At 69.8% G+C, this 44,187-nt stretch carries 46 protein-coding genes; 34 read left to right on the top strand and 12 right to left on the bottom strand.

Features of this window, described 5'->3' with window-relative positions; genetic code table 11:
- Positions 1-22 precede the first annotated feature (22 nt).
- Together AAHM41_RS14590 and AAHM41_RS14585 are read left to right on the top strand one after the other, a co-directional pair.
- Complete coding sequence (locus tag AAHM41_RS14590) at positions 23-781, top strand: SDR family NAD(P)-dependent oxidoreductase (RefSeq protein WP_342237276.1); 759 nt, start codon at positions 23-25, stop codon at positions 779-781.
- A gap of 65 nt (positions 782-846) precedes the next feature.
- On the top strand, positions 847-975 hold the full coding sequence (locus AAHM41_RS14585; protein WP_275542378.1) for a hypothetical protein: 129 nt from the start codon (positions 847-849) through the stop codon (positions 973-975).
- On the opposite strand, the gene pssA is transcribed toward AAHM41_RS14585, so the two are convergent.
- From pssA to fabD, 7 genes are all read right to left on the bottom strand, one after another.
- Positions 957-1,850 carry a CDP-diacylglycerol--serine O-phosphatidyltransferase gene (gene pssA / locus AAHM41_RS14580; protein ID WP_342237275.1) on the bottom strand — a complete coding sequence of 298 codons (894 nt, stop codon included), beginning with the start codon at positions 1,848-1,850 and terminating at the stop codon, positions 957-959. The two genes, AAHM41_RS14585 and pssA, sit on opposite strands and share 19 nt — an antisense overlap.
- Positions 1,847-2,569, bottom strand: a complete 723-nt coding sequence (locus AAHM41_RS14575) for a phosphatidylserine decarboxylase (RefSeq protein WP_342237274.1) — start codon at positions 2,567-2,569, stop codon at positions 1,847-1,849. Before AAHM41_RS14575 ends, pssA begins: the two co-directional genes overlap by 4 nt.
- Positions 2,559-3,587, bottom strand: coding sequence for an endolytic transglycosylase MltG (mltG, locus tag AAHM41_RS14570; RefSeq protein ID WP_342237273.1), 1,029 nt, complete (start codon positions 3,585-3,587; stop codon positions 2,559-2,561). The genes AAHM41_RS14575 and mltG overlap by 11 nt, the downstream gene beginning before the upstream one ends.
- Positions 3,588-3,591: 4 nt before the next feature.
- Positions 3,592-4,854: a beta-ketoacyl-ACP synthase II gene (gene fabF / locus AAHM41_RS14565; protein WP_342237272.1), complete on the bottom strand. Its 1,263-nt coding sequence runs from the start codon at positions 4,852-4,854 to the stop codon at positions 3,592-3,594.
- Positions 4,855-4,899: 45 nt separating this feature from the next.
- On the bottom strand, positions 4,900-5,139 hold the full coding sequence (locus tag AAHM41_RS14560; protein WP_034844540.1) for an acyl carrier protein: 240 nt from the start codon (positions 5,137-5,139) through the stop codon (positions 4,900-4,902).
- Between the two features lie 143 nt (positions 5,140-5,282).
- Complete coding sequence (gene fabG / locus AAHM41_RS14555; protein WP_342237271.1) at positions 5,283-6,020, bottom strand: 3-oxoacyl-[acyl-carrier-protein] reductase; 738 nt, start codon at positions 6,018-6,020, stop codon at positions 5,283-5,285.
- A gap of 32 nt (positions 6,021-6,052) precedes the next feature.
- The gene (gene fabD, locus AAHM41_RS14550) at positions 6,053-7,003 is read right to left on the bottom strand and encodes an ACP S-malonyltransferase (RefSeq protein ID WP_342237270.1); all 951 of its coding nucleotides are present in this window, start codon (positions 7,001-7,003) and stop codon (positions 6,053-6,055) included.
- 235 nt (positions 7,004-7,238) lie between these two features.
- Here fabD and rpsF point away from each other — a divergent pair, with 235 nt between their 5' ends.
- The 15 genes from rpsF (at position 7,239) to AAHM41_RS14475 (ending at position 22,524) form a co-directional block, all read left to right on the top strand.
- Positions 7,239-7,703, top strand: a complete 465-nt coding sequence (gene rpsF, locus AAHM41_RS14545; protein WP_342237269.1) for a 30S ribosomal protein S6 — start codon at positions 7,239-7,241, stop codon at positions 7,701-7,703.
- Between the two features lie 5 nt (positions 7,704-7,708).
- Positions 7,709-7,939 carry a 30S ribosomal protein S18 gene (rpsR, locus tag AAHM41_RS14540; RefSeq protein ID WP_306770208.1) on the top strand — a complete coding sequence of 77 codons (231 nt, stop codon included), beginning with the start codon at positions 7,709-7,711 and terminating at the stop codon, positions 7,937-7,939.
- A 12-nt stretch (positions 7,940-7,951) separates the two neighbouring features.
- On the top strand, positions 7,952-8,536 hold the full coding sequence (gene rplI, locus AAHM41_RS14535; protein ID WP_342237268.1) for a 50S ribosomal protein L9: 585 nt from the start codon (positions 7,952-7,954) through the stop codon (positions 8,534-8,536).
- A gap of 179 nt (positions 8,537-8,715) precedes the next feature.
- Positions 8,716-11,349: a bifunctional lysylphosphatidylglycerol flippase/synthetase MprF gene (mprF, locus tag AAHM41_RS14530; protein ID WP_342237267.1), complete on the top strand. Its 2,634-nt coding sequence runs from the start codon at positions 8,716-8,718 to the stop codon at positions 11,347-11,349.
- Positions 11,346-12,785, top strand: a complete 1,440-nt coding sequence (locus AAHM41_RS14525; RefSeq protein ID WP_342237266.1) for a virulence factor family protein — start codon at positions 11,346-11,348, stop codon at positions 12,783-12,785. The genes mprF and AAHM41_RS14525 overlap by 4 nt, the downstream gene beginning before the upstream one ends.
- A gap of 108 nt (positions 12,786-12,893) precedes the next feature.
- A complete protein-coding gene (locus AAHM41_RS14520; RefSeq protein WP_342237265.1) occupies positions 12,894-14,381 on the top strand; it encodes a replicative DNA helicase in 1,488 nt (495 codons plus the stop codon).
- Positions 14,371-15,486, top strand: a complete 1,116-nt coding sequence (gene alr / locus AAHM41_RS14515; protein WP_342237264.1) for an alanine racemase — start codon at positions 14,371-14,373, stop codon at positions 15,484-15,486. The genes AAHM41_RS14520 and alr overlap by 11 nt, the downstream gene beginning before the upstream one ends.
- Complete coding sequence (locus AAHM41_RS14510) at positions 15,483-16,253, top strand: MlaE family ABC transporter permease (protein ID WP_342237263.1); 771 nt, start codon at positions 15,483-15,485, stop codon at positions 16,251-16,253. The genes alr and AAHM41_RS14510 overlap by 4 nt, the downstream gene beginning before the upstream one ends.
- 5 nt (positions 16,254-16,258) lie before the next feature.
- A complete protein-coding gene (locus AAHM41_RS14505) occupies positions 16,259-17,035 on the top strand; it encodes an ABC transporter ATP-binding protein (protein ID WP_342237262.1) in 777 nt (258 codons plus the stop codon).
- Positions 17,036-17,049: 14 nt separating this feature from the next.
- On the top strand, positions 17,050-18,486 hold the full coding sequence (radA, locus tag AAHM41_RS14500; protein ID WP_342237261.1) for a DNA repair protein RadA: 1,437 nt from the start codon (positions 17,050-17,052) through the stop codon (positions 18,484-18,486).
- Positions 18,422-19,222, top strand: a complete 801-nt coding sequence (locus AAHM41_RS14495) for a CvpA family protein (RefSeq protein WP_342237278.1) — start codon at positions 18,422-18,424, stop codon at positions 19,220-19,222. Before radA ends, AAHM41_RS14495 begins: the two co-directional genes overlap by 65 nt.
- An 83-nt stretch (positions 19,223-19,305) precedes the next feature.
- Positions 19,306-20,772 carry an amidophosphoribosyltransferase gene (gene purF, locus AAHM41_RS14490; RefSeq protein ID WP_342237260.1) on the top strand — a complete coding sequence of 489 codons (1,467 nt, stop codon included), beginning with the start codon at positions 19,306-19,308 and terminating at the stop codon, positions 20,770-20,772.
- A gap of 4 nt (positions 20,773-20,776) precedes the next feature.
- Complete coding sequence (locus AAHM41_RS14485; RefSeq protein WP_342237259.1) at positions 20,777-21,496, top strand: SDR family NAD(P)-dependent oxidoreductase; 720 nt, start codon at positions 20,777-20,779, stop codon at positions 21,494-21,496.
- Positions 21,497-21,571: 75 nt separating this feature from the next.
- Positions 21,572-22,102, top strand: a complete 531-nt coding sequence (locus AAHM41_RS14480) for a hypothetical protein (RefSeq protein ID WP_342237258.1) — start codon at positions 21,572-21,574, stop codon at positions 22,100-22,102.
- Positions 22,102-22,524, top strand: a complete 423-nt coding sequence (locus AAHM41_RS14475; protein ID WP_342237257.1) for a hypothetical protein — start codon at positions 22,102-22,104, stop codon at positions 22,522-22,524. Before AAHM41_RS14480 ends, AAHM41_RS14475 begins: the two co-directional genes overlap by 1 nt.
- Before the next feature lie 9 nt (positions 22,525-22,533).
- Here AAHM41_RS14475 and AAHM41_RS14470 read toward each other — a convergent pair whose 3' ends face one another.
- Genes AAHM41_RS14470 through AAHM41_RS14455 form a run of 4 tightly spaced genes read right to left on the bottom strand, consistent with a single transcriptional unit; the run spans position 22,534 to position 26,937 of the window.
- Positions 22,534-23,715 carry an alpha/beta hydrolase-fold protein gene (locus AAHM41_RS14470; protein ID WP_342237256.1) on the bottom strand — a complete coding sequence of 394 codons (1,182 nt, stop codon included), beginning with the start codon at positions 23,713-23,715 and terminating at the stop codon, positions 22,534-22,536.
- Positions 23,716-23,773: 58 nt separating this feature from the next.
- Complete coding sequence (gene mmsB, locus AAHM41_RS14465; protein WP_342237255.1) at positions 23,774-24,667, bottom strand: 3-hydroxyisobutyrate dehydrogenase; 894 nt, start codon at positions 24,665-24,667, stop codon at positions 23,774-23,776.
- 44 nt (positions 24,668-24,711) lie between these two features.
- On the bottom strand, positions 24,712-25,779 hold the full coding sequence (locus AAHM41_RS14460; RefSeq protein ID WP_342237254.1) for an enoyl-CoA hydratase/isomerase family protein: 1,068 nt from the start codon (positions 25,777-25,779) through the stop codon (positions 24,712-24,714).
- 18 nt (positions 25,780-25,797) lie between these two features.
- Positions 25,798-26,937: an acyl-CoA dehydrogenase family protein gene (locus AAHM41_RS14455; RefSeq protein ID WP_342237253.1), complete on the bottom strand. Its 1,140-nt coding sequence runs from the start codon at positions 26,935-26,937 to the stop codon at positions 25,798-25,800.
- A 121-nt stretch (positions 26,938-27,058) separates the two neighbouring features.
- Here AAHM41_RS14455 and AAHM41_RS14450 point away from each other — a divergent pair, with 121 nt between their 5' ends.
- The 8 genes from AAHM41_RS14450 to AAHM41_RS14415 all read left to right on the top strand — a co-directional run bounded on the left by AAHM41_RS14450 (position 27,059) and on the right by AAHM41_RS14415 (position 35,880).
- Positions 27,059-27,463, top strand: a complete 405-nt coding sequence (locus tag AAHM41_RS14450) for a heme-binding protein (RefSeq protein ID WP_342237252.1) — start codon at positions 27,059-27,061, stop codon at positions 27,461-27,463.
- Between the two features lie 91 nt (positions 27,464-27,554).
- On the top strand, positions 27,555-28,376 hold the full coding sequence (locus AAHM41_RS14445) for an ABC transporter ATP-binding protein (RefSeq protein WP_342237251.1): 822 nt from the start codon (positions 27,555-27,557) through the stop codon (positions 28,374-28,376).
- A 160-nt stretch (positions 28,377-28,536) separates the two neighbouring features.
- Positions 28,537-30,453 (top strand): long-chain fatty acid--CoA ligase, encoded by a 1,917-nt coding sequence (locus AAHM41_RS14440; protein WP_342237250.1) that lies wholly within the window; start codon positions 28,537-28,539, stop codon positions 30,451-30,453.
- Positions 30,454-30,457: 4 nt separating this feature from the next.
- Positions 30,458-31,351, top strand: a complete 894-nt coding sequence (locus tag AAHM41_RS14435; protein ID WP_342237249.1) for a branched-chain amino acid ABC transporter permease — start codon at positions 30,458-30,460, stop codon at positions 31,349-31,351.
- The gene (locus tag AAHM41_RS14430; RefSeq protein ID WP_342237248.1) at positions 31,351-32,436 is read left to right on the top strand and encodes a branched-chain amino acid ABC transporter permease; all 1,086 of its coding nucleotides are present in this window, start codon (positions 31,351-31,353) and stop codon (positions 32,434-32,436) included. Before AAHM41_RS14435 ends, AAHM41_RS14430 begins: the two co-directional genes overlap by 1 nt.
- A 40-nt stretch (positions 32,437-32,476) precedes the next feature.
- Positions 32,477-33,760: an ABC transporter substrate-binding protein gene (locus AAHM41_RS14425; protein WP_342237247.1), complete on the top strand. Its 1,284-nt coding sequence runs from the start codon at positions 32,477-32,479 to the stop codon at positions 33,758-33,760.
- 7 nt (positions 33,761-33,767) lie between these two features.
- Entirely contained in the window at positions 33,768-34,565 is a 798-nt protein-coding gene (locus AAHM41_RS14420) for an ABC transporter ATP-binding protein (protein ID WP_342237246.1), read from the top strand.
- A gap of 88 nt (positions 34,566-34,653) precedes the next feature.
- Entirely contained in the window at positions 34,654-35,880 is a 1,227-nt protein-coding gene (locus AAHM41_RS14415) for a phenylacetate--CoA ligase family protein (protein WP_342237245.1), read from the top strand.
- 12 nt (positions 35,881-35,892) lie between these two features.
- Here the strand turns inward: AAHM41_RS14415 and AAHM41_RS14410 are convergent, their stop codons facing one another.
- On the bottom strand, positions 35,893-36,834 hold the full coding sequence (locus AAHM41_RS14410) for a helix-turn-helix domain-containing protein (protein WP_342237244.1): 942 nt from the start codon (positions 36,832-36,834) through the stop codon (positions 35,893-35,895).
- 165 nt (positions 36,835-36,999) lie between these two features.
- On the opposite strand from AAHM41_RS14410, the gene AAHM41_RS14405 reads away from it, so the two are divergent.
- The 9 genes from AAHM41_RS14405 to AAHM41_RS14365 are packed head-to-tail and all read left to right on the top strand — an operon-like array spanning position 37,000 to position 44,081.
- Positions 37,000-38,139 carry an amine dehydrogenase large subunit gene (locus AAHM41_RS14405; protein WP_342237243.1) on the top strand — a complete coding sequence of 380 codons (1,140 nt, stop codon included), beginning with the start codon at positions 37,000-37,002 and terminating at the stop codon, positions 38,137-38,139.
- Positions 38,139-38,663 (top strand): MauE/DoxX family redox-associated membrane protein, encoded by a 525-nt coding sequence (locus AAHM41_RS14400; protein ID WP_342237242.1) that lies wholly within the window; start codon positions 38,139-38,141, stop codon positions 38,661-38,663. The genes AAHM41_RS14405 and AAHM41_RS14400 overlap by 1 nt, the downstream gene beginning before the upstream one ends.
- A 21-nt stretch (positions 38,664-38,684) precedes the next feature.
- Positions 38,685-39,284: a methylamine dehydrogenase accessory protein MauD gene (gene mauD / locus AAHM41_RS14395; protein ID WP_342237241.1), complete on the top strand. Its 600-nt coding sequence runs from the start codon at positions 38,685-38,687 to the stop codon at positions 39,282-39,284.
- Positions 39,285-39,303: 19 nt separating this feature from the next.
- Complete coding sequence (locus AAHM41_RS14390; RefSeq protein ID WP_342237240.1) at positions 39,304-39,840, top strand: methylamine dehydrogenase light chain; 537 nt, start codon at positions 39,304-39,306, stop codon at positions 39,838-39,840.
- Complete coding sequence (locus AAHM41_RS14385; protein WP_342237239.1) at positions 39,837-40,271, top strand: c-type cytochrome; 435 nt, start codon at positions 39,837-39,839, stop codon at positions 40,269-40,271. The genes AAHM41_RS14390 and AAHM41_RS14385 overlap by 4 nt, the downstream gene beginning before the upstream one ends.
- Positions 40,268-40,720, top strand: coding sequence for a hypothetical protein (locus AAHM41_RS14380; RefSeq protein WP_342237238.1), 453 nt, complete (start codon positions 40,268-40,270; stop codon positions 40,718-40,720). The genes AAHM41_RS14385 and AAHM41_RS14380 overlap by 4 nt, the downstream gene beginning before the upstream one ends.
- Positions 40,721-40,729: 9 nt before the next feature.
- Positions 40,730-41,926 (top strand): tryptophan 2,3-dioxygenase family protein, encoded by a 1,197-nt coding sequence (locus AAHM41_RS14375; RefSeq protein WP_342237277.1) that lies wholly within the window; start codon positions 40,730-40,732, stop codon positions 41,924-41,926.
- A complete protein-coding gene (locus AAHM41_RS14370; protein ID WP_342237237.1) occupies positions 41,923-43,095 on the top strand; it encodes a hypothetical protein in 1,173 nt (390 codons plus the stop codon). The genes AAHM41_RS14375 and AAHM41_RS14370 overlap by 4 nt, the downstream gene beginning before the upstream one ends.
- 8 nt (positions 43,096-43,103) lie before the next feature.
- Positions 43,104-44,081: a phosphotransferase family protein gene (locus AAHM41_RS14365; RefSeq protein WP_342237236.1), complete on the top strand. Its 978-nt coding sequence runs from the start codon at positions 43,104-43,106 to the stop codon at positions 44,079-44,081.
- Positions 44,082-44,187 lie beyond the last annotated feature (106 nt).

Genomic DNA, 44,187 nt, shown 5'->3' with positions numbered 1-44,187 from the left:
CCACTTTGCGTAGCAAATCGCCGTGACGAAGCCGACCGCGATTCTGATCACCGGCGCCTCGAGCGGTCTCGGCGCCGCGCTGGCGAGGGGCTATGCCGCGCCCGGCGTGCGGCTGGTGCTGTTCGGGCGCGACGCGGCCCGGCTGGAGGCGGTGGCCGGGGCGGTCCGCGCCCTTGGCGCGACGGTGGAAACAACGATAGTCGATGTCACCGACCGGGCGGCGATGGCGGCGGCGGTGGCCGCGGCCGACGAAGCCCGGCCGCTCGACCTGGTCATCGCCAATGCCGGCGTGGCCCCGGGCGGGGCCGAGGGCGCCGACGCGGCGGCGAAGGGCCGCCGGATCCTGGCGGTCAATCTCGACGGGGTGCTCAACACCGTCGACCCGATCCGGCCGCGGATGACGGCGCGCGGCGCCGGGCAGATCGCGCTGATGAGCTCGCTGGCCGGCTTCCGCGGCTTTCCCGGCATGGGGCCTTATGCCGCCTCGAAGGCCGCGGTGCGGATCTATGGCGAGGCGCTGCGGGTCGAGTTGAGGCCGCGTGGCGTGCGGGTCTCGGTGATCTGCCCCGGCTTCGTGCGCACACCGATGACCGACGGGGCCGATTTCCCGATGCCGATGCTGATGGAGGTCGAGGACGCCGCGGCGGCAATCCGGCGCGGGCTGCAGCGCGACCGGCCGCTGATCGCCTTTCCCTGGCCGATCCATGCCGGCACGAGGTTGCTCGCCGCCCTGCCGACCGGCTGGGCCGACGCCCTGATCCGCCGCGTCATGCGGGTGTGACTGCCGTCACGGTGCGCTCACGAAAGACCGTGCATGGTCCTGTCACGCACAGTGAGAGCACGACCATGCATCTGATCCATGACGACGAAGACACCGACAGCCCGTTCGACCTGATCCGCGAGATCGTGACCATCGTCGGCTGGGTGGCGACGACCTTCGCCCTGCTGCTGGTCGCCTACGCCGCGTTCGGCTGATCCGGCCGATCCGGAGGCTGCTGAGCCGGGGAGTCGGCCGCGGCAGCCGGCACCGCCTCCTCCTCGTCCAGCTCTCCCATCATCAACGCGGCCTGGCGCTTGAGATGGGCGTAGCGGCGGATGCTGAAGGGGATGCTGCCGACATAGATCAGGCCGAGCGCGACCAGCGTCGGCCAGGTGGCGGTGACCAGCAGCGTGGCCACCAGCCCGATCCCGACCAGCACCGGCACGATATATTCCTGCGGGATCCGCACCACCTTCATCGAGAAGGTCGGGATCCGGCTGACCAGCAGCAGCGCTACGAAGACGGTCCACAGCCCGACCAGCAGCGGCGCCACCCAGAAGCCGGAGGAGAATTCGAAGCTGATCATCACCGGCATCAGGATCAGGATGGCGCCCGCGGGCACCGGCACGCCGGTGAAGTAGTTGTAGGCGAAGGGCGGCAGGGTGGTGTCGTCCAGCGCGGTGTTGAACCGCGCCAGGCGCAGCGCGGCGCAGACCGCATAGGCCATTACCGCCAGCCAGCCCAGACTACCGGCATACTGCATCATCCAGAGATAGAGGATGATCGCCGGGCTGACGCCGAAGCTGACGATGTCGGCCAGGCTGTCCAGCTCGGCCCCGAACTTGCTCGACCCGCGCAGCAGCCGGGCGACGCGGCCGTCGAGACCGTCCAGCACCGCGGCCACCAGGATCGCCGTCACCGCCTGCTCCCAGCGCTCGTGCACGGCGTAGCGGATCGCGGTCAGCCCGGCGCACAGCGCCAGCGTGGTCAGGATGTTCGGCAGCAGCCGGTTGATCGTCAGGCCGCGGATGCGGACGACCGGACGGCGGCGGAAGGGCCGCCGGTGCCGGCGATGCTCCGGCCTCATCATCGGGCGATCGCGACCGGGTTGGCGACGGCGGCGGCCGCCAGATCGGCCAGCACGGTCTCGCCGCCGATCATGGTCTGGCCGACCGAGACCAGCGGCTCCACCCCGTCCGGCAGGTAGATGTCGGTCCGGCTGCCGAAGCGGATCAGCCCGTAGGTCTCGCCCGCCACCACCGGTTGCCCCGGCGACAGGTCGCAGATGATGCGCCGGGCCACCAGCCCCGCGATCTGGACGAAGACCAGGATCCGCCCGTCCGGCAGGCGCAGCGAGACGGCGCTGCGCTCATTCTCCTCGCTGGCCTTCTCCAGATTGGCGTTCAGGAACTTGCCCGGCCGGTACTTCACGTCGATCACCGCGCCGTCGGCCGGAACCCGGTTCACATGTACGTTGAACACGTTGAGGAAGATGCTGATCCGGGTCAGCGGCCGGTTGCCGAGGCCGAGCTCCGCCGGCGGCGTCGCCTGCACGAGCATCTGGACCAAGCCGTCGGCCGGCGCCACCACCAGGTCGGGCCGGTTCGGCGTCACCCGCGGCGGGTGGCGGAAGAAGTAGATGCACCAGGCGGTCGCCAGCACGCCGAGCCAGCCCAGCGGCTCCCACAGCATGAACAGTATCACGGTGGCGACGGCGAAGACGCCAATGAACGGGTAGCCGGCCGGGTGAATCGGCACCAGGACCCCGCGGATCGTGTGCAGAAGATGGGGGTCGTCTCTACCGCTCAATGGTGTCTCCGGTGTCCGGGGCCGCGTCGCCGGGATTGGGCGGGGCGGCCTGTCGTCGCTTCTGCCATTCGGCGACGTTGCGATTGTGCTCCTCGAGCGTCCGGGCGAAGACGTGCCCGCCGGAGCCGTCGGCTACGAAGTAATAATAGTCCGTAACCGCCGGCTTGAGCACTGCGGCAAGTGCGTCGCGGCCAGGATTGGCGATCGGCCCCGGCGGCAGCCCTGCCACGACATAGGTGTTGTACGGCGAATCGAGCTTCCAATCGGCCCGGGTCAGCGGGCGGCCGAGCGGCTTCTTCCCTTCGGTCAGGGCGTAGATCACGGTCGGGTCCGACTGCAGCGGCATGCCGGCCTGCAGCCGGTTCAGGAACACGCTGGCGACCACCGGCCGCTCCGCCGGCACGCCGGTCTCCTTCTCGACGATCGAGGCCAGGGTGACGGCATCCTGCGGCGACTTGACGGGCAGGCCGTTGCCCCGCCTGGCCCACAGCGCGTCGACCTCCTGCCGCATCGCCTTGCGCATCCGGTCGATCACCGCCGCGCGGGTGTCGCCGCGGATGAACTGGTAGGTCTCCGGCAGCAGCGAACCCTCGGCCGGGATGTCCCCGGCCCCGCCGGTCAAGAGCGGCTCGGCCTGCACCAGGGCGACGATCTCGGCCGAGGTCAGGCCCTCCGGAACGGTGATCTTGTGCGAGACGTTGCTGCCGCGGGCCAGCAGATCGGCCGCTTCGGCCGGCGAGGTCCCGGGCGCGAAGGCGTATTCCCCGGCCTTCAAGGCGCGGTCGCCGCCGTCCAACGCGGTTCCGGCCAGGAACACCCAGCGGTTCTCGACCACGCCCGCCGCCTCGAGCTGCGCCGCGATCGCAGTCAGGCCGCTGCCGCGCTCGATGACCAGCGTCGCCGGCGCCGTCAGCGGTCCCGGCGCGCGGTAGGCATGCAGGAACCAGGCGACGCCGCCACCGATGACGGCCGCCAGGACCACCAGGAAGGCGAGCGCGCGGGCAAGGGCCCGAAGCATGCCCTCAGAGATACTCGCGGAAGACCAGCGACGCGTTGGTCCCGCCGAAGCCGAAGCTGTTCGACAGCGCGGCGCGCACCGGCCGCTCCTTGGCCTGCTTCGGCACCAGGTCGACGCCGAGGCAGCTGTCGGACGGGTCCTCGAGGTTCAGCGTCGGCGGCACAACGTCGTGGTTGATCGCCAGCACCGAATAGATCGCCTCGACCGCACCGGCCGCGCCGAGCAGATGGCCGATCGCGGATTTGGTCGAGGACATTGATACGGTCTCGATGGCGTTGCCGAACAGGCGCTTGACCGCACCGAGCTCGATCTCGTCGCCGAGCGGCGTCGAGGTGCCGTGGGCGTTGACGTAGTCGATGTCCGACGGGGTCAGGCCGGCGCGCTTCAGCGCCGCCGACATCGCCCGGAAGCCGCCATTGCCGTCTTCCGGCGGGGCGGTGATGTGATGGGCGTCGCCCGACAGGCCGTAGCCCACGACCTCGGCATAGATCGTGGCGCCGCGGGCCTTGGCGTGCTCCAGCTCCTCGAGCACGACCACGCCGGCGCCCTCGCCCATGACGAAACCGTCACGGCCCTTGTCATAGGGGCGGGAGGCCCGGCCGGGGGTCTCGTTGTAGCCGGTGGACAGCGCCCGGGCCGCGGCGAAGCCGGCGAGCCCGAGCCGGCAGACCGCCGCCTCCGCCCCGCCCGCCACCATGACGTCGGCATCGTCCCACATGATCAGCCGCGTCGCGTCGCCGATCGCGTGCGCGCCGGTCGAGCAGGCCGTGACCACGGCATGGTTCGGACCGCGGAAGCCGTGCTGGATCGAGACCTGGCCGGAGGCCAGGTTGATCAGCGCCGCCGGGATGAAGAAGGGGGAGATCCGGCGGGGTCCCTTCTCCTCCAGGGTCAGGGAGCCCTCGGCAATCCATTGCAGGCCGCCGATGCCCGAGCCGATCATGACGCCGGTGCGATCACGCGCCTCGTCGGTCGGCGGCACCCATCCCGAATTCGCGATCGCCTCATTGGCCGCGGCGATCGCGTAATGGATGAAGACGTCGTTCTTGCGCTGGTCCTTGGGCGGGACCGCGCTGTCGACGTCGAAATCACCCGGGCCGGTGCCGCGCGGCACCATGCCCGCGATCCGCGCCGGCAGATCCGAGACGTTGAAGGTCGAGATCGCCCCGATGCCGGACTGGCCGGCGGTCAGTCGATCCCAATTGGTCTTCACACCGGCACCGAGAGGCGTGACCATCCCCATGCCGGTGATTACGACACGTCGCATCATTTCATCCGGTTCTGCGGCGGAACGTGTGGCACGGGCCAGCGATCAACCGGCCGAATGCGCTTCGATGAACTGGATCGCGTCCTTCACCGTCAGGATCTTCTCGGCCGCGTCGTCCGGAATCTCGCAGCCGAACTCCTCCTCGAACGCCATGACCAGCTCGACGGTGTCGAGGCTGTCGGCGCCCAGATCGTCGATGAAGCTGGCCGACTCGGTGACCTTGCCTTCTTCGACGCCGAGATGCTCGACGACAATCTTCTTAACGCGCTCGGCGATGTCGCTCATTCGTTCTACCTTTCAAGAGAGCGGAACGGGGCTGAATTCCGCAGTGCTGAACCCCCGCACGAGTGACCGCCCCGTAACCCGCGGTCACATAACACACCTGATCGAACATGGCCAAGCATCTGGCCATGTCCAGCCCAGCGACGTCAAACCATCGCCATTCCGCCATTCACATGAATGGTCTGGCCGGTGACATAGGCCGCCTCGCTGCTGGCGAGATAGAGGACCGCGGCGGCGATCTCGGCCGGGTCGCCCATCCGCGCCATCGGGATGGTGGCCGAGATCCGCGCCTTCTGCTCGTCGTTCAGCGCCTCGGTCATGGCGCTGGTGACGAAGCCCGGGGCGACGCAGTTGACGGTGATGCCACGGCTCGCGACTTCCTGCGCCAGCGCCTTGGTCATGCCGGTCAGGCCGGCCTTGGACGCCGCATAGTTCACCTGGCCGGGATTGCCGGTGTGGCCGACGATCGAGGTGATCGACACGATCCGGCCCCAGCGCTTCTTCATCATGCCGCGCAGGGCGGCGCGCGCGAGGCGGAAGCCGGACACCAGGTTGACGTCCAGGACGGTCTCGAAATCCTCGTCCTTCATCCGCATCGCCAGGCCGTCGCGGGTCAGGCCGGCATTGTTGACCAGGATGTCGATGCCGCCGGTCGCGGCCTCGGCCGCCTTGGCCACCGATTCGGCGCCCTCGGCGCTCGCCAGGTCGCCCGGCGTCACATGGGCTCGCTCGCCCAACTCACGGGCCAGCGCCTCCAGTTTCTCGACCTTGGTGCCGGACAGCGCCACGGTGGCGCCCTGGGCGTGCAGCAGGGTCGCGATGGCGCGGCCGATGTCGCCCGAGGCGCCGGTGACGAGCGCCGACTTGCCGTTCAGATCGAACATGCTCTCTATCCCCTGTGCTGCGGCCCTGTGCTTCAGGCGCCGGCCGATGCGATCCAGGCGTCGATCTCCTCGGGCGTCTGCAGCGACACCGCGGCGAGGTCGCGATCGATGCGCTTGGCGAGGCCGGCCAGCACCTTGCCGGCCCCGAGCTCGACCAGTTCCTGCACGCCCGCGGATTTCATGTAAAGCACGCTCTCGCGCCAGCGCACGGTGCCGGTCACCTGCTCGACCAGCAGGCGGCGGATCTCGTCCGGCGCGGTGACCGGGCCCGCGGTGACATTGGCCACCACCGGCACGGCCGGCGCCTTGATCTCGACCGCGGCCAGCGCCGCGAGCATCGCCTCGGCGGCCGGCGCCATCAGCGGGCAATGGAAGGGCGCGCTGACCGGCAGCAGGATGCTGCGCTTGGCGCCGAGCTCGGCCGCCAGCGCCATCGCCCGCTCCACCGCTTCCTTGTGGCCGCTGACCACGACCTGGCCGGGCGCGTTGTCGTTGGCCGCGCTGCAGATCGAGTCCGCGGTCGAGGCACGGGCGGCGACATCGCGCGCCTGGTCGAGGTCGAGGCCCAGCAGCGCCGCCATGGCGCCGATTCCGACCGGCACCGCCTTCTGCATCGACCGGCCGCGCAGGCGCAGCAGCCGGGCCGCGTCGGCGACGCTGACCGCCCCGGCCGCGGCCAGGGCCGAGTATTCACCCAGGCTGTGGCCGGCGACGAAACCGGCGAGATCGGCCAGCGGCTTGCCGGACCGCTCCGCCATCGTCCGCGCCGCGGCGACCGAGGCCGCCATCAGCGCCGGCTGGGCGTTCTCGGTCAGCGTCAGCGTCTCGATGTCGCCGCCGAACATCAGCTCGGACAGCTTCTGGCCCAGCGCCGCGTCGACCTCGGCGAAGACCTCGCGGGCGGCAGCCGAACCGTCGGCCAGCGCCTTGCCCATGCCGACAGCCTGGCTGCCCTGTCCCGGAAACACGAAAGCGCGCGCCATGGCGGCGATCCCCGCATCACAATGAGGGCGCTGGTCTTAGAGCCTCGCCATAGCAAGTCAAGCCTGATCGACGATATCGGGTTCCGATCGCGCTTGATCTCCAAGCGTTCCCGAGTATAGTGCGCGGCTTCGTCGATGCTCCTTGCCGGTCGCTTGGCATAGCGGCCGGCTGTGACATGGGCGGCTGGCGGGTCCCCGCGCAGCGCCATGTCGGGAACAGCCATAAGGAGTCACAATGCCACTTTACGAATGCGTGTACATCGCGCGGCAGGACGTGTCCGCCGCGCAGGTGGAGGCCCTGACCGAGGGCTTCTCCGCCATCCTCACCGAGAATGGCGGCAAGGTCACCAAGACCGAGTATTGGGGCCTGAAGAGCTTCGCCTACCGGATCAAGAAGAACCGCAAGGGCCACTACGTCCTGCTGAACATCGACGCCCCCGCGGCCGCCGTGGCCGAGATGGAGCGCCTGATGGGCATCAACGAGGACGTGCTGCGCACCCTGACCCTGCGCATGGACGTCCTCGAGGAAGGCCCCTCGGCGATGATGCAGAGCCGGGCCGGCCGGGACCGTGACGGTCGCGACCGCGATGGCCGGGGCGACCGTGACGGTCCCCGCGGCGATCGTGATCGTGGCGAGCGCCGGGATCGCGGCTTCGGCGCCCCGCGTGAACAGGCCGAAGGTGAAGGAGCCCAGGCATGAGCGCGATGGGTGCACGCCGTCCGTTCTTCCGCCGCCGGAAGACCTGCCCGTTCTCCGGCGCCAACGCGCCGAAGATCGACTACAAGGACACCAAGCTGCTGGGCCGGTTCATCTCCGAGCGCGGCAAGATCGTCCCGAGCCGCATCACCGCGGTCTCGGCCAAGAAGCAGCGTGAGCTGGCCCGCGCCATCAAGCGCGCGCGCTTCCTCGGCCTCCTGCCCTACATCGTGAAGTAAGGGGAGGATCCGATGGAAATCATCCTGCTGGAGCGGGTCGAGAAGCTCGGCCAGATCGGCGACGTGGTGAAGGTGAAGCCCGGCTTCGCCCGCAACTACCTCCTGCCGCAGAAGAAGGCGCTGCGCGCGACCAAGGCCAACCTGGCCGTGTTCGAGAAGCAGCGCGCCCAGATCGAGGCCAACAACCTCGAGGCCAAGGGCGAAGCCGAGACCGTCGCGAGCCGGATGGACGATGTGCAAATCGTCGTCATCCGCCAGGCCGGCGATACCGGCCAGCTCTACGGCTCGGTGTCGGCGCGCGACATCGCCGACGCCCTGACCGAGAACGGCTACACCGTCTCGCGTGGCCAGGTCGCGATCGAGCATCCGATCAAGACCCTGGGCCTGGAGAAGGTCCGGATCCGGCTGCACCCCGAGGTCAGCGTCATCGTCACCGTGAACGTCGCCCGCTCGGCCGAAGAGGCCGAGATGCAGCGTCAGCGCGGTGGCATGGTCGTCGCCTCGGTCCTCGAAGAGGAAGAAGCGGCGGCTGAAGCCGCTGCCGAGGCCGCGATCGCCGAGGCCGAAGCCGAGACCACCGAGGGCGAGCCGGCCTAACCAGCCCGGTTCGGTTCTGTATCGAAAAGGCGCGGACCTTCGGGTCTGCGCTTTTTTGTTGGGGAGCGGCCCGCCCCGGAAGCGGCGCAACCTGAACAACAGGTTGCAAACTCTTAACGTGATCCGGGGCCCGGGCGGGATTAGCGTCCGGCCCATCCGGTCCAATCGAGTTCCCGTCCATGTCCACGGCACAGCCGCAGGCGGTTTCCGTTCCGACTGCCGATGCGGCCGCCGTCACCGGCGGCCTGACCCTTCGACCCATGCACCAGCGCCTGAAGCCGGCCCTGCTGACCATCGTCACCCTGCTGCTGTTCGCCGGCGCCGCCTATGCGATCCGGCAGGAGCTGGCGGCGATGAGCTGGCACGACCTGATCGCCCGGATCCGCGCCCTGCCCTGGACCTCGGTCGGCTTGGCGCTCATGGGCACGATCGGCAGCTTCATCGCGCTGATGGGCTATGACTGGTCGGCGCTGCGCTATGTCGGCTCCCGCGTGCCGCTGCGGACCATGGCCCTGGCCAGCTTCTGCGGCTATGCCGTCGGCAACACCATCGGCGGCCTGGTCACCGCCAGCTCCGTGCGCTACCGCGTCTACACCGCGACCGGGCTGGAGTTCGGCGACATCGCCAAGATCGCCGGCTTCTGCGCCCTCGCCTTCGGCTTCGGCATCGTCACGGTCGGCGCCGCCGGGGTGCTGCTGCAGCCGCATCTGCTGACCCGCGCCCTCGGCATCCACGGCCTCTGGACCACCGCCGGCGCCGCCGTGATCCTGGGCGGCGCTGCGCTGTTCCTGCTGCTCTGCGCCCTGCGCCGGCCCGGCGAGCCGTTCCTGGGCCGGATCCCGCTGCCCAGCTTCGGCATCGCCGCCGGCCAGCTGGTGATCTCGACCGTCGAGCTGCTGTTCGCCGGCTTTGCCTTCTGGGTCCTGCTGCCACATGGCAGCGTGCCGTTCGGCGCCTTCTTCGTCGTCTTCGTCGTCGCCACCGTGGCCGGCATCCTCAGCCATGTGCCGGGCGGCGTCGGCGTGTTCGAATCGGTGATGCTGCTCGGCCTCGGCACGGTGCTGCCGCCGCAGGCCATCGCCGCGGCGCTGGTCGTCTACCGCGCGGTCTACTTCCTGATACCGGTGATCCTCGCCGTCGGCATCCTGGCCAGCGCCGAGACCTCGCGGGCCTTGAGCCGTCTGCAGAGCCACGCCCCGACCCGGCTGACGCTCGACGTCGCCGGCCGGCTGATGCCGTCGGTGATGGCGGCGCTGATCTTCGTCGTCGGCACGCTGCTGCTGATCTCGGCCGCCACGCCGACGCTGAAGAGCCGCTTCGAGATCCTGGAAGACCTGCCGATCGCGGTGGTCGAGCTGTCGCACATCCTGGCCGCCATGACCGGGCTGGCGCTGCTGGTCGTCGCCTGGGGCCTGTTCCGGCGGCTGATCGCGGCCTATTGGCTGACCCTGCTGCTGCTCGCCGTCAGCGCTGTGCTGGCCCTGGGCAAGGGCTTCGCCTGGCGCGAGGCGCTGCTGCTGCTGCTCTGCCTCGTCATCATGCTGCCCTGCCGGGAGGAGTTCTGGCGCCGCTCCGCCCTGTTCGACCAGCCGATGACACCGGGCTGGCTGGTCGCGCTCGGCAGCGTGGTCGGCGGCATGGCCTGGCTGACCTTCTTCTCCTTCCGCCACGTCGCCTATGCCAACGACCTGTGGTGGACCTTCGAGGTCCATGACGAGGCCTCGCGCGCCCTGCGGGCCATGGTCGCGGTCAGCCTGCTGGCCACGCTGTACGGCCTGTGGCACCTGGTGCGGGCCCATCACGGCCGGATGACGGCGCCGACCGCGGCCGAGCTCCACCAGGCCGAGCAGATCCTGCGGCAGCAGCCTCGCGCCGAGGCCAATCTGGTGCGCATGGGCGACAAGGCGCTGCTGTTCTCGGACAGCGGCCGCGCCTTCCTGATGTATGCCATCCAGGGCCGGACCTGGGCCGCGCTGGGCGACCCGGTCGGGGCGCGCGAGGACTGGCCGGAGCTGATCTGGCGGTTCCGCGAGATGACCGAGGCCACCAGCGGCCGCCCGGCCTATTACGGCGTTCGGGCCGAGACCCTGCCGCTCTATCTCGACACCGGCATGACCCTGTCGAAGCTGGGCGAGGAGGCACGGGTGCCGCTGCGGACCTTCACGCTCGAGGGCGGCAGCCGCAAAAAGGCACTGCGCTACGCCCTGTCCCGCGGCGAGAAGGACGGGCTGAGCTTCGAGATGGTGCCGGCGGGCGCCGGCATGGGCCTGATCAGCGAGCTCGCCGCCGTCTCCGACGACTGGCTGCACAAGCAGGCGGCCAAGGAGAAGCGGTTCTCGCTCGGCGCCTTCATCCCCGATTACATCCACGGCTCGCCCATGGCCCTGGTGCGTGAGAACGGCCGGCTGGTGGCCTTCGCCACGCTGATGGTGACCGACGAGAAGAGCGAGGTCGCCATCGACCTGATGCGCCACACCGAGGCGAATTCCAAGCTGGTGATGGAGTTCCTGATCACGAAGCTGATCGTGCACTTCAAGGACCAGGGCTACGAGACGCTCAGCCTCGGCATGGCACCGCTGTCGGGCTTGGAGAGCCATCCGCTGGCGCCGCTGTGGCACCGCATCGGCCGCTTCGTCTACCGCAGCGGTGCGCGCTTCTACAATTTCGAAGGGCTGCGCACCTTCAAGCAGAAATACGACCCGGTATGGGAGCCGCGCTACCTGGCGACGCCGAGCGGCCTGGCCCCGGCCCTGGCCATCTCGGACATCGCGGCGCTGATCGGCGGCGGGATCAAGGGGCTGGTGGCGCGATGAGACGCACCTCGTGGCTGGCCGCCGCCGGACTGGTGGTGACGGCCGGGGTCGCCCTGGCCGCCGCGGCCTGGCTGATCCCCGACCAGCGCGCCTCGGCCGCGCCGCCGCGCAGCTATGACGGCGGCACCCTCGGCTCGGTCCGGCTGTGGCAGCCGGAGGGGCAGCCGGGCTCCATGGTGTTCCTGCTGTCGGACGACACTGGCTGGACGTCCGAGTTCGATACGGCGGCGCAGCGGCTGCAGGGCAGCGGCGCCTTCGTCGTCGGCGTCGACCTGAAGCGCTATCTCGACGGGCTGGAGCACAGCGACGACGAGGACTGCCACTCCCCGGCCGGCGATTTCGAGGATCTGAGCCAGCGGCTGGAGCGCGAGTACAATTTCGCCGCCTACCACGCCCCGATCGTGGTCGGCCGGGGCCAGGGCGCGACCGTGGCCTATGGCGCGGTGGCCCAGGCGGCGGCCAAGACCACGATAGCAGGCGGCGCCAGTATCGGCCCGCTGCCGCCGTTGAAGACGAAGCTGCCGCTGTGCTCCGGCCCGGCCGACACGCCGGCGGCGACTCCGGCCCCGGGCGGCGGCTTCACCTACGGGCCGCAGCCACATATCCCCGGCCGGTGGCGCGTCGGCCTGCAGCAGCCCGACCCGGCCGTGAGCGACCTCGCCACGGCTTCGGGCGGCGAGGTGGTGACGCTGCCGCAGGAGGCGCCGCTGGCCGACCAGGTCGTGGCGATGCTGCACCAGGACGCGCCGGCGGATGCCGACGCTTCCGCCGTCAGCAGCCTGCCGCTGGAGGAACTGCCGGCGGCCGGCCCCTCGCCCACCCTGGCGATCATCTATTCCGGCGACGGCGGCTGGCAGGATCTCGACAAGACCATCGGCGAAGCCCTTCAACAGAAAGGCGTTTCCGTCGTTGGCGTCGACAGCCTGCGCTATTTCTGGAGCCAGCAGACGCCGGAGCAGACGGCCAAGGACTTGGCCCATATCATCGACCATTACGGCAAGGCCTGGGGCGCCCAGCGCGTCATCCTGATCGGCTATTCCTTCGGCGCCAATATCCTGCCCTTCGCCTACAACCGGCTGCCGGCGGCGGAAAAGGCGAAGGTCGACCAGATCAGCCTGCTGGGCCTGGCCGAGCGGACCGACTTCGAGATCCGGGTCACCGGCTGGCTCGGCGTCAGCGCCGACGATGATGCGCCACCGGTGGCGCCGGAGCTGAAGTCGATCGACCCGGCCCGGATCCAGTGCTTCTACGGCGAGGAGGAGGACGACACCGTCTGCCCGACCCCTGCCATGGCCGGCGCCGAGGTGATCAAGACCACCGGCGGCCACCATTTCGACGGCGATTACGACAGCCTCGCCCGCACCATCATGGACGGCGCCGCGAAGCGGCTGCAGGCGAACCTTTCGCAATCGACGACCAAAACGACAACCCCCTGATCCAGCGACCGAATTCCGGTTGTCCACAGATCCACTCACAATCCGGTCCCGATATCCACAGCGGGGCATGGCTGGCGATGCACCAACCGGCTGCGGTAGGGTGGGCCGATGGAGAAGTTCCGGCCCGAATCCCCCCTCACCCTCGTTCACAGCGCCGACCAGATGGCGAGTCCGACCTACCGGCGGATGCCGGCGAACGAGGAGGCCGAGCAGGCGCTGCTCGGCGCCATTTTGGCCAACAACGCTGCGCTGGAGAAGGCATCGGACTTCCTGCGGCCGGAGCATTTCCACGTGCCGGCCCATGGCCGGATCTACGGCGCGGCGCTGCGACTCGCGGAGCAGAACCGGATCGCCGACCCGATCAGCCTGAAGCAGTATTTCGAGACCGACAATGAGCTGGAGGGCGTCGGCGGCGCCCAGTACCTGACCGACCTGGCGGCCAGCGTGGTCTCGGTGATGAACGCCGAGGACTACGCCCAGACCATCTACGACCTGTCGCTGCGGCGCCAGCTGATCCTGGCCGGCGAGGAGATCGTCAACGACGCCTACCGCCTCGACAACGAGATGGACGGCCCGGCCCAGATCCAGGAGGGCGAGGAGAAGCTGTACCGGCTGTCCAGCTCCGGCGTGTTGCGCAAGGATTTCGAGCCGTTCGGCGACGTCCTGGCGCGCGCGGTCGACGCCGCCGGCAAGGCGCTGGAGCGCGACACGCCACTGACCGGCGTGACCACCGGCCTGGCCGAGATCGACAAGATGATGGGCGGCCTGCAGCCCTCGGACCTGATCGTCCTTGCCGGCCGGCCCGGCATGGGCAAGACCGCACTGGCCACCAACATGGCCTTCAACGCGGCCACCGCCTATCTGCGCAAGCACGGCAAGGAAGGCGCCGTGGTCGGCTTCTTCTCGATGGAAATGTCGGCCGATCAGCTCGCCGTCCGTATCCTGTCCGAGGTCGCCGAGATCGCGTCGGAACGGATCCGCAAGGGCGACATGAAGCGGTCCGATTTCCCGCGCGTGGTCGAGGCGGCGAATCTGATCCGGCAGACACCGTTCTTCATCGACGATACCGCCGGCGTTTCGATCAGTACCTTAAGAACGCGTGCCATGCGCCTGAAGCGGCAGCATAATCTCGGCATGCTGGTGGTCGACTATATCCAGCTGATGAGCGCCGGCGGATCGAAGAAGACCGACAACCGGGTGCAGGAAATCTCCGAAATCACCCGTGGCCTGAAGATCCTGGCCAAGGACCTCAGCATCCCGGTCATCGCCCTGTCCCAGCTGTCGCGCCAGGTCGAGAACCGCGAGGACAAACGGCCGCAGCTGTCGGACCTGCGCGAATCCGGCTCGATCGAGCAGGACGCCGACGTGGTCATGTTCGTCTATCGCGAAGCCTACTACCTGTCGAAGGGCGAGCCGCCCGAGGGCACGCCGGAGCACCAGGACTGGATGGCGGCGATGGACCGGGTGCACAATGTGGCCGAAGTCATCGTCGCCAAGCAGCGCCACGGCCCGACCGGCACGCGCAGGCTGCATTTCGAGGGCCAGTACACCAAGTTCTCCAACCTGCAGTCCGATCCCAGCTTCGATGACCAGTGAGGCGGCGCTCGGCCGGGCCGGCGCCCTGCTGACCATCGACCTCGACGCCGTCGCCGGGAACTGGCGCCGGCTCCAGGCCCTGGGCGCGCCGGCCGAATGCGGGGCGGTGCTCAAGGCCGACGCCTACGGCCTGGGCGCCGTGCCGGTCGGTTGCGCCCTGCTCGCCGCCGGCGCCCGCAGCTTCTTCGTCGCGCATCTGGACGAAGGCATCGCGCTGCGGGCCGCGCTCGACGGACCCCGCATCATCGTCCTGAACGGCCTGCTGCCGGGCCTGGCGGCGGACTACACCGCCCACGATCTGATCCCGGCGCTGAATGATCCGGGAGAGATCGCCGCCTGGGCCAACCATGCCAAGGCGCTCGGCACCGCCCTGCCCGGCTTCGTCCATCTCGACAGCGGCATGAACCGGCTCGGCCTCTCACCCGAGGATCAGAACAGGCTGGCGGCCGATCCCGGCCTGCTCGACGGCATCGGGCCGATCACCTGGATGACCCACCTCGCCTGCGCCGAGGAGGCCGGGAACCCGATGAACCGGACCCAGCTCGACCGGTTCCGCCGGTCCGTGGCGACGCTGCCGCAGGCGCCGGTCAGCATCGCCAATTCCTCCGGCATCTTCCTCGGGCCGGACTTCCATGGCGACCTGACCCGCCCCGGCGCCGCGCTCTACGGCATCAACCCGATTCCGGGCCGGCCGAATCCGATGGCGGATGTGGTCCGGCTCGAGGCCCGAATCCTGCAGATCCGCCGCGTTGACACCCCCATGACCGTTGGATACGGTGCCGCCCACCGCGTGGAGGGTCCGGCCAGGCTCGCGACGATCGCCGTGGGCTATGCCGACGGGGTACCGCGCGCCGCCAGTGGTCGCGGCGCCGTGCGCATCGCAGGCTTCACCGCGCCGATCACCGGCCGCATCTCGATGGATCTGATCACGGTGGACGTGACCCACATTCCCGAACCGCTGGCCACGCCCGGCGCCCTGGCCGAGATCATCGGCCCGGAGCTGCCGCCCGACCGGCTGGGCGAGAGCGCCGGCACCATCGGCTACGAGATCCTGACCAGCCTCGGCCGGCGCTATGCCCGGCGCTATATCGGCGGGGCCGAATGAACTTTCTCGCCACGATCGGGCGCACCTTCCTGGCCTTCCTCGCCGCGGTCGGCCGCCTCGCTTTGTTCACCCTGACCGCGCTGGCGCAGTGCCTGAAGCCGCCCTTCTACCCGCGGCTGTTCCTGCGCCAGATCATCGACATCGGCTACTACTCGCTGCCGGTGGTCGGGCTGACGGCGCTGTTCACCGGAATGGTGCTCGCGCTGCAGACCCAGGCGGGCTTCGCCCGCTTCGGCGCCGGCGGCTTCGGCGCCAGCGTCGTCCTGCTGTCGGTGGTGCGCGAGCTAGGGCCGGTCCTGGCCGGGCTGATGGTCGCCGGGCGCATCGGCGCCTCGATGGCGGCCGAGATCGGCACCATGCGGGTGACCGAGCAGATCGACGCGCTCAGCACCCTGTCGACCAACCCGTACAAATATCTGGTGGCGCCGCGGCTGGTCGCCGGCCTGCTGATGCTGCCCTGCCTGGTGATCGTGGCCGACATCATCGGCGTGTTCGGCGGTTTCCTGATCAGCGTCTACCGGCTGGGCGACAATCCCTCGGCCTATATGACGGCGACTTGGCAGGCCCTCGAGGTCGAGGACGTCGTGCTCAGCCTGCTCAAGGCCGCGGCCTTCGGCTTCGTCGTCGCACTGATGGGCTGCTACCACGGCTACAATTCGCGCGGCGGGGCCCAGGGCGTCGGCGCGGCCACCACCAATGCGGTGGTCTCCGCCTCGATCCTGATCCTGCTGTTCGACTTCATGATCACCGGCCTGTACGTGGGGTGACGGCGATGGCGACCACCCCCAAGATCAGACTGGAGGGCGTGCACAAGGCCTTCGGCCCGAAGCAGGTGCTGCGCGGCATCGACCTGGAGATCGCGTCCGGCGAATCCCTGGTGGTGATCGGCGGTTCCGGCACCGGCAAATCGGTGCTGCTGAAGTCGATCGTCGGCCTGATCCGCCCGGACCGTGGCCAGATCCTGATCGACGGCACCGAGACCACCCGGCTGTCCGGCAGTGACCGGGTCGACCTGATGAAGCGCTTCGGCATGCTGTTCCAGGGCGCCGCGCTGTTCGATAGCCTGTCGGTCTGGGAGAACGTGGCCTTCGGCCTGATCCAGGGCCGCGGCGAATCCCGCAAGCGGGCGAAGGAGATCGCGGTCGACAAGCTGGCCCAGGTCGGCCTCGGGCCCGACGTCGCCGCCCTCACCCCGGCCGAGCTGTCGGGTGGCATGCAGAAGCGCGTCGGCCTGGCCCGCGCCATCGCCGCCGAGCCGGAGATCATCTTCTTCGACGAGCCGACCACCGGCCTGGACCCGATCATGGCCGACGTGATCAACGACCTGATCGTGAAATGCCGCCGCGACCTGGGTGCCACCACCCTGTCGATCACCCATGACATGGCCAGCGCCCGCAAGATCGCCGACCGCATCGCCATGATCTATGAGGGCCGGATCATCTGGGCCGGGCCGGCGGCGCAGGTGAACGATTCCGGCAACGCCTATGTCGACCAGTTCGTGCACGGCCGCGCGGACGGGCCGATCCAGATGCAGGTCCGGGTTTCCTGACGTAGGGTTCGCCCATGGCGAAGAACGCGACCCGCTACATCTGCCAGAACTGCGGCGCCAGCTTTTCGCGCTGGACCGGGCGCTGCGAGTCCTGCGGCGAGTGGAACACCCTGGTCGAGGAGGTGGTGGAGGCCGCGCCGAAGGCGTTCGGCGGGGCCAAGGCCGGCGGCGGCCGGGCCATCGCCTTCACCGACCTGGCCGCGGCCACGATCGAGGAACCGCGCTGGCGCAGCGGCAGTGACGAGTTCGACCGGGTCTGCGGCGGCGGCATCGTCGCCGGCTCGGCCATCCTGATCGGCGGCGACCCCGGCATCGGCAAGTCGACCCTGCTGCTGCAGGTGCTGTGCCGCCTCGCCGGCACCATCGAATGCGCCTATGTCTCGGGCGAGGAGGCGGTCGACCAGATCCGCATGCGGGCCCGGCGCCTGGGCCTGGCCGACGCGCCGGTCCGCCTCGCCGCCTCGTCCAATGTCCGCGACATCATCGCCGCCATGGACCGGCCGGACGGACCGAAGGTCGTGGTGATCGATTCGATCCAGACCATGTTCCTGGAGGCGCTGGAGAGCGCGCCGGGCACCGTCGCCCAGGTCCGCGCCTCGGCCGCCGAGCTGATCCGCCACGCCAAGCGCCGCGGCACCGCGCTGCTGATCGTCGGCCATGTCACCAAGGACGGCGCCATCGCCGGTCCGCGCGTGCTCGAGCACATGGTCGACACCGTGCTCTATTTCGAGGGCGAGCGCGGCCACCAGTTCCGCATCCTGCGCGCGGTCAAGAACCGCTTCGGCGCCACCGACGAGATCGGCGTTTTCGAGATGACCGATGGCGGCCTGTCCGAGGTGAGCAACCCGTCCGAGCTGTTCCTGGCCGACCGCAGCGGCGACGTCTCCGGCGCCGCGGTCTTCGCCGGGATCGAGGGCACCCGGCCGGTGCTGGTCGAGATCCAGGCCCTGGTCGCGCCCTCGTCGCTCGGCACCCCGCGCCGCGCCGTGGTCGGCTGGGACAGCGCGCGGCTGGCCATGGTGCTGGCGGTGCTGGAGGCGCGCTGCGGCGTCGCCATCGGCATGAACGACGTCTATCTCAACGTCGCCGGCGGCCTGCGCATCGCCGAGCCGGCGGCGGACCTGGCGGTGGCGGCCGCCCTGCTCTCCTCCCTCACCGGCGTGCCGGTGCCGCGCGACACGGTGGTGTTCGGCGAGATCGGCCTGTCCGGCGAGATCCGGGCCGTGGGCCAGGGCGATGCGCGGCTGAAGGAAGCCGCGAAGCTTGGATTCGCCGCCGCGATCGTGCCACAAGGTCACCCGAAGCGGGGCCGCGCGCCCAGCCGCGACGCGCTGCCGATCGAACGGCGCAGCATCGCCCGGCTGGAGGAGCTGGTGGCCCTGTTCAATACCGACGGGCGCGGCGCGTCAGCAGGCCGCCGCAGGAGTTTCGAGGAGACCGATCCTGGATAGCCTTCCCATCGCCGCCGGCGACATCGCGATCCTGATCATCCTCGCCATCTCCGCCTTCCTGGCGCTGGCGCGGGGCTTCGTGGCCGAGGTGCTGTCGATCGCCGGCTGGCTCGGCGCCGCGCTGGTGACGCTGTGGACCTTCAACGACGCCAGGCCCTATCTGCGCCAGTACATCGAGATGCAGCTGCTGGCCGACATCCTGACCGGCGTCGGCATCTTCGTCGTGGCGCTGGTGATCTTCTCCACCATCAGCCATCTGATCGCCCGGGTGGTGAAGGGCTCGGCGCTCAGCGCCGTCGACCGCTCGCTCGGCTTCGTCTTCGGCGTGGTGCGCGGCGCCGTGCTGGTCTGCCTGGCCTATCTGCTGCTGACCTGGGTGTTCCCCGAGACCCGCCGGCCGCCCTGGCTGGAGAATGCACGGATGCTGCCCTGGGTGCAGGCCGGCGCCGAATACCTGAAGAGCCTGGTGCCGCAGGAAGCGCTGGCCGGCGCGATCGACAAGGCCAAGCAGGAGGCTCCGGCCCTGACGCCGCAGATCGCCGACCCGATCGGCAGCCTGCTCAACCAGAACCAGACCCCGCCCCCCGCGGCTGCCCCGGCCCAGCCACAGCCGGCCCAGCCACAGCCGGCCCAGCCGCCGGCCTCGGCTCCGCCTGCGCCGGGCATCACCCCGACACACCCGCCCCAGACGCATCCGGCCCCCCCGTCGAACGCGGGTGCAACCGGTGGCGGTTGACATTATATAGGCCCCAGACGTTGTAAGTGGCGCCGGGCCGATTGGCGCCGATGGCGTCCAGGATCAGGAGCCCTAGCGGCCACATGCTGACGACAGATCCCTTCGACCTCACCGGCGACACGCTCCGTGAGGAGTGCGGCATCTTCGGCATCATGGGGCATCCCGAGGCCGCCGCGATGACCGCGCTGGGGCTGCACGCGCTGCAGCACCGCGGCCAGGAGGCCTGCGGCATCGTCTCGCATGATGGCGAGCAGTTCTACGTCCACCGCGCCAACGGCCTAGTCGGCGACGCCTTCTCGTCGCAAGCGGTCGTCGGCCAGCTCAAGGGCAATGCCGCGATCGGCCATGACCGCTACGCCACCACCGGCGGCGCCGGGCTGCGCAACGTCCAGCCGCTGTTCGCGGATTTCGAGTTCGGCGGCTTCGCCATCTCCCACAACGGCAACCTGACCAATGCCGGGCGCCTGCGGCACCAGCTGGTCAGCCGCGGCTGCCTGTTCCAGTCGACCTCGGACACCGAGGTGTTCCTGCACCTGATGGCGACCGCCCGCGGCGGCAACGTGATCGACCGGCTGGTCGAGGCGATGCGCCAGGTCGAGGGCGCCTATTCCCTGATCGCCCTGTCATCCGAGCACGTCATCGGCATCCGCGACCCGATGGGCTTCCGCCCGATGGTGCTGGGCAAGCTGGAGACGGCGTCGGGCACCAGCCACGTGCTGGCATCGGAGACCTGCGCGCTGGACATCATCGACGCCGAGTTCATCCGCGACGTCGAGCCCGGCGAGATGGTGGTGCTGAGCGCCGACGGCGTCACCAGCATCAAGCCGTTCCAGCCGGCCGAACGCCGCTTCTGCATCTTCGAATACATCTACTTCGCCCGCCCCGACAGCGTGGTGGAAGGCTCCTCGGTCTACGAGGCGCGGCGGCGGATCGGGGCCGAGCTGGCGGTCGAATCCCCGGTCGAGGCCGACGTGATCATCCCGGTGCCGGATTCGGGCGTGCCGTCGGCCATCGGCTTCGCCGCCCAGAGCGGCGTGCCGTTCGAGCTCGGCATCATCCGCAACCACTATGTCGGCCGCACCTTCATCGAGCCGACCGACCAGATCCGCCATCTCGGCGTGCGCCTGAAGCACAACGCCAACCGGGCGATGATCGAGGGCCGGCGAGTGGTGCTGGTCGACGATTCGATCGTGCGCGGCACCACCAGCCAGAAGATCGTGAAGATGGTGCGCGCGGCCGGCGCCAAGGAGGTCCATATGCGGATCTCCAGCCCTCCGACGACCAACCCCTGCTTCTACGGCGTCGACACGCCGGAGAAGTCGAAGCTGCTGGCGCACAACTACTCGGTCGCGCAGATGGCCGAGCTGATCGGCGTCGACAGCCTGGCCTTCATCTCGATCGACGGGCTGTACCGGGCCATGGGCGCGCCGAAGCGGGCCGGCAACGCCCGGCAGTTCTGCGACGCCTGCTTCACCGGCGACTATCCGACGCCGCTGACCGACCATACGGCGGCGCCGCGCCGCAGCTCCGCCCTCTCCGAACGCGTCTGAACCGATGACCGAGACCACGAGGCCCCTGGAGGGCCGGATCGCGCTCGTCACCGGTGCGTCGCGCGGCCTCGGCGCCGCGGTCGCGGTGCGGCTGGCCGCCGCCGGCGCACATGTCGTCTGCGCCGCCCGCACCGTCGGCGGGCTGGAGCAGACCGACGACGCCATCAAGGCCGTGGGCGGCAGCGCCACGCTGGTGCCGATGGACCTGTCGAAGTTCGAGCAGATCGACCTTCTCGGCGGCTCGCTGGCGCAGCGTTTCGGCAAGCTCGACCTGCTGGTCGCCAACGCCGCGATGCTCGGCCATCTCGGCCCGGTCGCCTACAGCGACGAGAAGGTCTGGGCCCGGGTGCTCGACCTCAACCTGAACGCCAATTACCGGCTGATCCGCTCGCTCGACCCGCTGCTGCGCGCCGCCGAGGCGCCGCGCGCGGTCTTCGTCACCGACCGCATCGCCCGCAGCGGTGTCGCCTATTGGAGCGCCTATGCCGTGGCCAAGTCCGGGCTGGACACCCTGGCCGGCCTGTACGCGGCCGAGACGGCGAAGACGGAGCTGCGGGTGGCGCTGTTCCATCCCGGGCCGATGGCCACCCGCTTGCGCGAGCAGGGTTTTCCGGGCGAGGCGCCAGGCGCTCAGCCGGCGCCGGACGCCGCCGCCGACCGGCTGGTCTCCCGGTTGCTGTCGGAGGACGGCCTCGCTGCCGGCGAGGTCGCGGACTGGGATTAGGGTCCGCGAGCCCCATAATCTCTTCACATTTGCGCTGAAGAGTGCCCGCGGTTCCTTGGCGGAGAGAACGGCGAGATGAGACGAACCGCGACGATCGCGCTGGCCTTCGGCTTGGCGCTGGCCGCCGGCCCGGCGGCAGCGCAGGCCCTGTCCCAAGCCGAGATCCTGCAGCTGGCCAGGGACGCCTGCAAGGCGAAGGACTTCTCCCTGATGTTCGGCTATTTCGCCCAGAACGAGGGCGTGCGGACCGCCTTCACCGCGCCCGAGGTGCAGATCCGCAGCCTCGCCCGGCCGGGGCCGGTCCAACGCACGATCAAGGGCGCCGAGTATCGCGACTTCAAGATCGCGATGATCGACTACGGCTTCTTCGATGCCGAATCGGCCGACCGCTTCGACGCCGGCCAGACCGAGGCGCTGGAGCCGCTCAAGCTCGACATCACCGAGGAGCCCGGCGGCGCCTATCGCGTGGCCTATGTGAAGGCCGAGTACGGGCCTCCCGGCGAGGATGAGGAGTATGGCGAGCTGATCCGCACCTACGGCCAGCCCGGCGCCTATCTGTTCGAGCCGCGCGACGGCTGCTGGCGGCTGACCCAGGATTTCCGCTGATGCGCCGCTTGCTCCCCGCCCTGCTGCTTGCGGCCGGCATCGGCGCTGCCGCCCCGGTCGAAGCCGCCGGCCCGGCCTGCCCGTCGGCCGACATCGACGCCTTCCTCAAGGCGTTCATCGACGATGTCGCGGTGCAGCGCGCCTTCACCGCGCAGCCGCTGCGGAACCGGTACGTCAACAGCACGGCGGAGCCCGAGCCGCGCCCTGTGACCGAGATGGTGTCCGAACCCGCGCTGCTCTTCCCGGTGATCCCGAGCCGCGAAGAACAGGTCACCCTCGGCCTCGAAGCACGGTGGCTCGAGCGCGGCGGAACGCGGGCCGTGCTGAGGCTGGCGAAGCCGGACAGCGACCTCCAGCTCACCTATGTCTTCGACAGGCAGGCCTGCTGGCAGCTCGTCGAACGGATGGACGACTCGCTCTGATCCCCGCGATCAGTCCTTGAAGATCTTCTGCAGGAAATCGGCCAGCGAGGGGCGCCACACCGCCATCTCGTGGTAGAGACCGGGATATTCCTTGTAATCGTAGCGGATGCCGGCGGCGTCGAGATCCTTGCGCAGCCCGGCGATGTCCTTGCCGGTGATGGTGTCGTCGCTGCCGACCGTCACGGCGAAACCGCGCAGGCTGGCATTGACCTTGGCCGGGTCGGCGAGCGCCTTGGCGATGCCGGCATCCGGCACCGTGGCCTGCGACACGCCGCTGAAGGTCGCCAGCCAGGCGAAGGTGCCGAGATGGCCGAGGCCGGAGACCAACGCCTGGTAGCCACCCTGGGACAAGCCGGCCAGCGCCCGCCCCGCCGCATCGGTGCGTACCCGGTAATGCGCCTCCATATACGGGATAATGTCGCCGATCAGCTCGCGGTCGGCCGCGACGGCGTTGGCCGGGTAGAAGGTCTGACGTCGGGTCGCGCCCGGGAAGTCCTCCGGCACTGCCGCGGCGATGTCGGTCTCGGTGTCCGGGATCACCACGATCATCGGCAGGATCTTCTTCTCGGCCAGCAGATTGTCGAGGATCTGCGGCGCCCGGCCCTGGATGACCCAGGACCACACCGTGTCGCCGAAGCCGTGATAGAGGTACAGCACCGGCAGCGGTGCCGAGCTGTCGCCATAGCCCGGCGGCGTCCACACCAGCATCTGCCGTTCGGCGCCCAGCGCCTGGCTGGTCAGGGTCACGACCCGCAGGTCGCCATGCGGCACCGGCCTGGTGTCGACGATGCTGCCCGGCACCAGGATCAGGCTGGTGTTGACCTGGCGCTGCGGCTTCGGCGCGTTGGCGCCGGTGTCGGTGGCGCGGAAGCCGTCGACGTTGAAATAATACTCGTGGAGGTCGGGCGCGACCGGGCCGACGATGACGCTCCAGACGCCGCGCCCGCCCTTGGTCATCGGCGTCGCCTTGACCTTGGCCGGGTCCATCGACCCGAACACGACCGAGACGGCCTTCGCCTCGGGCGCGAACAGCCGGAAGGTGATGCGGCGGTCCGCCTCGACCCGGGTGACGAAATCGCGCAGCGGCTGGTCGGTCGGCGGCAGGGCGGGAATGCCGGGATCGGCGGCCATCGACGGCGCTCCACTCAGCGACAGGACAAGTACGGCGATCGACGCGGAAATCTTGCGCATGGGTCCCTCCCGAGTCGTTGGGCTGCGATTATGCCCGACGAAACGAAGGGAACCGGCTCTATTTCTCGCCGGCGATCATCCGGAAGATGCCGGAGAAGTCGGTCTCCGCCGCGCCCTCGTTGACGAACAGGGTGTAGAGCGCGGCCGCCGCGGCGCCGAGCGGGGTGGCCGCGCCGGCCGCCTGGGCCGCGGCCTGCGACAGGCGCAGATCCTTCAGCATCATCGCCGCGGTGAAGCCGGGCTTGTAGTCGCGGTTGGCCGGCGAGGTCGGCACCGGCCCCGGCACCGGGCAATAGGTGGTCAGCGACCAGCACTGGCCGGAGCTCTTCGACGACACGTCGAACAGCTTCTGCCGCTCCAGCCCCAGCTTGTCGGCCAAAGCGAAGGCCTCCGACACCGCGATCATCGAGATGCCGAGCACCATGTTGTTGCAGATCTTTGCCGCCTGGCCGGTGCCCGGGCCACCGGTGTGGATGACGGCCTTGCCCATCGCCTGCAGCACCGGCTCGGCGCGGCCGAAGGCCTCGTCCGGGCCGCCGACCATGAAGGTCAGGGTGCCGGCCGCGGCGCCGCCGGTGCCGCCCGAGACCGGGGCGTCGACCATGCCGAAGCCGCGGGCCGCAGCCTCTTTCGCGATCAGCCGCGCGCTGTCGACATCGATGGTCGAGCAATCGATCAACAGCCCCCCCGCCGGCGTGCTGGCGCAGACCCCGTTCTCGCCGAGATAGGCCTCGCGGGCATGGCCGCCGGTCGGCAGCATGCTGATCACCACCTGGGCGTCGTCGACCGCCGCGGCGATCGACGGCTTCGCGGCGATGCCTTCCTTTGCCACGGCCTCGCGGACCGAGTCCACCGGGTCGAATCCGGATACCCGGTGCCCGGCCTTGACCAGGTTCAGCGCCATCGGCCGGCCCATATGGCCGAGCCCGAGAAAGGCGATTCGCAGCGACATCGGGGTCTCCTCACAACCGGGCGTTCGCCGCCCGTCCTGTTGGTTCAGTCGAAACTCAGCTCATGGCCGGGCAGCGGCTGGAAATAGGCGGCGACCGCGGCGTCGTCCACCTCGGCCAGCGTCGCCGGCCGCCACTTCGGGTCGCGGGTCTTGTCGACCAGCTGCGCCCGCACGCCCTCGAAGACATCCGGCGCCGCCAGGAAACGGTGGACCATGCGGTATTCCATCGCCGCCACCGCGTCGTAGATCATGGTCTTGCCCTGGCGGATCTGGCGCAGCGTCACCTTCAGGCTGGTCGGCGACCCGGCGCGGATCTGCACCGCCGCGGCCTGGGCCCATGCGCCGCCGTCGGCGTCCAGCGCCGCCAGGATCTCCTCCACCGTGTCATGGCCGAGGCAGCGGTCGATCGCCGGGCGCAGCGGCGCCAGGGCCGATGCGCCGGGGTCGGCCGCGAAGAGCTGCAGCACCGATTCCGCCACCAGCCCGCCCTGGCCGATCCATTCGGCATCGGCCAGCGCCGCGACCAGGTCGTCGATCCGGGCGGAGGCGACATGATGCGTCCCCATCCGGGTGAACAGCATGTCGGCGGCGCCGATGCGCGCTCCGGTCAGGGCCAGGTAGGTGCCGATCTCGCCCGGGCAGCGCGACAGGAACCAGCCGCCGCCGATGTCCGGGAACAGGCCGATGCCGCATTCCGGCATGGCGCTGAGCGTCTTCTCCGTCGTCACCCGGTGCGAGCCATGCACCGACAGGCCGAGCCCGCCGCCCATGGTCACGCCGTCGAGCAGCGCGATCCAGGGCTTGGGGAAATGGTGGATGGCGTGGTTCAGCCGGTACTCGACCCAGAAGAAATCCTGCTCCAGGTCGCCGCCCGGCACACCCGGCTGCGGCCCCCGCTCATACACCGCGCGGATGTCGCCGCCGGCGCAGAAGGCGCGGTCGCCGGCGCCGCGCAACACCACGGCATGCAGTTCCGGATCCTCGGCCCACTCCGCGATCTTCGGCAGCAGCGCCCGGCACATCGCCAGCGTCAGCGCGTTCAGCGCCTTCGGCCGGTTCAGCGTCACGATGGCGATCGGCCCCTCGCGGTCGAACAGGATCTCGTCGGTCATGGCAATGTCTTCCGGCCCCTACTCCGCCAGCAGGCGGCGGGCCACGATCAGGCGCATGATCTCGTTGGTGCCTTCCAGGATCTGGTTGACGCGGACGTCGCGCAGGAAGCGCTCCACCGGATAGTCCCTGATGTAGCCGTAGCCGCCATGCAGCTGCAGCGCATCGTTGCAGATCCGGAAGCCGGCGTCGGTGGCGAAGCGCTTGGCCATGGCGCAATGCTGGGTCGCGTCGGGGTCGCGGCGATCGAGCGAATCCGCGGCGCGATGGATCATCAGCCGGGCCGCGTCCAGGTCGATCGCCATGTCGGCCAGCTTGAACTGCAGCGCCTGGAACTCGGCGATCTTCCGGCCGAACTGGCTGCGCTGCAGCATGTGGCCGCGGGCCGCCTCCAGGCAGGCGCGGGCGCCGCCGACCGAGCAGGCGCCGATATTGACCCGGCCGCCGTCCAGCCCCTTCATCGCGAAGGTGAAGCCCTGCCCTTCCTCGCCCAGCCGGTTGGCGACCGGGACGCGGCAATCCTCGAAGATCACCATGGTGGTGACCTGGCTGTTCCAGCCCAGCTTCTTCTCCTTCTTGCCGAAGGACAGGCCGGGCGTGCCGCTCTCGACCAGGATCGCCGAGATGCCCTTCGGTCCCGCATCGCCGGTCCGCGCCATCACGACATAGACGTCGGAGGTGGAGCCGCCGGAGATGAAGGCCTTGGTGCCGTTCAGCACATAGTGGTCGCCGTCGCGCACCGCGCGGGTGCGCAGCGACGCGGCATCGGAGCCGGAGCCGGGCTCGGTCAGGCAGTAGCTGGCGAAGCGCTCCATCGTCATCAGCGACGGCAGGAAGCGCGCCTTCAGCTCGTCCGACCCGAAGCTGTCGATCATCCAGCCGACCATGTTGTGGATCGAGATGTAGGCGGCGGTGGAGACACAGGCGGCCGACAGCTCCTCGAACACGATCGCGGCGTCGCGCCGGGTCAGGCCGCTGCCGCCATGCGTCTCGCCGCAATAGATGCCGGCGAAGCCCAAGGCCGCAGCCTGGCGCAGCGTGTCGACCGGGAAGATCTGCTCCTCGTCCCAGCGGGCGGCGTGGGGTGCCATCTGCTCCGCGGCGAAGGCGCGCGCGGCATCACGGATGGCGTCCTGATCGGCGGTCAGCGTGAAGCTCATGGGAATGAGCGTGGCCGCAACCGGCCGCGGGATCAAGGGGCGTGCGTACGCTTCTTTCGCGCTGCGGCGGGGCGATCCCGACGCTGCTATGCTGGCCGCGCCGACTCCGCCGGAGAGCGTCATGACCGACTTCGCCCCCGCCCTCGCCGAAGCCCAGGCCGTTCTGGCGGCCGCCCTGGCCGAGGCCGGACGCCGCGAACAGCAGATCGCGGCGGTGGTGGTCGACCGCGGCGGCCATGTCGTCGCCGCGGCGCGGATGGACGGCGTCGGCCACCTGACGCTGGAGATCGCCCGGCGCCGGGCGGCCGCGGCGCTGCATCTCGGCGAGCCAACCCGCGACCCTGCCCTGCGCCTCGGCCGCGACCCGGCCGAGGCGGCGCAGCTGGCCGGGCTGGCAGAGATCCTGGTGCAGCCCGGCGGCTTCCCCTGGCGCGACGCCGGCGCCGTGGTCGGCGCCCTCGGCATCGCCGGCGCCGGGGCGGAGGACGACCACGCCATCGGCGATGCTGCGATCGGCATGCTGTAGACGTTTTGCTGATTGCCTTTCCCGGCGCTTCCACGACATTGATAGGGCAAGCACCCGCCAGAGGTGCCCGACGCCAACAGGGGGAGAGAGCATGCAGGCTGCGGCCGCGCCGCCCGCACCGGGAGATGCGCTTCTGACCGCGGACTCGGTCAGCCTCGCCTTCGGCGGGGTCAAGGCCCTGACCGATGTCGGCTTCACCGTCGGCCGCGGCGAGCTGTTCTCGATCATCGGCCCGAACGGCGCCGGCAAGACCTCGATGGTCAACTGCATCTCCGGCCGCTACAGCCCGACCGCCGGCCGCATCCACTACAAGGGCCGCGACATCACCCGGCTGAGGCCCAGCGCCCGGGCCGAGCTCGGCCTCGGCCGCACCTTCCAGAACCTGGCCCTGTTCGCGCATATGTCGGTGCTCGACAACATCATGGTCGGGCGCCACCACCTCTTGAAGAACAACGTGCTGACCGGCGCGCTGTGGTGGCTGGGCGGCGCCCGGCAGGAGGAGTTGCGGCACCGCCGCGCGGTCGAGGAGATCATCGACTTCCTCGAGATCCAGCATGTCCGCCGCGCCCTGGCCGGCACCCTATCATACGGCCTGCGCAAACGGGTGGAGCTGGCCCGCGCCATCGCGCTGAAGCCAGACCTGATCCTGCTGGACGAGCCGATGGCCGGCATGAACCTCGAGGAGAAGGAGGACATGGCCCGCTACATCGTCGACCTCAACGCCGAATGGGGCATGACGGTGATCATGATCGAGCACGACATGGGCGTGGTGATGGACATCTCCCACCGCGTCATGGTGCTGGATTTCGGCCGCAAGATCGCCGAGGGCACGCCCGAGGACGTCCTGGCCGACAGCCATGTCCGTCGTGCCTATCTCGGCGAGGTCGATGAGGATGCGGAGGCGGCGGCTTGAGGCGGCGGGGCCTCCCCCTCACCCTCCCGTCGCTGCGCGCCGGGCCCCTCCCTCTCCCCGAGGAGAGGGAAATGACGCATGGCCCCCTTCACCTCACCTTGGGGAGAGGTCGAAATCGCATCGCGATTTCGGGTGAGGGGGCGGCCGGGAATGGTTCGGCATGACCGACGCCTTCGACACCTTCCCCAAGCTGCTGGCCCGCAATGCCGCGCAATGGCCGAATGAGGTGGCGCTGCGCGAGAAGGATTTCGGCATCTGGCAGGAGATCAGCTGGGCCGGCTTCCACGCCCGGGTGCGCGGCTTCGCCCTGGCCCTGCGGGCGCTGGGCATCGGGCCGGGCGCCGTGGTCGGGCTGATCGGCGACAACCGGCCGGACTGGGTGGCCGGCCAGATCGCCGCCCATGCCGCCGGCGCCATGAGCCTCGGCCTGTACCGCGACGCGCTGGACGAGGAGGTGGCCTATCTGATCGGGCACGCCTCGGTCGCCATCGTGCTGGCCGAGGATGAGGAGCAGGTCGACAAGCTGCTGGGCCTCGGCGACCGCATCCCGAGCGTCCGCCACATCGTCTATTCCGACCCGCGCGGGATGCGGAAATACGAGGATCCGCGGCTGCTGCCGGTCGACGGCTTCATCGCCCTCGGCGCCCCGCTGCTCGCTGCCGATCCGGGCCTCTACGACCGCATGGTGGCGGAGACGCGCGGCGAGGATGTCGCGGTGCTGTGCACCACCTCCGGCACCACGGCGCAGCCGAAGCTGGCCATGCTCTCGGCCGGGTCGGTGATCCGCCACACCGCCAGCTACCTGGCGGTCGACCCGCAGGGGCCGCGGGACGAGTACGTCTCGGTGCTGCCGCTGCCCTGGATCATGGAGCAGGTCTACGTCTTCGGGAAGGCGCTGCAGTGCCGGATGGTGGTGAACTTCGTCGAGGAGCAGAGCACCAGCTGGGCGGATTTCCGCGAGATCGGCCCGACCTTCGTGCTGCTGGCGCCGCGGGTCTGGGAGGGGCTGGCGGCCGATGTCCGCAGCCGGATGATGGACGCCTCCTGGCTCAAGCGACGCCTGTTCGACCTCGGTATGAAATTCGGCCTGAAAGCGCTTGATCATAAAAAGAAATCACCGCTTGCGAAGATCCTGCTCTTCGCCGCGCTGCGCGACCGGCTGGGCTTCTCCCGGCTGCGCTCGGCCGCGACCGGCGGGGCGGCGCTGGGGCCTGAGACCTTCCGCTTCTTCCTCGCCATGGGGGTGCCGCTGCGCCAGCTCTACGGCCAGACCGAGTTGCTGGGCGCCTACACCATCCACCGGGCGGGCGACGTCGATTTCGACACGGTCGGAATCGCCTTCGACGACAGCATCCAGCTGCGGATCGAGGCGCCGGACCAGAACGGCGTCGGCGAGATCGTCACCCGCCACCCCAACATGTTCCTCGGCTACTACCGCAACGAGGAGGCGTCCAAGGCCGATCTGCGCGACGGCTGGCTGGCGACCGGCGACGCCGGCTATGTCGACGGCAAGGGCCACCTGGTCGTGATCGACCGGATGAAGGATCTCGCCACCACCAGCGGCGGCGACAGGTTCAGCCCGCAATACATTGAGAACAAGCTGAAATTCTCGCCCTATGTCGGCGAGGCGGTGATCCTGGGCCATGGCCGGCCGGACCTGGCGGCGATGATCTGCATCCGCTTCCCGATCGTCTCGAAATGGGCGGAGAAGAGCCGCATCGCCTTCACCACCTACACCGACCTGTCGGCGCGGGAGGAGGTTTACGGCCTGATCCGCCGCGAGGTCGAGACGGTCAATGCCGGCCTGCCGGAGGCGCAGCGCATCCGCCGCTTCCTGCTGCTGTACAAGGAGCTGGACGCCGATGACGGCGAGCTGACCCGCACCCGCAAGGTGCGCCGCGGCGTGATCGGCGAGAAATACGGCGACATCATCGACGCGATCTATCGCGGCGACCCGGCGATCCCGGTCGACACCACCATCACCTTCCAGGACGGCACCCGGCAGCGGATCCGCACCACGCTCAAGGTGGTCGACCTCGCCCCCGGCCGCGCCGGGCGGCGCCACGCGGCGGAGTGAGCCCATGAACCTCGCCTTCCTGTTCCAGCTGCTGGTCAACGGCGTGATCGTCGGCACGCTCTATGGCGTCGTCGCCATGTCCTTCGTGCTGATCTACAAGGCCAGCCGGGTGGTGAACTTCGCCCAGGGCGAGTTCCTGCTGATCGGCGCCTGGATCTGCTGGTGGGTGCTGACCAAGTACCAGGTGCCCTTCGTGCTGGGCTTCGCCATCACCCTCGCCTTCATGCTGGTGTTCGGCATCCTGCTGCAGGTGGTGGTGCTGCGGCCCTTGATCGGCGAGCCGGTGATTTCGGTGATCATGGTCACGATCGGGCTGTCGCTGGTGTTCCAGCCGATGATGGCCTGGATCTTCGGCGTCTCGGCCCAGCCCTTCCCGCCGGTGTTCGAGACCCAGTCGGTCGACATCCTCGGGCTGCAGGTGCAGACCGTCTACATCCTGTCGATGGCGATCAGCCTGTTCATCATGGGCGGCTTCGCCTGGTTCTTCAAATTCTCGCGCATGGGCCTGGCGATGCGCGCCACCGCCTTCGACCAGCAGGTCGCGCAGTCGATGGGCATCTCGGTGAAACAGGTCTTCGCCATGGCCTGGGCGATCTCGGCCATGGTCTCGTCGGTCGCCGGCATCGTCGTCGGCGTGGTCAACGGCGTCTCCTCCGCCCTCTCGGTCTTCGGCATCAAGGTGTTCCCGGCGGTGATCCTGGGCGGGCTCGACAGCGTCGTCGGCGCGGTGCTGGGCGGGCTGATCATCGGCGTGCTGGAGCATTTCGCCCATTGGCTGGACGTCACCTTCCTGGGCTGGGGCAACATGCTGAAGATCGCGCCCTTCTACGTCCTGATCGTGATCCTGATGATCAAGCCCTACGGCCTGTTCGGCACCCGCGACATCGAGAGGGTGTGATGGCCAACGCCTATGCCCGCCCCTGCGGTGACTTCCGCACCAGCTACGCCGCCGACACCACCATCTTCGCCGACGCGTTCAGCCGGCGCAGCGTCATCGTCATCCTGCTGCTGCTGGCATTCTCGCCGATCGCGGTGCAACTCGGCTGGCTGTCCAAGGGCTGGATCGACAGCTTCATCGAGATCGGCTACCTCGCCGTCGCCGCGCTGGGCCTCAACATCCTGGTCGGCTTCACCGGCCAGATCTCGATCGGCCACGCCGTGTTCTTCGGCTTCGGCGCCTTCGCCTCGGCCTGGCTGAACCGCACCACCGGCATCCCGGTGTTCTTCTGCATCCCGATCGCCGGGGTGATGACCGCCGCGGTCGGCCTCGTCTTCGGCATCCCGGCGGCGCGGATCAAGGGCCTGTACCTCGCCATCGCCACCCTCGCCGCCCAGGTCATCCTGGAGGATTTCTTCGCCCGCGCCGGCTGGTTCACCGGCGGCGTCGCCGGCGCCCATGCCGCCCCGGTGACCCTGTTCGGCTGGGAGGTCGACCGCATCAACTACTTCTACGTCGTGCTGTTCTGGGGCGTGCTCTTGTACCTGGCCGCGACCAATCTGATGCGCTCGCGCGACGGCCGCGCCTTCGTCGCCGTGCGCGACCATTACCTGGCCGCCGAGATCATGGGCATCAACCTGACCCGCTACCGGGTGCTGTCCTTCGGCATCGCCGCCTTCTACGCCGGGGTCGGCGGCGCACTCTACGCCCATTACCTGCAGGTGGTTTCGGTCGAGGAGTTCACGATCCTGAAGTCGATCGAGTTCCTCGGCATGATCATCATCGGCGGGCTGGGCTCGATCATGGGCACCATCCTCGGCACCGTCTTCATGGTGTCGCTGCCGGACGTGATGGACTGGCTGGTGCGGCTGATCCGCGGCACCTGGCTGTACAAGACGCTCGACCTGCGCGTCGGCATCAACTTCCTGAAGGAGATGGCGGTCGGCATCGCCATCATCCTGTTCCTGATCTTCGAGCCGGACGGCCTGGCCCATCGCTGGCGCCAGATCAAGGCCTGGTGGAAGCTGTATCCCTTCTCGTACTGAACCCGGCCGCGACAGAACGGCCGCCATGGAGGACACCCGGATGTCGAGACGATCCCTGCTCACCGCCACCGCCCTGATCGGCCTCTGTGCCGCCGCGCCAGCATTCGCCGACGACATCCCAGTCGGCCACATCGCCGACCTGACCGGCCCGACCGCCTCGATCGGCGTGCCCTATGCCGACGGCGTCGCCGACACGCTGAACTGGGTGAACGAGAATGGCGGGGTCGACGGCGACGACATCGCCTTCGAGACCTATGACTACGCCTACAAGGCGCCGCAGGCGGTCTCGGAATACCAGCGGCTGGTGGCGAATGAGCATGTCGTCGCCATCACTGGCTGGGGCACCGCCGATACCGAGGCGCTGATCGAATTCGTCGGCAAGGACCAGATCCCCTACTACTCCGCCTCCTATTCCGGGGCGCTGACCGACCCGACCGGCAAGGCACCGAAGGCGACCAAGGCGACTCCCTTCAACTTCTTCTACGGCCCCTCCTATTCCGACGCCTGCAGGGCGCTGGCGCAATGGGCGGCCGAGGACTGGAAGAAGAAGGGCGGCCAGGGCAAGCCGAAATGGGTCCATATGGGCGACAACCACCCCTATCCGAACTCGCCCAAGGCGGCCTGCAACGAATATGCACAGGAGCTCGGGTTCGAGGTGCTGGACCCGATCCAGTACACGATGGCGCCGGGCGACTTCACGCCGCAGTGCCTGACGCTGAAGGAGAAGGGCGCCAACTACGCCTATGTCGCCAACATCGCCGGCTCTACCACTTCGCTCCTGAACGCCTGCGCCACCGCCGGCACCAAGGTGCAGTTCGTCGCCAATGTTTGGGGCTATGACGAGAACGTCATGAAGGCGGCGGGCCAGAACGCCGACGGCGTGGTGGTCGCGGTCCGCACCGGCTCGATCTGGACCGACAAGAACGCCGGCATGGACCGGGTGCGCGAGATCTCCAAGACCAGCGATTCCAGCGGCGAGGCCTATCGGCCGCTGAGCTATATCGCCGGCGTCTGCGCCACCTCCTACATGGTCGAGGCGGTCAAGGCGGCGAAGGCCAAGGGCGCGGTCGCCGGCCTCGCCATCCGTGACGCGATGTACGAGAAGAAGGACTGGGTGCCGGCCGGGCTGGAAGGCGTGTGCCTGCCCTCGACCTGGACCGCGACCGACCATCGCGGGCTGATGACCGTGCCGATCTACCAGGGCCATGTGAAGGGCGCGACCCAGGGCAAGGAGGTCACGGCGCTGATGGCCGACGGCACCATGTCGCTGGAGAAGGTGGCCGAGATCACCCTGCCCCGCCGCCCGGAATGGCTGGGGTACTGAGCCCGGCATGACCGCCCCGCCGCTGCTCTCGGTCGAGAACATCGAGGTCGTCTACAACGACGTCATCCTGGTGCTGCGCGGCCTCAGCCTCGCGGTGCCGCAGGGGGCGATCGTGGCGCTGCTCGGCGCCAACGGGGCCGGCAAGTCGACGACGCTGAAGGCGATCTCCGGCCTCTTGCGCACCGAGGACGGGGCGGTCACCCGCGGTGCGATCCACTATGAGGGCCAGCCGATCCATGACCTCGACCCCGGCGCCGTGGTGCGCCGGGGCATCTTCCAGGTGATGGAGGGGCGCCGCATCGTCGCCGACATGACCTGCGTCGAGAACCTGCGGCTCGGCGCCCACACCCGGCGCGACCGCGGCGTGGCCGACGACATCGACCGGGTCTACGGTTATTTCCCGCGGTTGCGGGAGAGGAACGGCCTGGCCGGCTACCTGTCTGGCGGCGAGCAGCAGATGCTGGCGATCGGCCGGGCGCTGATGGCGCGGCCCAAGCTGATCCTGATGGACGAGCCGTCGATGGGCCTGTCGCCGCTGATGGTGAAGGAGGTGTTCGGCATCATCCGCCGCCTCAACGCCGATCTCGGCATCTCGATCCTGCTGGTCGAGCAGAACGCCCGGATGGCCCTGTCCTGCGCCGACACCGGCTACATCATGGAGAACGGCAAGGTGGTGCTGGACGGCACCGCCGAGGCGCTGGCAGCCAATGAGGACGTCAAGGAATTCTATCTCGGCGGCGGCGGGGAGCAGCGCAAGAGCTTCAAGAACCTGAAGAGCTTCAAGCGCCGCAAGCGCTGGCTATAGCGGTATCCACCTGCCGGCATTGTCTGCCCCGGCGGGCGGCGTCATGTTTGAGGTCGGACCTTCGACACGACACAGGGTGGGGCACCCCATGGCCGAGCATTACGACGATCTCGAGACCCGTCCGTCCGAGGTGCGGGAGGCGGCGCTGCTGGCCGAGCTGCCGGCCCAGATCGCCCATGCCAAGGCAGCCGCCCCCGGCTACGCCAAGCGCCTGGCCGAATTCGACCCGGCGGCGGTGACCAGCCGGGCCGAGCTGGCGGAGCTGCCGCTGACCCGGAAATCCGACCTGCCGACGATCCAGGCGGTCGACCTGCCCTTCGGCGGCCTGACCACGATCCCGCCCGGGCGGTTCCGCCGGATCTTCGCCTCCCCCGGCCCGATCTACGAGGGCGAGGCGCATGGCATCGACAGTTGGCGCTTCGCCCGCGCCCTGTTCGCCAGCGGCTTCCGCGAAGGCGACATCCTGCAGAACTGCTTCTCCTACCACTTCACCCCGGCCGGCGTGATGTTCGAGACGGGCGCCGAGGCGCTGGGCTGCGCCGTGATCCCGGCCGGCACCGGCAACACCGAGCTGCAGGCCCGGGCCATGGCGGATCTGAAGCCGCGCGGCTATGTCGGCACGCCCGACTTCCTGAAGCTGATCCTGGAGAAGGCCGACCAACTCGGCCACGACAGCAGCTCGGTGAAACTGGCCCATGTCTCCGGCGGGCCGCTGCTGCCGCCGCTGCGGGAGTTCTACTCGGCCCGCGCCATCGACCTGTTCCAGAGCTACGGCACCGCCGATCTCGGCCTGATCGCCTATGAGACCGAGGCGCATGAGGGGCTGGTGCTGGCCGAGGGCATCCTGGTCGAGATCGTCCGTCCCGGCACCGGCGACCCGGTGCCCGAGGGCGAGGTCGGCGAGGTGGTGGTCACCAGCTTCGACCGCTGCACGCCCTGGATCCGCTTCGCCACCGGCGACCTGTCCGCCATCCTGCCCGGGCGCAGCCCCTGCGGCCGCACCGCGCCGCGGCTGCGCGGCTGGCTCGGCCGGGCCGACCAGAGCACCAAGGTGCGCGGCCTGTTCGTCCATCCCGGCCAGATCGCCGAGGTGCTGAAGCGCCACGGGCTGGAGCGCGGCCGGCTGCTGGTGTCGAGCCGCCAGGGCATCGATGACGTGGCGCTGCAGGTGGAGAGCGCCGACGCTTCGGTCGCCGAGGCCGTGGCCGAGACGATGCTCGACGTCACCAAGCTGCGTGCCGCGGTGGCGGCGGTGCCGCCGGGCAGCCTGCCGAACGACGGCAAGGTGATCGAGGACACCCGCAAGCTCGTGTGACCGGCAGCGCCGTCAGCCGCGGCTGCGCACCGTCCTGGACGGGGATTCGCCGTAGAGCGCGGCGTAGTAGGCCGAGAACCGGCCGAGGTGCCAGAAGCCCCATTTCATGGCGATGTCCGAGACCGTCCGGTCCGAGCCGTCCGCCGCCAGCAGGTCGCGCCGGGCGCCGTCCAGCCGCTTCAGCCGCAGCCACAGGCCCGGGCCGACACCCACCGTCTCCTTGAAGGCGGAGCGCAGGATCTCGCTGGGGACGCCGAGCCGGCGGGCGAGTTGGGTCACGCCGATCGGCTCGTCCGGCTGGTCCTCGACCATCTCGCGGGCACGCCGATAGAGCCTGTGGTCGCCGGAGCGCAGCGGCCGTGTGCCCGCCGTTCGGTGCAGGATCTGCGCGTACAAGAAGCCGAGCTTGTCGGCGATCAGCTCCGGCAGCAGCCGGGCCAGGTCTTCGCCCGGCAGGGCCATCGCGCCCGAGAACAAGACCATCAGCCCGACGAACCACTGCGCCGCCGCCTCCATGTCCGGGAAGGTCGGCGCCGCCAGGGCCGGGGCCTGCGGCGCCGGGGGCCGCAGCGCCGGCGCCCCGAACACCTTCTCCGCCTCGACCGAGACGATCAGGATGTCGCTGTCCGGCGCGAGGCTGGCATGGAGCTCCTCGCCGCCCCGCATCACCAGCACCTCCCCGCTGCCGACCGGCACCGCGTTCATCCGGTAGGTGTTGCGGTCCGCCAAGGCGCGCACAAAGACCAGCTGGCCGTCCGGGGCCGCCGTCGCCTCCTCCACCGCGACGCTGACCCGTTCGCGCCATAGGCAGACGCCGTCCAGCCGCAGCATTTCGACCGCGCCGCGATAGGGGCCGGGGTTCAGCTGGGCGTAGCGCTGGTGCCAGCCCAGCAGCGCGCCTTCCTGCGCAGAGGCGTCGGTGTAGTCGCGGCGGGTGTAGACGACCTCGGGCATCGGGCGGCTCGTCCAGCCAATCGGCATGATCGGATCACGAGCCCAGATTCTGGTCAATGAAAGTGACGGCCCAATTCTTGGGCAATCTCACCCGGGAAACTGGATAGCGGCGGCGGAAAATCCGTCGCTATCGTTGCCGCGACCGACAGAGGGGGAGATCGCGACGTGGCAACTCCGAGCCGACTCGTCCTGGGGGCCGTCGTCCTGGCCCTCGCCCCCGCCGCCTTCGCGGCGGAGTTCACGCCAGAGGTCGTGACCGTCAAGGCGGCGATCGATCCGGGGCCGAACGTCTTCGTCTACCAGCAGGAATGGAAGGGCGCCGGCAGCATCGCCGTCTTCGGCCAGAGCGACCTCGCCTTCAAGGGGCTGATGACCTCCGGCTCGATGGGCCAGATGCTGGTCGCGCCGGACGGCAAGACGGCCTACGGCCAGTCCAGCTACCTCAAGCGGATCACCCATGGGCCGAACGAGCAGGTCGTGGAGATCTACGACGTGCCGAAGCTGGCCCTGACCAAGGAGATCGCGCTGCCGCCCAAGGCCGCCATGGCGCTGGGCTATGCGCCGCTGCTGCAGCGGACGGCGACCGGCCGGTTCCTGCTGGTGCAGAACGCCACCCCGGCGACCTCGGTCACCGTGGTCGACCTGACCGCCGGCAGCGTCACCGAGGAGATCCCGACGCCGGGCTGCTACGGCATCTACCCCTCGGCCCAGGGCGACCGGTTCGCCACCGCCTGCGGCGACGGTACCTTCCAGGACATCAGCCTCGGCCCCGACGGCAAGGCGAAGGAGAAGGTGGCGAGCGCGGCGATCTTCGACGCCGATGCCAACCCGATCTTCATCGCCCCCGCCGCCTATGATGGCGGCCGCATCTTCGTGACCTATGGCGGCAAGGCGCTGCTGCTGAAGGATGACAGCGGGCCGATGAAGACCGCCGAGACCTTCGACCTGACCGCCGGGGTCGAGGGCGGCTGGGCGCCGGGCGGCTACGGCATCGCCGCGGTCAACGCCGCCAAGGGCATCCTGTTCGTCACCATGCATCCGGACGCCAAGGACGGCAGCCACAAGGCGGCAGCGCACGAGATCTGGGCCTATGATCTGAAGGCCAAGAAGCTGCTGTCGCGCTCGCCGGTCGAGCATATCGTCTCCATCGCCGTCAGCGGCGGCGACGCGCCGGTCCTGTTCGGCACCACCGAGACCGGGTCGCTGCTGCGTTTCACCACCGACCCGGCCGCCGGCTATGCCCTGAAGGCGGCCGGAGAGGCCGGCCTCACCGGCTTCCCGATGGCGCTGGCGGTGGTGGAGTGATGGACGCGACACTCCTCGCCCCGGCGACGGCGATCGCCTTCACCGCCCTGCTGTTCGCCCGCGCCGCGATCCACAAGGTGTTCGACTTCACCGCCTTCACCGGCTTCGTCGCCGATTACCGCCTGGTGCCGGAGGCGATGGCCCGGCCGCTCGCCGCGCTGGTCGCCGCCGCCGAGATCGCCGTCGTCCTGGCGCTGATCGTTCCCGGCGGCCAGGCCGTCGGCGCGATGCTCGCCGCCGGACTGCTGCTGGCCTATGCCGGCAGTATGGCGGTCAATCTCCGGCGCGGCCGCGACCGCATCGAATGCGGCTGCGGCGGCGCGCCCCAGCCGCTCGGCTGGCCGCTGGTCGGGCGCAACCTGATCCTGGCCGCGATCGCCGGGGCCGCGGCGGCCGTCCCGCTCTCCGTCCCCGGCCTCGCCGGGACGCTGGTCGTCACCCTCGGCGGGCTGACTTGCTTTGCCGCCTATCTGCTGGCCGAGCAGATCCTCGCCAACGCCGCAATCATCGGCATCCGGCGCTGACGTTCAAGGAAGGGGCCACCCATGACTCTGATGATCTTCGCACTGGCCTTGCTCTGGGTCGTCGTGCTCGGCCTGATCGTCGCCCTGTTCGCCCTGTCGCGGCAGATCGGCGTGCTGTATGAGCGCATCACCCCGCTCGGCGCCCTGGTCAATGATTCCGGCCCGAAGATCGGCGATGTCTCGCCGCGCTTCGCCCTGGAAAGCCTCAATGGCGGAGAGGTGGCGATCGGGCCGCGGCCCGGCCGCTCGACACTGGTCTTCTTCCTGTCCCCGACCTGCCCGATCTGCAAGAAGCTGCTGCCGGTGCTGCGCTCGGTGCGCGAGGCGGAGCGGCCGTGGCTGGACGTCGTGCTGGCCAGCGACGGCGAGGAGGACAGGCAGCGCCGCTTCATCCAGACCGCGGGGCTGACCTCCTTCGCCTATGTCAACTCGACCGAGCTTGGCCTCGCCTACCGGGTCTCGCGCCTGCCCTTCGCCGTCCTGCTCGGCGAGGACGGCACCGTGCTCTCCAAGGGGCTGGTCAACAGCCGCGAGCAGCTCGAGAGCCTGTTCAACGCCAAGGAGATGGGCGTCGCCTCGATCCAGGACTTCCTGGACGGCACCGCCCCGGCCCGCGGCTGACGCCGGAAAGGAGCATCCCGTGATCACGCTCTTCGACACGCTCACCGGCTTCATCGATCGGATCGCCGAGACCGGCAGCCGCCGGCTGGCGCTGGGCAGCAGCCGCCGCTCCTTCCTGGCGAAGTCCGGCACCGCCCTGGTCGGCGGCATGCTGCTGCCGGTCCTGCCCTTCGACCGCACCTTCGGCCAGGCCCATGCCGCCGTCGGGGCGATCGACGACCCCACCGCCTGCGAGTACTGGCGCTACTGCGCGCTGGACGGCAATCTCTGCAGCAGTTGCGGCGGCTCGGTGAACCAGTGCCCGCCGGGCGCGGAGGTGTCCAAGGTCACCTGGGTCGGCACCTGCCGCAACCCGACCGACGGCAAGGACTATCTGGTGTCCTACAACGACTGCTGCGGCAAGGCGATCTGCGACAACAGCCCGTTCTGCAACACCAATGAGCGCGAGCGCCCCGGCTATCGCATGGGCCTGCACAACGACATCAACTGGTGCATGGCCAACACCTCGCAGGGCTATCACTGCACCGTGGCGGCGCTGGTGGGCATCGCCGAATGAGGGTCGGCCCGGCGACCATGATCCTGCTGCTGGCGGCGGTCGCGCCGGCGGCAAATGCACAGGACGGCAAGGTGCTGTTCGACTCCGTCTGCGCCGCCTGCCACCAGGCCGGCGGCGTCGGCAATCCGGGCATCGCCCCGCCGCTCAACGACGCTGCCCTGTGGCGGCGCCTGGGCGACCGGGCGCCCGGCTATGTCGCCGGGGTGATGACCTCCGGACTGTCCGGCATGATCCAATCCGGCGGCCAGGTCTATGCCGGCCTGGTCATGCCGCCCCAGGCGATGACCGACGAGGAGCTCGCGGCCATCGGCTCCTACCTCCTGGGCACGCTGAACCAGACCGGCCAGGCGGTCGACCCTGCCCTGATCGCCAAGACCCGCGAGGCGCCGCCATCCCATTCGGCGTTGCAGAAGCTGCGCAAGGGCTCATGACGGCCCCGCGGCCCGGCCTCGTCCTCGCCGCGCTGCTGCTGGCCGCCCCCGCCTGGGCGCAGGAGACCCGTTCGGCCCATATCGACTACATGCTGAAATGCTCGGGCTGCCACGGCGCCGACGGCTCCGGCAGCCCGGACCGCGGCATCCCCGATTTCCGCGGCTATGTCGACGGATTCGGCCGCACCGAGACGGGCCGGATCTATGTCATGCACGTGCCGGGCGTGGTCAATTCCAGCCTGCCGAACGGCCGGATCGCCGCCGTCATGAACTATGTCATCGCCCGCTTCGGCGCGCCGGAGACCCGGACCGGAATCCCGCCCTTCACGACCGAGGAGGTCGGCCGCCTCCGCGCCGTGCCGGTGCCGGATGTCGTTGCCTATCGCCGCGAGGTGGCGGCCGAGATGGCCAAGGCCGGCATCCCCGTCGCCGGTTATCCCTGGCCCTGACGTCTTGCGATTCCCGCTGCCTCCGCGCTAGCTTCCGGTCACCACCAGCACTGGACCGCGGTCGACTCCGGTCGGCAACCGGCAGGCATAGCCACCGGGAGACGTGCTATGGCCGAACCAGGCGTCCACTACGCATCCTATCTCCAGCTCGACCAGCTGCTCGACCTGCAGGCCCGCGAAAGCGAGAAGGCCGGGCGGCCGGCGCATGACGAGATGCTGTTCATCATCGTGCATCAGGCCTACGAGCTGTGGTTCAAGCAGATCCTGTTCGAGCTCGACGCAGTGCAGGGCGTGTTCGCGGCCGAGCGGGTCGACGACCGCGCCATCGGCCGTGCCAGCCGGGCCCTGCGCCGCATCCACGAGATCCTGAAGCTCGGCGTGCACCAGCTCGACGTGCTCGAGACCATGACGCCGCTCGACTTCCTGGACTTCCGAGACCTGCTGCGCCCGGCCTCGGGCTTCCAGAGCGCGCAGTTCCGGCTGATCGAGATCCGCCTCGGCCTGCGCGCGGCCGACCGGCTGGCCTATGAGGGCCGGTCCTTCGAGGCCCGGCTGGAATCGCCCGGGCGCGAGCGGGTCGAGGCGGCCGGCAGCCAGCCCAGCCTGTTCGACCAGCTCGACGCCTGGCTGGCCCGCACGCCCTTCATCGAGCTCGGCGGCTACCGCTTCCGCGAGGCCTACCGCCAGGCGGTGGTGGCGATGCTGGAGGGCGATATCGGCCACCTGACCGCCCATCCGACGCTGGACGAGGTGGCGCGGGAGAAGGAGGTGGCGGCGCTGCGCCAGGCGCTGTCGCGCTTCGACGCGCTGTTCGACGAGACTCGCCATGCCGAGGAGGCCGCGCAAGGGTCCTGGCGGATGTCCTGGCGGGCGCTGCAGGCCGCGCTGTTCATCAATCTGTACCGCGACGAGCCGGCGCTGCAGGTGCCGTTCGGACTGCTGAGCCTGCTGATGGACCTCGACGAGACCATGACGCTGTGGCGCTACCGCCACGCGCTGATGGTCCAGCGCATGATCGGGCTGAAGACCGGCACCGGCGGATCCTCCGGCCATGACTACCTGGCCCGCACCGCCGAGCGGCACCGGGTGTTCGGCGACCTGTTCACCCTCTCCACCTATCTGATCCCGCGCTCGGCCCTGCCGCCGCTGCCGGAGGAGATCACCCGGCGCACCGGCCTGTCCTATGACGAGGAGGCCGGGGCATGAGCTTCAAGCCGCTGTTCTCCCGCTTCCTGGCGGCGGCGCCGGAGCGGCTGCACCTGGCCGCGCACAGCCATCACCTGTGGCCCGACGCGGTGTTCGAGGCCCAGATGCGATACGTCGAGGACACCAGCCGCCTCGCCGACCACAAATGGGAGCTGATCTTCGGCGATGTGGTGCCGCGGCTGCAGGCCCGGATCGCCGCGATCCTGAGCCTGCCCGACCCGGCCGCCCTCGCCTTCGCGCCGAACACGCATGAATTCGTGCGGCGGCTCCTCTCCTGCCTGCCGGCGGACCGGCCGGCCCGGGTGCTGACGACCGATTCCGAGTTCCACAGCGTCCGCCGGCAGTTGGCGCGGCTGGAGGAGGACGGGCTGGTCCGGGTCACCCGCGTGGCGCAGGAGCCGACGGCCGACTTCCCTGCCCGCTTCGCCGCGGCGGCGGGGGCCGGCGGCCACGACCTCGTCTTCTTCAGCCAGGTGTTCTTCAACTCCGGCTACGCCGTGCCCGACCTGGCGGCGCTGGTGGCGGCGGTGCCGGACCGGGAGACGCTGGTCGCGATCGACGGCTATCACGGCTTCATGGCGCTGCCGACCGACCTGTCCGCCGTCGCCGGCCGCGCCTTCTACATCGCCGGCGGCTACAAATACGCCATGGCCGGCGAAGGCGCCTGCTTCCTGCATGTGCCGCCGGGCTATGGCCCGCGGCCGCGCGACACCGGCTGGTACGCCGCCTTCGGCGCGCTGGCCGGGGCGCAGGATGGGCGCGTGCCCTATGGCACCGACGGCAGCCGTTTCCTCGGCTCAACCTTCGATCCCTCCGGCCTGTACCGCCTGCTTGCCGTGCTCGACCTGCTGGCCGAGCGGGGCATCGGCGTGCCGGCGATCCACGATCACGTGCTGGCGCTGCAGCAGGCCTTCGCCGGCGCGCTGGGCCGCGCCGAGGTGCCGGACCTCGCCCGCAACCGGCTGCTGGTGCCGCTGGACACGCCGGTCCGCGGCCATTTCCTGACCTATCGCACCGACGCCGCCGGCGCGATCGACGACCGGCTGCGCGCGGCCGGAATCGTCGTCGACCATCGCGACGACCGGCTGCGCTTCGGCTTCGGCCTCTATCACGACCTGGCGGAGGCGCCGGCCATGGCCGACCGCGTGATCCGCGCCCTGGCCCGGTAGGCGGAATCGTGCGCGAGAGCTGGTCGAGGCCGTATCCGGCGGTCGTCCTCGGCACGCACGCAGCGTCGGCGCTGGTCCGGTCCCTGCCCGGCCGGCCGGCGGTGCTGCGGGTCGCCGAGCTGTCGGGCGGCCTCGCCAACACCAATCTCCGCCTCGATCTCGACGGCCATCCGCCGGTGGTGCTGCGCCTGTTCCAGCGCGACCCGGCGCAGGCGGCCAAGGAGCGGGCGATCCATGCCCTCGCCACCGAACGCGGCGTCCCCGCCCCCCGACTCCTGGGCAGCGGCGACGATCCGGAGACGGGGCTGCCCTTCGCCCTGCTGGAATGGATCGACGGGCAGCGCCTGGACGAAGCGGCCCGCGGACTGGACCATTCGGCCCTGCTGCCACTGGCCCGTTCCGTCGGCGCCGCGCTCGCCGCGATCCATGCCGTGCGGTTCGATCGCAGCGGCTTCCTCGACGACTCGCTGGCCGTGGCCGAGCCGGTGGATGCCGGCGGGGCCGGGCTGATCGGCTTCCTGCGCCACGCGCTGGTCGATGGACCCGGCGGCGAGCGCCTGGGCGGCGACCTGGCCGCCCGGCTGGTCGCTTTCGCCAAGCGCGAGGCCGGGCTGCTCGACCGCTGGCCCGGCCCGCCCTGCCTGACCCATTCCGATTTCGGCGGCACCAACATCCTGGTCCGCCGGGGACCGGAAGGCTGGGCCGTGGCCGCCGTGCTGGACTGGGAGTTCGCCTTCGCCGGCAGCCCGTTCTTCGATTTCGGCAACCTGCTGCGGCCACCGCTCGGATCCCGCCCGGGCTTCGCCGACGCCGTCGCCGCCGGCTACCGCGCGGCGGGCGGCGACCTGCCGGCGGAATGGCGCCGGATGGCGGCGCTGGCGGACCTGTTCAGCTGGGCCGAGTTCCCGACCCGACCGACGGTGTCCGACGCGGTGGTCGCCACGGCCCGGCAGCGGATGACAGAGACCATGGCGCTCTGGGACTAGAGCGGGGCCTCGACAAAGAGCCCTCACCCGGAGGCGCAAGCGCCTCCGGCCGCGCCCCCCCGGGGGGGGGGGGGGAAAAAAACGGCGGGCGGGGGGTTGGGTTGGG

The sequence above is a fragment of the Inquilinus sp. OTU3971 genome (assembly GCF_038440215.1).
The sequence above is the reverse complement of the archived record's forward strand: the minus strand, read 5'-3'. Positions and strand labels throughout refer to the sequence as shown.

Coding starts and splice junctions, on each gene's coding strand:
- AAHM41_RS14455 (WP_342237253.1), bottom strand. CDS start 26,937: ATGAGCTTCACGCTGACCGCCGATCAGGACGCCATCCGTGATGCCGCG.
- fabD (WP_342237270.1), bottom strand. CDS start 7,003: ATGGCGCGCGCTTTCGTGTTTCCGGGACAGGGCAGCCAGGCTGTCGGC.
- AAHM41_RS14525 (WP_342237266.1), top strand. CDS start 11,346: ATGAGACGCACCTCGTGGCTGGCCGCCGCCGGACTGGTGGTGACGGCC.
- AAHM41_RS14585 (WP_275542378.1), top strand. CDS start 847: ATGCATCTGATCCATGACGACGAAGACACCGACAGCCCGTTCGACCTG.
- mltG (WP_342237273.1), bottom strand. CDS start 3,587: ATGCTTCGGGCCCTTGCCCGCGCGCTCGCCTTCCTGGTGGTCCTGGCG.
- AAHM41_RS14400 (WP_342237242.1), top strand. CDS start 38,139: ATGGACGCGACACTCCTCGCCCCGGCGACGGCGATCGCCTTCACCGCC.
- AAHM41_RS14380 (WP_342237238.1), top strand. CDS start 40,268: ATGACGGCCCCGCGGCCCGGCCTCGTCCTCGCCGCGCTGCTGCTGGCC.
- AAHM41_RS14385 (WP_342237239.1), top strand. CDS start 39,837: ATGAGGGTCGGCCCGGCGACCATGATCCTGCTGCTGGCGGCGGTCGCG.
- AAHM41_RS14420 (WP_342237246.1), top strand. CDS start 33,768: ATGACCGCCCCGCCGCTGCTCTCGGTCGAGAACATCGAGGTCGTCTAC.
- AAHM41_RS14415 (WP_342237245.1), top strand. CDS start 34,654: ATGGCCGAGCATTACGACGATCTCGAGACCCGTCCGTCCGAGGTGCGG.
- fabG (WP_342237271.1), bottom strand. CDS start 6,020: ATGTTCGATCTGAACGGCAAGTCGGCGCTCGTCACCGGCGCCTCGGGC.
- mprF (WP_342237267.1), top strand. CDS start 8,716: ATGTCCACGGCACAGCCGCAGGCGGTTTCCGTTCCGACTGCCGATGCG.
- alr (WP_342237264.1), top strand. CDS start 14,371: ATGACCAGTGAGGCGGCGCTCGGCCGGGCCGGCGCCCTGCTGACCATC.
- AAHM41_RS14480 (WP_342237258.1), top strand. CDS start 21,572: ATGAGACGAACCGCGACGATCGCGCTGGCCTTCGGCTTGGCGCTGGCC.
- AAHM41_RS14510 (WP_342237263.1), top strand. CDS start 15,483: ATGAACTTTCTCGCCACGATCGGGCGCACCTTCCTGGCCTTCCTCGCC.
- AAHM41_RS14370 (WP_342237237.1), top strand. CDS start 41,923: ATGAGCTTCAAGCCGCTGTTCTCCCGCTTCCTGGCGGCGGCGCCGGAG.
- AAHM41_RS14460 (WP_342237254.1), bottom strand. CDS start 25,779: ATGACCGACGAGATCCTGTTCGACCGCGAGGGGCCGATCGCCATCGTG.
- mauD (WP_342237241.1), top strand. CDS start 38,685: ATGACTCTGATGATCTTCGCACTGGCCTTGCTCTGGGTCGTCGTGCTC.
- AAHM41_RS14440 (WP_342237250.1), top strand. CDS start 28,537: ATGACCGACGCCTTCGACACCTTCCCCAAGCTGCTGGCCCGCAATGCC.
- radA (WP_342237261.1), top strand. CDS start 17,050: ATGGCGAAGAACGCGACCCGCTACATCTGCCAGAACTGCGGCGCCAGC.
- AAHM41_RS14410 (WP_342237244.1), bottom strand. CDS start 36,834: ATGCCCGAGGTCGTCTACACCCGCCGCGACTACACCGACGCCTCTGCG.
- fabF (WP_342237272.1), bottom strand. CDS start 4,854: ATGCGACGTGTCGTAATCACCGGCATGGGGATGGTCACGCCTCTCGGT.
- AAHM41_RS14435 (WP_342237249.1), top strand. CDS start 30,458: ATGAACCTCGCCTTCCTGTTCCAGCTGCTGGTCAACGGCGTGATCGTC.
- AAHM41_RS14520 (WP_342237265.1), top strand. CDS start 12,894: ATGGAGAAGTTCCGGCCCGAATCCCCCCTCACCCTCGTTCACAGCGCC.
- AAHM41_RS14425 (WP_342237247.1), top strand. CDS start 32,477: ATGTCGAGACGATCCCTGCTCACCGCCACCGCCCTGATCGGCCTCTGT.
- mmsB (WP_342237255.1), bottom strand. CDS start 24,667: ATGTCGCTGCGAATCGCCTTTCTCGGGCTCGGCCATATGGGCCGGCCG.
- AAHM41_RS14475 (WP_342237257.1), top strand. CDS start 22,102: ATGCGCCGCTTGCTCCCCGCCCTGCTGCTTGCGGCCGGCATCGGCGCT.
- purF (WP_342237260.1), top strand. CDS start 19,306: ATGCTGACGACAGATCCCTTCGACCTCACCGGCGACACGCTCCGTGAG.
- AAHM41_RS14450 (WP_342237252.1), top strand. CDS start 27,059: ATGACCGACTTCGCCCCCGCCCTCGCCGAAGCCCAGGCCGTTCTGGCG.
- rplI (WP_342237268.1), top strand. CDS start 7,952: ATGGAAATCATCCTGCTGGAGCGGGTCGAGAAGCTCGGCCAGATCGGC.
- pssA (WP_342237275.1), bottom strand. CDS start 1,850: ATGATGAGGCCGGAGCATCGCCGGCACCGGCGGCCCTTCCGCCGCCGT.
- AAHM41_RS14485 (WP_342237259.1), top strand. CDS start 20,777: ATGACCGAGACCACGAGGCCCCTGGAGGGCCGGATCGCGCTCGTCACC.
- AAHM41_RS14445 (WP_342237251.1), top strand. CDS start 27,555: ATGCAGGCTGCGGCCGCGCCGCCCGCACCGGGAGATGCGCTTCTGACC.
- rpsR (WP_306770208.1), top strand. CDS start 7,709: ATGGGTGCACGCCGTCCGTTCTTCCGCCGCCGGAAGACCTGCCCGTTC.
- AAHM41_RS14505 (WP_342237262.1), top strand. CDS start 16,259: ATGGCGACCACCCCCAAGATCAGACTGGAGGGCGTGCACAAGGCCTTC.
- rpsF (WP_342237269.1), top strand. CDS start 7,239: ATGCCACTTTACGAATGCGTGTACATCGCGCGGCAGGACGTGTCCGCC.
- AAHM41_RS14470 (WP_342237256.1), bottom strand. CDS start 23,715: ATGCGCAAGATTTCCGCGTCGATCGCCGTACTTGTCCTGTCGCTGAGT.
- AAHM41_RS14560 (WP_034844540.1), bottom strand. CDS start 5,139: ATGAGCGACATCGCCGAGCGCGTTAAGAAGATTGTCGTCGAGCATCTC.
- AAHM41_RS14430 (WP_342237248.1), top strand. CDS start 31,351: ATGGCCAACGCCTATGCCCGCCCCTGCGGTGACTTCCGCACCAGCTAC.